This window comes from Blochmannia endosymbiont of Camponotus sp. (assembly GCF_023586365.1).
Lineage (GTDB): Bacteria > Pseudomonadota > Gammaproteobacteria > Enterobacterales > Enterobacteriaceae > Blochmanniella.
Genome location: NZ_CP097759.1, coordinates 461,371 through 519,041 on the forward strand (window position 1 = coordinate 461,371; position 57,671 = coordinate 519,041).

At 31.2% G+C, this 57,671-nt stretch carries 43 protein-coding genes (2 of these 43 only partly in view); 10 read left to right on the forward strand and 33 right to left on the reverse strand.

Annotation, left to right across the window (positions count from 1 at the left end; all coding sequences use genetic code 11):
* The 12 genes from ftsA to rsmH all read right to left on the reverse strand — a co-directional run.
* Nucleotides 1-256: the beginning of a cell division protein FtsA gene (ftsA, locus tag M9407_RS01960; RefSeq protein ID WP_250236815.1), read on the reverse strand. Its footprint begins 1,001 nt before the window's first position; the window shows 256 of its 1,257 coding nt (coding positions 1-256); its start codon is at nt 254-256; the stop codon falls past the left edge of the window.
* Nucleotides 257-286: 30 nt separating this feature from the next.
* A complete protein-coding gene (locus M9407_RS01965; RefSeq protein ID WP_250236817.1) occupies nt 287-1,036 on the reverse strand; it encodes a cell division protein FtsQ/DivIB in 750 nt (249 codons plus the stop codon).
* Nucleotides 1,037-1,228: 192 nt separating this feature from the next.
* A complete protein-coding gene (murC, locus tag M9407_RS01970; RefSeq protein ID WP_250236819.1) occupies nt 1,229-2,671 on the reverse strand; it encodes a UDP-N-acetylmuramate--L-alanine ligase in 1,443 nt (480 codons plus the stop codon).
* A gap of 59 nt (nt 2,672-2,730) precedes the next feature.
* Nucleotides 2,731-3,798, reverse strand: a complete 1,068-nt coding sequence (gene murG / locus M9407_RS01975; RefSeq protein ID WP_250231483.1) for an undecaprenyldiphospho-muramoylpentapeptide beta-N-acetylglucosaminyltransferase — start codon at nt 3,796-3,798, stop codon at nt 2,731-2,733.
* On the reverse strand, nt 3,795-4,991 hold the full coding sequence (gene ftsW / locus M9407_RS01980) for a cell division protein FtsW (RefSeq protein ID WP_250231485.1): 1,197 nt from the start codon (nt 4,989-4,991) through the stop codon (nt 3,795-3,797). The genes murG and ftsW overlap by 4 nt, the downstream gene beginning before the upstream one ends.
* Nucleotides 4,991-6,313, reverse strand: a complete 1,323-nt coding sequence (murD, locus tag M9407_RS01985; protein WP_250236820.1) for a UDP-N-acetylmuramoyl-L-alanine--D-glutamate ligase — start codon at nt 6,311-6,313, stop codon at nt 4,991-4,993. Before murD ends, ftsW begins: the two co-directional genes overlap by 1 nt.
* 4 nt (nt 6,314-6,317) lie before the next feature.
* Nucleotides 6,318-7,406, reverse strand: coding sequence for a phospho-N-acetylmuramoyl-pentapeptide-transferase (gene mraY / locus M9407_RS01990; protein WP_250236822.1), 1,089 nt, complete (start codon nt 7,404-7,406; stop codon nt 6,318-6,320).
* Nucleotides 7,391-8,764 (reverse strand): UDP-N-acetylmuramoyl-tripeptide--D-alanyl-D-alanine ligase, encoded by a 1,374-nt coding sequence (gene murF, locus M9407_RS01995; RefSeq protein ID WP_250236830.1) that lies wholly within the window; start codon nt 8,762-8,764, stop codon nt 7,391-7,393. The genes mraY and murF overlap by 16 nt, the downstream gene beginning before the upstream one ends.
* Nucleotides 8,761-10,269 (reverse strand): UDP-N-acetylmuramoyl-L-alanyl-D-glutamate--2,6-diaminopimelate ligase, encoded by a 1,509-nt coding sequence (gene murE / locus M9407_RS02000; protein WP_250236831.1) that lies wholly within the window; start codon nt 10,267-10,269, stop codon nt 8,761-8,763. Before murE ends, murF begins: the two co-directional genes overlap by 4 nt.
* Nucleotides 10,270-10,304: 35 nt before the next feature.
* Nucleotides 10,305-11,999, reverse strand: coding sequence for a peptidoglycan glycosyltransferase FtsI (ftsI, locus tag M9407_RS02005; protein WP_250236832.1), 1,695 nt, complete (start codon nt 11,997-11,999; stop codon nt 10,305-10,307).
* Nucleotides 12,000-12,084: 85 nt separating this feature from the next.
* Complete coding sequence (gene ftsL / locus M9407_RS02010) at nt 12,085-12,399, reverse strand: cell division protein FtsL (RefSeq protein WP_250236833.1); 315 nt, start codon at nt 12,397-12,399, stop codon at nt 12,085-12,087.
* A 2-nt stretch (nt 12,400-12,401) separates the two neighbouring features.
* Nucleotides 12,402-13,358, reverse strand: a complete 957-nt coding sequence (gene rsmH, locus M9407_RS02015) for a 16S rRNA (cytosine(1402)-N(4))-methyltransferase RsmH (RefSeq protein ID WP_250236834.1) — start codon at nt 13,356-13,358, stop codon at nt 12,402-12,404.
* A gap of 386 nt (nt 13,359-13,744) precedes the next feature.
* Between rsmH and leuA the strand changes: the two genes are divergently transcribed.
* The 9 genes from leuA to apaH all read left to right on the forward strand — a co-directional run bounded on the left by leuA (nt 13,745) and on the right by apaH (nt 25,792).
* The gene (leuA, locus tag M9407_RS02020) at nt 13,745-15,298 is read left to right on the forward strand and encodes a 2-isopropylmalate synthase (RefSeq protein ID WP_250236835.1); all 1,554 of its coding nucleotides are present in this window, start codon (nt 13,745-13,747) and stop codon (nt 15,296-15,298) included.
* 20 nt (nt 15,299-15,318) lie between these two features.
* A complete protein-coding gene (gene leuB / locus M9407_RS02025; RefSeq protein WP_250236836.1) occupies nt 15,319-16,419 on the forward strand; it encodes a 3-isopropylmalate dehydrogenase in 1,101 nt (366 codons plus the stop codon).
* A 1-nt stretch (nt 16,420) separates the two neighbouring features.
* Nucleotides 16,421-17,821: a 3-isopropylmalate dehydratase large subunit gene (leuC, locus tag M9407_RS02030; protein ID WP_250236837.1), complete on the forward strand. Its 1,401-nt coding sequence runs from the start codon at nt 16,421-16,423 to the stop codon at nt 17,819-17,821.
* A 22-nt stretch (nt 17,822-17,843) separates the two neighbouring features.
* Entirely contained in the window at nt 17,844-18,452 is a 609-nt protein-coding gene (leuD, locus tag M9407_RS02035) for a 3-isopropylmalate dehydratase small subunit (RefSeq protein WP_250236838.1), read from the forward strand.
* A 641-nt stretch (nt 18,453-19,093) separates the two neighbouring features.
* Nucleotides 19,094-21,442 carry an LPS assembly protein LptD gene (gene lptD / locus M9407_RS02040; RefSeq protein ID WP_250236839.1) on the forward strand — a complete coding sequence of 783 codons (2,349 nt, stop codon included), beginning with the start codon at nt 19,094-19,096 and terminating at the stop codon, nt 21,440-21,442.
* A gap of 50 nt (nt 21,443-21,492) precedes the next feature.
* A complete protein-coding gene (locus M9407_RS02045) occupies nt 21,493-22,773 on the forward strand; it encodes a peptidylprolyl isomerase (protein ID WP_250236840.1) in 1,281 nt (426 codons plus the stop codon).
* A gap of 1 nt (nt 22,774) precedes the next feature.
* The gene (gene pdxA, locus M9407_RS02050; RefSeq protein WP_250236841.1) at nt 22,775-23,791 is read left to right on the forward strand and encodes a 4-hydroxythreonine-4-phosphate dehydrogenase PdxA; all 1,017 of its coding nucleotides are present in this window, start codon (nt 22,775-22,777) and stop codon (nt 23,789-23,791) included.
* On the forward strand, nt 23,772-24,575 hold the full coding sequence (gene rsmA, locus M9407_RS02055; protein WP_250236842.1) for a 16S rRNA (adenine(1518)-N(6)/adenine(1519)-N(6))-dimethyltransferase RsmA: 804 nt from the start codon (nt 23,772-23,774) through the stop codon (nt 24,573-24,575). Before pdxA ends, rsmA begins: the two co-directional genes overlap by 20 nt.
* A gap of 395 nt (nt 24,576-24,970) precedes the next feature.
* On the forward strand, nt 24,971-25,792 hold the full coding sequence (gene apaH / locus M9407_RS02060; RefSeq protein ID WP_250236843.1) for a bis(5'-nucleosyl)-tetraphosphatase (symmetrical) ApaH: 822 nt from the start codon (nt 24,971-24,973) through the stop codon (nt 25,790-25,792).
* A gap of 161 nt (nt 25,793-25,953) precedes the next feature.
* Here apaH and folA read toward each other — a convergent pair whose 3' ends face one another.
* From folA to ribF, 8 genes are all read right to left on the reverse strand, one after another.
* The gene (gene folA, locus M9407_RS02065; protein ID WP_250236844.1) at nt 25,954-26,448 is read right to left on the reverse strand and encodes a type 3 dihydrofolate reductase; all 495 of its coding nucleotides are present in this window, start codon (nt 26,446-26,448) and stop codon (nt 25,954-25,956) included.
* 106 nt (nt 26,449-26,554) lie between these two features.
* Complete coding sequence (gene carB, locus M9407_RS02070; RefSeq protein ID WP_250236845.1) at nt 26,555-29,782, reverse strand: carbamoyl-phosphate synthase large subunit; 3,228 nt, start codon at nt 29,780-29,782, stop codon at nt 26,555-26,557.
* Between the two features lie 18 nt (nt 29,783-29,800).
* On the reverse strand, nt 29,801-30,940 hold the full coding sequence (gene carA, locus M9407_RS02075; protein ID WP_250236846.1) for a glutamine-hydrolyzing carbamoyl-phosphate synthase small subunit: 1,140 nt from the start codon (nt 30,938-30,940) through the stop codon (nt 29,801-29,803).
* 246 nt (nt 30,941-31,186) lie between these two features.
* Complete coding sequence (gene dapB, locus M9407_RS02080) at nt 31,187-32,035, reverse strand: 4-hydroxy-tetrahydrodipicolinate reductase (protein WP_250236847.1); 849 nt, start codon at nt 32,033-32,035, stop codon at nt 31,187-31,189.
* A 259-nt stretch (nt 32,036-32,294) separates the two neighbouring features.
* Complete coding sequence (gene ispH / locus M9407_RS02085) at nt 32,295-33,230, reverse strand: 4-hydroxy-3-methylbut-2-enyl diphosphate reductase (RefSeq protein ID WP_250237412.1); 936 nt, start codon at nt 33,228-33,230, stop codon at nt 32,295-32,297.
* A 153-nt stretch (nt 33,231-33,383) separates the two neighbouring features.
* Nucleotides 33,384-33,881 carry a signal peptidase II gene (gene lspA, locus M9407_RS02090; RefSeq protein WP_250236848.1) on the reverse strand — a complete coding sequence of 166 codons (498 nt, stop codon included), beginning with the start codon at nt 33,879-33,881 and terminating at the stop codon, nt 33,384-33,386.
* Entirely contained in the window at nt 33,881-36,709 is a 2,829-nt protein-coding gene (gene ileS / locus M9407_RS02095) for an isoleucine--tRNA ligase (protein ID WP_250236849.1), read from the reverse strand. Before ileS ends, lspA begins: the two co-directional genes overlap by 1 nt.
* Nucleotides 36,706-37,680 (reverse strand): bifunctional riboflavin kinase/FAD synthetase, encoded by a 975-nt coding sequence (ribF, locus tag M9407_RS02100; protein ID WP_250236850.1) that lies wholly within the window; start codon nt 37,678-37,680, stop codon nt 36,706-36,708. Before ribF ends, ileS begins: the two co-directional genes overlap by 4 nt.
* Nucleotides 37,681-37,931: 251 nt before the next feature.
* Here ribF and rpsT point away from each other — a divergent pair, with 251 nt between their 5' ends.
* The gene (gene rpsT, locus M9407_RS02105; protein ID WP_250236851.1) at nt 37,932-38,198 is read left to right on the forward strand and encodes a 30S ribosomal protein S20; all 267 of its coding nucleotides are present in this window, start codon (nt 37,932-37,934) and stop codon (nt 38,196-38,198) included.
* A 69-nt stretch (nt 38,199-38,267) separates the two neighbouring features.
* On the opposite strand, the gene dnaJ is transcribed toward rpsT, so the two are convergent.
* The 13 genes from dnaJ to nusA form a co-directional block, all read right to left on the reverse strand.
* Nucleotides 38,268-39,395 carry a molecular chaperone DnaJ gene (gene dnaJ, locus M9407_RS02110; protein ID WP_250236852.1) on the reverse strand — a complete coding sequence of 376 codons (1,128 nt, stop codon included), beginning with the start codon at nt 39,393-39,395 and terminating at the stop codon, nt 38,268-38,270.
* A gap of 123 nt (nt 39,396-39,518) precedes the next feature.
* The gene (dnaK, locus tag M9407_RS02115) at nt 39,519-41,432 is read right to left on the reverse strand and encodes a molecular chaperone DnaK (protein WP_250231521.1); all 1,914 of its coding nucleotides are present in this window, start codon (nt 41,430-41,432) and stop codon (nt 39,519-39,521) included.
* Between the two features lie 413 nt (nt 41,433-41,845).
* The gene (gene thrC, locus M9407_RS02120) at nt 41,846-43,147 is read right to left on the reverse strand and encodes a threonine synthase (RefSeq protein ID WP_250236853.1); all 1,302 of its coding nucleotides are present in this window, start codon (nt 43,145-43,147) and stop codon (nt 41,846-41,848) included.
* Entirely contained in the window at nt 43,144-44,085 is a 942-nt protein-coding gene (gene thrB, locus M9407_RS02125; RefSeq protein WP_250237413.1) for a homoserine kinase, read from the reverse strand. The genes thrC and thrB overlap by 4 nt, the downstream gene beginning before the upstream one ends.
* Before the next feature lie 23 nt (nt 44,086-44,108).
* On the reverse strand, nt 44,109-46,556 hold the full coding sequence (gene thrA, locus M9407_RS02130; protein ID WP_250236854.1) for a bifunctional aspartate kinase/homoserine dehydrogenase I: 2,448 nt from the start codon (nt 46,554-46,556) through the stop codon (nt 44,109-44,111).
* Between the two features lie 963 nt (nt 46,557-47,519).
* On the reverse strand, nt 47,520-47,945 hold the full coding sequence (locus M9407_RS02135; RefSeq protein ID WP_250236855.1) for a DNA polymerase III subunit psi: 426 nt from the start codon (nt 47,943-47,945) through the stop codon (nt 47,520-47,522).
* A gap of 159 nt (nt 47,946-48,104) precedes the next feature.
* Nucleotides 48,105-49,814 carry a DEAD/DEAH box helicase gene (locus M9407_RS02140; RefSeq protein ID WP_250236856.1) on the reverse strand — a complete coding sequence of 570 codons (1,710 nt, stop codon included), beginning with the start codon at nt 49,812-49,814 and terminating at the stop codon, nt 48,105-48,107.
* A 594-nt stretch (nt 49,815-50,408) separates the two neighbouring features.
* A complete protein-coding gene (gene pnp / locus M9407_RS02145) occupies nt 50,409-52,508 on the reverse strand; it encodes a polyribonucleotide nucleotidyltransferase (RefSeq protein ID WP_250236857.1) in 2,100 nt (699 codons plus the stop codon).
* 180 nt (nt 52,509-52,688) lie between these two features.
* Nucleotides 52,689-52,958, reverse strand: coding sequence for a 30S ribosomal protein S15 (gene rpsO, locus M9407_RS02150; protein WP_250231529.1), 270 nt, complete (start codon nt 52,956-52,958; stop codon nt 52,689-52,691).
* Nucleotides 52,959-53,288: 330 nt separating this feature from the next.
* On the reverse strand, nt 53,289-54,071 hold the full coding sequence (gene truB / locus M9407_RS02155) for a tRNA pseudouridine(55) synthase TruB (RefSeq protein ID WP_250236858.1): 783 nt from the start codon (nt 54,069-54,071) through the stop codon (nt 53,289-53,291).
* Nucleotides 54,072-54,105: 34 nt separating this feature from the next.
* Entirely contained in the window at nt 54,106-54,480 is a 375-nt protein-coding gene (gene rbfA / locus M9407_RS02160; protein ID WP_250236859.1) for a 30S ribosome-binding factor RbfA, read from the reverse strand.
* A 78-nt stretch (nt 54,481-54,558) separates the two neighbouring features.
* A complete protein-coding gene (gene infB / locus M9407_RS02165) occupies nt 54,559-57,231 on the reverse strand; it encodes a translation initiation factor IF-2 (protein WP_250236860.1) in 2,673 nt (890 codons plus the stop codon).
* Nucleotides 57,232-57,258: 27 nt separating this feature from the next.
* Nucleotides 57,259-57,671, reverse strand: partial view of a transcription termination factor NusA gene (nusA, locus tag M9407_RS02170; protein WP_250236861.1) — the final stretch only. It continues 1,102 nt past the right edge of the window; only the last 413 of its 1,515 coding nucleotides appear in the window; the start codon falls outside the window, past its right edge — the gene reads right to left on this strand; it ends in the stop codon at nt 57,259-57,261.

Sequence of the window (57,671 nt, forward strand, 5' to 3'; positions counted from 1 at the left end):
TTCCAGATAAAGAAAGGTAAACAGATGAAATTTGACAACCTGCCATTAGCTCTGCTTGATTAATAGAATATTGTACACATTTTATTACTGATTCTAAATTGTTCACTCCTCCCTTGTCCATGCCTCGTGACGGGCAATATCCTAACCCAATAATATTTACTATTCCATCAGGCAAAATTTCACCTACCATCGTAGCGACTTTAGCTGTTCCAATTTCCAATCCTACTAGTAATTTTTTATCTGAAGCTTTGATCATATTTGTGATTGCCTTTATTTATTTTTTATTCTATTTACTACAAAGCACAGGAGTGATCGAGTGTGAGCCCCATCTTACAGCACATCCTGAACGATAACGTAAATCTATATAATCAATACATGTATTATGGTCGTTAATTTTTTGAATAAGAATAGGATAAATTTTAATGAAATAATATAATCGGCCGATTATATTATTTCTACCTAATTTTAGATGGATATTATCTTGTAAAACCAGTTGCCATGAGCAGCGTGTATCCATTTGTACTGATTTTATTTGAAATTTGATAGATTTTAATATCTCATTAAGCACATAATAATTAGCTAATACAATCCGTTCGCTGCCTTCTGGTCCATACAAAGATGGCATTACTTTTTTGTCGTTATCTCGATATTCCTTAGGTACTCTAAATATAATTCCTGTTGTACTAATTGTTTGCAAATCATTCCAGTATGCTAAAGGAATATATTCTATTATATGAACTTTTAATGTGTCTGGCCATTGTTTCCTAACACTAACTTGTTGAATCCATGGCAAACTTTCAATTTGTTTTTGGATAATATTAACATCTTGTGTTATAAATGTACCTAATACTCCTAGTTTTACTATAAGTTGATTAATATCAATGTCAGTGGTATAATGCCGCTTTCCAGTTACTATCATATAAGATACAGGGCTACAACAAACATTATGAATCCATTCTCTTATTTTATAAGCACTCCAAACAATACTAATTGTAGCAACAGATATTAGTATCCAATCTAATAATTGATGCTGCAATTTATACCTTTGTTTCAAAACATACTTAATGATCACTCGGTTATGCGTGCTTAATCCTAATTGAGTTGTATTAATAAACAGACCTACTCTTTACTGCGTATTCTTATTTTCCTAAAAATTTATTATTGTGTTATTCATTCTCACATTTTATCATGCCGTACCATTAAGAGTCATAATTCTCATATGTTTATGTTAACCGTTTTTAATAATTAATCTACGCACAACCTCTCCTATTGTACCAGCTCCTTGAATTAAGAGCAAATCGTTATTTCTTAAGAATCGGGATAATGATCCGGATAACATTTGCGTATTTGATATAAATGTTGGATTAATCTTACCAAATTCACGAATTGCATGACATAAGGATTGACTATCTGCTCCTAAAATAGGTGATTCTCCGGCGGAATAAACATTTAATATCAAAAGAATGTCTACATTAGAAAGTACATCAACAAAATCATGATATAATTCTTTTATACGCGTATATCGATGAGGTTGAAATACCATAATCAACCGTCTATCAGGCCATCCGGTTCGAATTGTTGTAATAGTAGCGTGTAACTCAGCCGGGTGATGACCATAATCATCTATTAACAGAATTTCTCCTGTTTGCCCATTTATTTTATTTAAAGAATAATAACCTAAATTTTCAAAACGTCGATGTGTTCCCTGAAAATCCAACATAGTTTTGAGAATAATTTTATCACTAATTCCTTCTTCAGTTGCTACTGCAATCGCAGCTGTAGCATTCAGTGCATTATGACAACCAGGGGCATTCAAAGTAACCTGTAATTTTGTTTGATTTGGACGCAATACGGTAAAACTACTTTTTTCTATATGTTGATGGTAATTAAAAATATGTAGATTAGCATTGTTATTAAAACCATAAGTGATGATCTTCCTGTTAATTTTGGGTAAAATCTCACAAATTACTGGGTCATCAATACACACTATAGCATACCCATAAAATGGTAGATTGTGTAAAAAATTAACAAATGCTTTTTTAAGATGTTCAAAATTTCCTTGATACTCATGTATATGATCAGTATCAATATTGGTAATTACCTCTACCATAGGATGCAAATGCAAAAATGAATTATCACTTTCATCTGCTTCTACGATTAAATAACGACTATATCCAAGTCGAGCATATACACCTTCTGATTTGACTATACCTCCATTTATAAACGTTGGATCTAATCCTGCTGCAGTATAAATATTGGCTATCATTGTAGTAGTAGTGGTTTTCCCATGCGTTCCAGAAATAGCTATTCCATATCTAAATCTCATTAATTCGGATAACATTTCCGCACGTTTAATAACAGGAATACGAGCTTGTTTAGCAGCTAAGATTTCAGGGTTATTTGGATGAATAGCGTTAGATACAACAACAACATTAGCGTTGTTTATATTACTACATTTATGCCCAATATAGATTTTCACCCCTAATTCAAATAAATGACGTGTCGTACTATTATGTACAATATCAGACCCAGTGATAGAATAGCCTTCATGTGTCAATATTTCTGCAATTCCACACATGCCAGCTCCGCCTATACCAACAAAATGTATTTGTCTAATACGATTCATCATTGGCACAGCATTGATCGGCTCAGATAATAGTATATTTGACATATCTATTCAATATACTTTCAATATTTTTCCATTTATCAAGATGGCATTTATTAATATATTTATTTTTTTAAGTATTCAATTATTACTTGAGAAACTTGTTGAGTTGCATTAGGCGCAGCTATACTTCTAGCGCGTTGAGCCATACTACATAATGTTTTTCGATCCCAAGATTCTAACATTGCGCCAACAGCATCACTTGTAAAATTTTTTTGTTCAATAATCTTTGCTGCCCCTGCTTGCACTAACGGCACGGCATTCCAATATTGCTGACGATCTTTATGATGTACAAAAGGTACGAATATTGCTGGTAATCCTACAACAGATACCTCGCTTACTGTTAATGCTCCAGCACGGGATATCAATATATCTGCCCAAGCATATGCTTGGGCTATATCATCAATAAATTTTACAATTCTATGATAACTTTGTTTTATTTTTTGATAAGCCCATATTACTTTTTTGAAATCTTGTTCTCCAACTTGGTGCCATATGATTAATTTATTAGACAATTTCTCAGCCATATTTGGGATGACTTTATTTAATATGTGCGCGCCTTGGCTGCCTCCAATCACTAAAACGCGAATAGGACCAACACGACCTTTCCATCGTCTAGATGGATTTGGCACAGCTAATATTGCGCGTCGTATTGGGTTTCCCACCATTTTAGCATTGGGAAAAGTACCAGGAAATCCTTGCAATACTTTTTTAGAAAAAATTGATAAATACCGATTAGTTAAACCGATAATTCTATTTTGCTCATGTATTATTAAAGGAATACCGCATATCCATGCTGCTAATCCACCGGGCCCGGAAACATATCCACCCATTCCTAACACTATATCAGGTTTCCAATATTTTATAATTTTTCGTGCTTGATATATTGCTAAACAAATAAATAGCGGCATAATACACTTAACATTTAATTTTTCACCATTCCACCTGTTAATATGAATAAATTTAATATCGATGCCGTATTGAGGAACTAACCTCGATTCAATGCGATCTGCAGTACCTAGCCAAACAACTTGATACCCATGATTGATTAAATAATTAGCCACCGACAATCCCGGAAACACATGCCCCCCGCTACCACCCGCTACAATCATAATTTTCTTTTTTTGATTCATTTTTTCGTGCGCTTCAAAAAAGCTTGATTTTTAGATAAACGTGTCTCGAAATCTATTCTTAACAACTGCATGCTTGCCATTACTGTAATCAAAAAACTAGATCCTCCATAACTAATAAATGGCAATGTTAATCCTTTTGTGGGTAATATCCCGCTAACAGTACCTATATTAATAAAAATTTGCAATCCAAACCACATGCTAATAGAACAGGCTAAAATACCGGAAAATCTGTGATTAACACTCAAGGCACGATGACCAATAATCATGGCGCGAAGCACAATTATAAATAACATAAACAACACTAAAATTGCTCCAAAATATCCTAATTCTTCCGCAAGAATAGAAAAAATAAAATCAGTATGAGCTTCAGGTAAATATTCTAATTTCAACACAGAATTTCCTAGTCCTTCTCCAAAGCATTTTCCACGGCCAAAAGCTATTAATGATTGAGTTAATTGATAACCATTGCCAAACGGATCTTTCCATGGATCCCAAAAAGTAAGTATACGTTGTATGCGATAAGGTTTAATCACAATTAAAGGTATAATTAAAAATATATTGCATACAAAAATCAATATTAATTGATATAACTTAGCGCCAAAAAGAAATAATATAGACAAAGTAGTAATAAAAAGAATAATAATGCTACCAAAATCAGGTTGCGCTAATAATAATACAGCTAATATAATCATTATTACTATGGGTTTGCATATACTCCAAAATTTGGTGCGTACTTCTTTTGATTTACGTTCTAAATAGTTAGCGAGATAGCAAATAAAAGATAATTTTGATAATTCCGCAGGCTGAATACATAACGCACCCCACATTATCCAACGCGATGCCCCATTAGTAGAATTATTTAAGATTAATGCAGTTACCAACATTATATAGCTACATAGCAACATAATAACACTATAATTCTGCCAAACTATTATGGGTATTTTTAAAATAATTACAGATAATAAAAATGTCACGCTGTAATAAACAATGACGCGTTTTATAAAATAACATGGATCGTTCGCTAATCGCATGCCAGTAGGTATTGATCCTGAACTAATGATAACAAACCCAATGCCAATTAATCCCAACATTAACCAAAAAAATATACGATCATATAATATATTAATATTTGATGATTTTTTTTTACCCAATTTTAATGGCTGATTAATAATTTTTGTTTTAAAGATCCTCATTATCCAAATTCTCGCGCAAAACAAGTAAATACCAGTCCACGCATTTCAAATGATTTAAATTGATCTAAACTAGAACAAGCCGGAGATAATAAAACTATATCCTTCGATTTTATACGACGATTAATAATACGCATTGCTTGAATCATTGTATTTGTAAAAATAACATCACTAAATCCTAATGTCGTCAATAATAATCCATCTTTTCCAAAACAATACAGGTGTATCTCATGTTGTTTAATCAAATGTTTTAAAGAAGAAAAATCAGCTAATTTACCATCACCTCCTAATATTAAATGTAACGTACCGGATAACGTTAAATTATTGATCGCTTCTTTAGTAGCATTGACATTAGTAGCTTTGGAATCATTAATCCAACTCACTCCATGATTTTTATAAATCAATTGACAACGATGCGTTAAACCAGAAAATTGGCACAATACTTTTAAAGAAACAGAGCGAGGAATCTTGACGATATCCGACAATGCTAAAGCAGATAATGCATTTATATAATTAATACGATTATTAATTCTCATTTTAGAACAATTAAGCACATATTCATTGTATGCAACTATCCAAGTATGTCCTTTATAATATTTCAGATAATAATCTGCAGAATCTTCGTTTTCACCAAAACTTATACAATGATCATAATCGTTATATATAGGTGTTGTTAAAGTATCTGAAGCATTCATCACACAAATTTTAGCATTTTTATAAATCCTTTGCTTAGAAAACCAATATTGCTTTAATCCACCAGAATAATGATCCATATGATCTTCACTAACATTTAAAATTACAGCTGCTATTGCACGTAAACTATAGGTTGTATCTAATTGAAAACTTGAAATCTCCAGTATATATAGTTGATACGATTTATTTAGTAAAGAAAGCGCAGGCACACCTATGTTGCCTGCTACACCAACACGCCATCCAAACCCCCTAGCTACTCTGGAAACCAATTGGGTTACTGTACTTTTTCCATTAGATCCAGTAATAGCTATTATCGGTGCAGTTGCTTCACGTGCAAATAATTCAATATCACCAATAATTTCTATTCCTAATTTTAAAGCTTCAATTAAAATTGGATGATCTAACCGCACTCCAGGACTAACTACAATCAACGTAGCACTCAATAACCATATATCATTAAATGAGCCCAAACAACACTGTACAACGTGAGGTAATTTTTTTATTCCCGGAGGATATATACGAGTATCTATTACTTTTGGTATTACACCACGATCTAAAAAAAAATTAACACAAGATAAACCCGTAATCCCCAAACCGATAATTACAACTCGCGATCCTCGGTAATTATACATACTTTTACTGCCGCATCTTTAAAGAAATTAATCCCACAAAAACTAACATTAAAGATATAATCCAAAATCGCACTATAATACGAGGTTCTGGACAACCTTTTAGTTCAAAATGATGATGAATTGGTGCCATTTTAAATATCCGTTGTCTAAATAATTTAAAATAAATTATTTGTAAGATCACAGATAAAGTTTCTATTACAAACATACCGCCCATAATTAATAATAAACATTCTTGACGTAACAACACCGCAATTATCCCAAGTGTACCTCCAAGTGATAAAGAACCTACATCACCCATAAATATCTGAGCCGGATAAGTGTTAAACCATAAAAATCCAAGACCAGCCCCGATAATAGCAGAACATATAATTATTAATTCTCCAGAAAAACAAATATAAGGAATATTTAGATAACTAGCAAAATAAATATCATTACTCATCCACGCAACTATAGCCAATCCAGCTGAAATGAATATTACAGGCATAATCGCTAACCCATCTAAACCATCAGATAAATTCACTGAATTACTTGTCCCGACAACAACAAAATATGCTAGAACAATATACCAGATACCCAATTGCGGCATAAAATTTTTAAAAAACGGCACTATTAATTGTGTAGATGTAGAACTACGATCTGACATAAAGATAACAATAACTAACGTTAAAGCAATTAATGATTGCCAAAAATATTTATGCAACACACTCAAACCCGAAGAACTTTTCCTTTTAATTTTTAACAGGTCGTCAATTAAACCCAATATTCCGTATGTTATTAGTATAAACGATACATACCATACATATATATTTGATAAATCAGCGCACATAATTACTGATATGGCAATCGACAGAATCATTACAATTCCACCCATAGTAGGTGTACTTTGTTTTTGAGTATGTGATTTTGGTCCATCACAACGCACTATTTGAAAAAAACACAAATTATGAAACCACGTAATTACATAATGACCTATCCCTAAAGAAATAAACAATGCTGATAAAAAACTAATAATAGCTCTGAAAGCTAAATGATAAACAATATTAAATCTGAATGAATATAGTACTAATACATTTTCTGTTAGCCAAAATAACATGTTGATCCATCTCGAATAGCATCTATTATTTGCTCCATTTTAAAACCGCGTGATCCTTTCACTAACACACTAATTGAATTATGGGTAGACAACATTTGCTTGATATAAATGATTAATTTATTTTTATTTCGAAAATGTTTTCCTTTTCCGCATATTTTAGAAATGCAATAACTAACGCTACCTATGGTAAGAATTTTATTGATATTTGTCGTTGAGATTAATTTCCCAATATAACAATGATATTTGATTGATTTATGTTTTCCTAATTCTAACATATCACTGACCACCAATATACGATAACCTGGCATTGTAGTTAGCACATGAATAGCAGATATCATAGAACCAACGTTTGCATTATAAGTATCATCTAATAATAATTTGCCTTCACCTAAAATAATTGGAAATAATCTACCAGGTAAGGTTTTTATATTTTCTAATCCATAAACTACCTCTGATAAATCTGCTCCTACAGAAAATGCAAGAGCGCTAGCAGCTAAAGCATTAGCCACATTATGTGTTCCTAACATTGATAAAACCACTGGAGAAGTTCCATATGGAGTATGTAAAATAAACCGTGTTCCATTTTTTTCGGGAATAATGTTACTTGCAAAAAAATCTATGCCTACGCTAGTACGTAAAGAAAAAAACCACATAGATTTTCCCTTCAATGATTTACGCCACAAAGACAAAGCATGACTGTCAGCATTTATAATACCTTTTCCGTTTAAATCTAATTCAGAAAAAATTTCCCCTTTCTCTTTTCCTATTTTAGCTAATGATTTGAAACCTGATAAATGTGCAGGATAAACATTATTTACTAAAGCTACATTAGCAGCGACTACTTTACTTAATTGAGCAAGTTCTCCAGGAGAACTTGCTCCTAATTCGATAATCGCAAAACTATTTTTTTTTGTTAAACGTAATAAAGTAATTGGTACTCCAACCATATTATTAAAATTACCTTGTGTTGCTATTGTATGCCCACATCCTTTTAATATAGAGGCGGTCATTTCTTTTACTGATGTTTTGCCGCTTGATCCAGTGATAGCAATAACTTTTGCTGATGCTTTTTGGCGTACCCAATGTGCTAACATTATTAAAGCACAACGAGTATCAGGAACTATCAATTGAGGAACATCTAACAATACATGATGATTTACTAGCAATGCTTGAGCGCCAGCAACAATTGCTTGACTGGTAAAATCATGACCATCAAAACGTTTACCTATTAACGCTATGAACATACATTGTTTATAAATAATATTTGAGTTGATAGTAATCGCATGAATAATTAAATCCATACCAATGTATTTAGCGTTTAAAACTGGCGCTATTTCATGCAAACTAAACGGAATCATAATACATTGTTCTTTAAAAAATTTTCTACTATATCTTGATCAGAATGATATATGCGATTATTTCCGATAATTTGGTATTTTTCGTGACCTTTCCCAGAAATTAATACTACATCTTCTAAAGATGCCTTTAAAATAGCGGTCTGTATCGCACAGTAACGATTTTTAATAACTTTAATAATTTTTTTTGGGTATGTTATGCCGCAAATAATATCATTTATAATCGATTGTGGTTCTTCCATGCGCGGATTATCATTGGTAATAATTATACAATCAGCATACCGGCTTACAATACAGCCCATTAAAGCACGTTTACTTGGATCTCTGTCGCCTCCGCAACCAAAAACACACCATAATTGACCATAACAATAAAGCCGTCTAATTGAAATTAGAACTTTTTCTAATGCATCCGGAGTATGTGCATAATCTACTATAACCGTAGGATATCCATGAGAACGAAATACTTCCATTCTACCAGCTACCGGTTGTAGTTGAGATGACGTATGTACCAATAATGATAGAGGATACCCTAATACTAACAACGTACCTAAGGCTAATAATAAATTGCTAACGTTGAATTCTCCTAATAATTGACTATGAATTACTCCATGTCCCCAACTTGAATCAAAAATTATATTTACACCATGAATATGATAATCGGCCTTAACCACACGTATCCATTTGCCTTTCCAAAAACATGGTAAATTGCTTGTTATTGTCACTGCGATCGCTTGAGGCAAATAATATAACCATCGACAACCAATGGGGTCATCGGCATTAATTATATATTTTTCTACACATAATTCATCAAATAACCGCCATTTAGACATAGAGTATTGCATCACGTCACCGTGGTAATCTAAGTGATCGTGACTTAAATTAGTAAATATAGCTGCTTTAAAATATAAAGCATCCACACGATATTGATTTAATCCATGTGATGACACCTCCATAGCAACAAACTTAATTTTATTTTTAACAAACTGAGCTAATATTTTTTGAGCATCAATGGAAGAACATGTTGTATTATGAGACAAACACATATTATTTAACATTCCGTTACCTAAAGTGCCCATCACAGCACTTTTTTCTCCTAGTAGTTGGACCCAACGAGCTAATAAATGCGTTATAGTAGTTTTTCCATTGGTGCCAGTAACACCAATTAAATTCAAAAAACGTGACGGATGATTATAAAAACTACCTGCTATATCGGACAAATACCGTGGTAAATCATTAACATAAACCAAAGGTATTTTATTTAAATGATAATTATATTTTTTAGATATCGTTATGTCGTTCCAAGATTCTAATAAAACTCCCGAAGCTCCCTTTTTGATCGCACAGTCAATATATGATCTGCCATCAGCCTTAGAACCTTTAACTGCTACAAATACATTTCCTAATACAATGTTACGACTATCCAATTCCATCCCCGTCAATTCAAGATTAGCAGGATTATTAAAAACATATGGAGCAAATAATTTATATAAATTACGTGAATCACACATATTTTTTTCTCAAAGAGACTTGATTACTTATAAAATTATTGTAAAAAATCTGGCACTACATTCATTATTTTTAATGCATTACCCATCACTGCACTAAAAACTGGCGCAGATACCATACTTCCGTAATAATGACCATTTTTAGGATCATTTATTACTACTGCTAAAGCAAATCTAGGATTACTCGCTGGAGCTACTCCAGCGGTGCATGCAATATACTTATTAATATATTTCCCATGTGATCCGACTATCTTAACAGTACCAGTTTTTACGGCAACCCTATATCCTTTAATTGCAGATTGACAACCACCACTTGGCGATGACACATTTTCCATCATGTCTAAAACAGTTCGCACTAAAGGTCTTGGAAAAACTTGATTTCCTAATACCGAGGAAGAATCAACCCGTATAATAGAAAGTGGCCGGGATATTCCCATTCCACCAATAGTAGCATAAACTTTAGCTAATTGTAACGGAGTAATCATTAAGCCATATCCATAAGAAAAGGTGGCGCGTTCTATGTCTGACCAACATCGATTATATGGATATATCCCGTTACTTTCTCCCACTAAGCCTATATTTGTTGATTTACCCATTCCAAAATTTGAATATGTATTGACTAAAACTGTTGCAGGCATAGCCAATGCTAATTTAGAAACACCAACATTACTAGACTTTTGTAATATCTCTCTAATAGTCAGTTTTCTACGATATAGTACATCCTTAATTTGATGTCCATTGAGTATATAAGGTGATGTATTCATAATAGTGTCTTTTGTGATTATCTTATGTTTTAATGCGGCCATAATCACAATAGGTTTCACTGTAGAACCTGGTTCAAATGCATCAGTAATAGCACGATTACGCATAACAGACTTATTAACAATGGACAAAAAGTTGTTCGGATTATATGATGGGCTGTTTGTCATAGCTAGAATTTCTCCGGTATTGATATCTATCAATACTATACTGCCAGATTCTGCTTTATTCATATGTACAGCATTATTTAATTCACGGTATGCTAAATGTTGCAGACGTTCGTCGATACTAAGAATAATATTTTGAGAAGATTGACCGTCACTCAAAGTAATTTCTTCAATTGTTCGACCAAATCTATCTTTTCGTATTGCTCGTGTTGTAGGCTGCCCAGTCAACCAAGCATCAAAACTTTTTTCTATTCCTTCAATCCCTTGGCTATCTACATCTGTTACTCCTACCAAATGAGCAGTTGCACACCCAGCGGGGTAATATCTTTTTGATCCTTGTTGCAAATATACTCCTGGTAACTTAAGTTGACTAACGTATTTAGAAATAGCAGGGTCAATTTGTCGTGCTAAATACACAAAATGATCTGTAGTATGATTATTAATGAGAGAGGATAATTTATCTGATGATATAGATAATATTTCAGATAATTCCGTCCAACGACGTATATCAGCAGCAATACCACCATTCTTGATAATTTCTTGAGGATCAACCCAAACCGAATCAGATGGTATACTAATTGCCAATAGTTGCCCCATTCTATCAGTAATAATACCCCGAGTAGAGAGTGTGCTTTGCACGCGTAACGAACGCATGTTACCTTCATTAATTAACTGATCAGAATAAATAATTTGCAAAAAAGCTAATCTTAATAGCAAAATAATTAATACAAAAAAAATACAACTACACAATAAATTAAAACGTTTGCTATTTAAAATTATTTGAAAATTGTAGGGTTTAAACTTCATATAACATAAATTGTGTCATCAGATGATGATCTATAACCATTTTTTAATAATATTTGTATTTATCACATAAACAAATTTTTATAGATTAGTACAATGTATTATCTTGAGTGAGTTCCGCGTAATGCATTTGTAATTTATCTATGGCGATACGTTCAATACGATTATGGTGAGATAATATTTTTTCTTCAAGAATTAAACTTCTCCATTCGGTATCTAAATTGTTTTTTTTCAATACAAGTTTTTCGCGATCTATAATCATAGATCTAGTTTTATAAGTTACTAGCACAACCAACATGGCTGATGTTAATACTAACAATAATAACAGCAATTGCCACTTACCATATAAATATAAATCGTCATAAATAATACTAACCAGATTATATTGTTTCTTTTCCATCATATTTAGATAGCCAATTTTTCAGCGCAACGTAATATCGCACTACGAGCACGTATATTTTTTTTAATTTCTTGTTTTGAAGGCATTAATTTTCCTATATTTTTTAATTGACACTTATTTTGATATTTACTAAATATTTGATTATTTGTTAACGGAAGCTTAGGAGGAATAGACAAAACACAACTATTTTCACGAATGAAGTATTTTACCAATCGATCTTCTAAAGAATTAAAACTAATTACTACCAATCTGCCTCGTGGAGACAATATGCCCAATGCATCTTTTAACACTTGCGCTATTTCCTCTAGTTCATTATTAATATACATTCTAATTGCTAAAAAACTTTTAGTTGCAGGATGCTTATTCATATTGCGATGAGGAATAGCGTCACAGATTAATTTAGACAAAACAATCGAGCGCATAATGGGCGTGTATCGTCTTTTAGATACTATAACTTTAGCAATATTTTTTGCGAATCGTTCTTCTCCAAAAGTTTTTAAAACCCAAGTAATATTTTCCTGAGATGCCTTCGATAACCATTCAGCAGCAGATATTCCACCACTAATATCCATCCGCATATCTAGTAGGCCATCTTGCATGAACGAAAATCCTCTGCTACAATCATTTATCTGAAATGTACTGATCCCTAAATCCAATAAAATACCATCCACTGATCCAATCAGTCCTATGCTTTTAACATATTTGATCATTTTAGAAAATGAACTATGTATTATAGTAAATCTATCATCTTGTTCAGCAATGCTCTTTCCAATTTTTATAGCTAATAAATCTTTATCTATTGCTAACAAACGACCTTGTTTATTTAATTGAGATAAAATTAATTTAGAATGACCTCCTGAACCAAACGTTCCGTCAATGTATATGCCTGCTGCATTAATATTCAATGATTGTATCGCTTCATTTAGCAATACGCTTTTATGACTACAGTCAATATAGAGCATGTATATAATAATAAAAAACTACTAGACATACGACTTTTTATGTTTCATAGTACTAGGTGTTTATATAAACTGCAATTGGAATATATTTCATACTTTATATTCAAAACATAAAATTGCACGTTTACAATCTAAAAAATTCACAAAAACTTTATCATCGTCAATAATGATAACACAAAAAATAATCTTAAAAAATATTATAGCGCTATTATGTTAACATTTTACTTCTAATAGTATTAATAGTTGACAAACGATATTTAATAGACTTTAATTAAATTTAATGTAATAAATTATTATTTAAATCTGATATTATTGATTCACAATTAGCATGCCATTAATTAAAATATTATATACATATCCATCCTAACATTCATGAGATGTAAATGATCATGAGTCAAAAAGTCATTATTTTCGATACAACTTTACGGGACGGTGAACAGGCTTTACAAGCAAGTTTAAACGTAAAGGAAAAATTACAAATTGCTTTTGCTTTAGAACGATTAGGGGTAGATATTATGGAAGTTGGATTTCCGGTATCTTCGCCAGGAGATTTTGAATCGGTTCATACAATAGCTCAACAAATAAAAAATAGTTTAGTATGCGCCTTAGCTAGATGTATTGATAACGATATTGACGTTGCAGCTGAAGCGTTAAAAGTTGCAAAAAATTTTCGTATTCATATATTTTTACCCACTTCAAACGTACATATTCAATCTAAATTGAAAAAAAACTTTGATCAAATTATAGACATGACTGTTCATGCAATACGTTATGCAAGAAAATACACTGATGACATAGAGTTTTCTTGCGAAGACGCTGGACGCACCGATATAGATAATTTATGTCGTATTGTTGAAATTGCTATCCAATCCGGAGCAAGTACAATTAATATTCCTGATACAGTGGGCTACACTACTCCATATCAGTTTGGACAAATTATTACTTCTTTATATAATCGTGTCCCTATTATTGATAAAGCTATCATTTCTGTTCATTGTCATGATGATTTAGGAATGGCAGTTGGTAATTCTATTTCAGCTATACAGGCAGGAGCTCGTCAAATTGAAGGGACTATAAATGGTATTGGTGAGCGAGCGGGAAATACTGCCCTGGAAGAAATAATTATGGCCATCAAAGTACGAGAAGATTTGCTAAACGTACACACTAATGTTCGTTGTCAAGAAATTTATAGAGCTAGTCAAGTAGTAAGTCAATTGTGTAATATCCCCATTCCAGCTAATAAAGCAATAGTTGGCTCCAATGCTTTCTCTCATTCTGCAGGTATTCATCAAGATGGTATATTAAAAAATAGAAAAAATTATGAAATTATGACCCCTGAAACTATTGGTTTAAAAGATGTTAAATTAAATCTTACATCTCGATCTGGAAGAGCGGCAGTAAAACATCATATGAAAACAATGGGTTATCAAGAAAGTGATTATGACATGGATAAATTATATGATGTTTTTTTAGAATTAGCAGATAAAAAGGGACAAGTATTTGATTATGATCTAGAGGCATTAGCATTCATTAATAATCAACAAGAACAATCAGAATTCTTCAGATTAAAATGTTTTCATGTAGATTCTAGCTCTTCTGGAATTGCTCATGCTTCAGTAAAATTATATTGTGGAAACAACACATGCACTCATTCGGCGAGTGGTAATGGGCCAATAGACGCAATTTATGAAGCGTTAACTCACATTTCTAAGTTGGCTATAAATTTAGAGAGATATCAACTGAATGCAAAAGGACATGGTCGTAAAGCGTTAGGGCAAGTGGATATTGTTGTATCGTATGAAGGACGCAATTTTCATGGAGTTGGATTAGATACAGATGTAATAGAATCTTCAGTAAAAGCCATGATTCATGTTTTAAATAATATTTGGCGCGCGAAACAAGTGATAATCCAACGCAAATATATAAAAAAAAATAACCAGTAATTTGGAAAACCTAAATACTTATGAATAATAACTATCGTATTGCAGTATTACCAGGGGATGGTATCGGACCGGAAACTACAAGACAAGTTTATAAAATTTTAAATGCAATAAAAAAACAATTTCAAATCAATATTATTACCACAGAACATAAAATAGGAGGAGATGCAATTAATAGTGAAGGTACTCCTTTTCCGAATAGTACTTTAAAATATTGCGAACAATCGGATGCTATATTGTTTGGAGCAGTAGGAGGGCCACAGTGGGCGCATTTAAAAGGATCAGAAAGACCAGAACAGGGAGCTCTATTAGCTTTACGCAAACACTTTAATTTATTTGCTAATTTAAGACCTATACATCTTTCTGATGCATTAAAAGAATTATCTCCTTTAAATATAAACATGATTCCAAATGGAATTGATATTGTATTCGTACGTGAGTTAATCGGAGGTATTTATTTTGGTAAACCACAAGGACGTTCAGGCGCAGGTTTAAATGAATATGCTTTTGATACTGCAATTTATCATCGCTTTGAAATAGAACGTATTGCCAACATTGCTTTTAAATTAGCTCAAAAAAGGCGTAAACGTGTGTCTTCTGTAGACAAAGCTAACGTATTGCAGACTTCTATGTTATGGAGAGAAGTGGTATCACATCTTTCAAAAAATTATCCAGATGTTGAATTAGAACACTTATATATTGATAATGCTAGCATGCAATTAATAAATAATCCTTCTAAATTTGACATTATTCTATGTCCAAATTTATTTGGGGACATTCTATCTGATGAATGCGCCATGATAAGCGGATCCATTGGTATGCTGCCTTCTGCTAGTATTAATGAACACAATTTTGGTTTGTATGAACCTGCCGGAGGATCAGCTCCGAATATTGCAGGCAAAAATATCGCTAATCCTATCGCGCATATTCTCTCTGTTGCGTTATTATTTAGATATAGTTTAAAATTAAATTTTATTGCAATTGAAATTGAAAAAGCAGTTGCTCAAGCATTAATGTTAGGATATCGAACCATTGATATAGCAAAAAAATACGAAAAAAGCATAAGTACTAATGAAATGGGTGATATTATAGCTGCGTTAATTAAAAACGAAAGAGAAAAATAATATGGGAAAATCCTTATACCAAAAGTTATACGATGCACATATAGTTTATGAAAATAAAGATGATGTTCCAATATTATATATTGATAGACATTTATTGCATGAAGTCACATCGCCCCAAGCTTTTGAAGCACTACGTCTAAGAAAACGTATAGTTAGACAACCAAATAAAACATTTGCTACTATGGATCATAATGTCTCCACTACAACAAAAAATATTAATGATTCTGGAAATATGGCTAAAGAGCAATTAGATAAATTAACAAAAAATTGTAAAGATTTTGGAATTACGTTATTTGGTTTAAATCATCCTTATCAAGGAATAGTTCATGTTTTAGCGCCAGAGCAAGGTATCACATTACCCGGTATGACTATCGTGTGTGGAGATTCTCATACTGCTACTCATGGAGCTTTTGGTGCTTTAGCTTTTGGGATAGGAACATCAGAGATAGAACATGTATTAGCAACACAAACTTTACAACAAATTCGATATAAATCAATGCAAATTAACCTTTCAGGGATTATCGCTCCTCGAATTACAGCTAAAGATATAATCTTAGCAATTATTGGGAAAATTGGACATGGGGGAGGATCCGGTCATGTAGTAGAGTTTTGTGGGCCTATTATCACTCTCTTAAGCATGGAAGAACGCATGACCCTGTGCAACATGGCTATTGAAATGGGAGCAACTTCTGCTTTAATAGCACCAGATAGAACTACTTATGATTATTTAAAAAACCGTAAATTTTCTCCAACCGGAAAGAATTGGGAACAAGCATTATTATATTGGAAAACTTTATATTCTGACCACGATGCTCACTTCGATAAAAAATTTGATTTTGACGTATCTAATGTTAATCCACAAGTAACCTGGGGAACTAATCCTAGTCAAGTTATCTCTATTGATCAACCGATTCCATCTCTAGAATCTTTTATAGACCCTATAGAACGCAATTCTGCTGAACGCGCTTTAATTTACATGCAACTTCAATCTAATACTTATTTAACAGACGTTTCTATTGATAAAGTGTTTATAGGGTCATGCACTAACTCGCGTATTGAAGATTTACGTGTAGCAGCACAAACAATTAAGGGACATCATATTTCCAAAAATATACAAGCAATTGTAGTACCCGGATCTAAGCTAGTAAAAAATCAAGCAGAAAAAGAAGGATTAAACAAGATCTTCATACAAGCAGGATTCGAATGGCGTTTACCTGGTTGTTCTATGTGTCTAGCTATGAACAATGATAGACTCGAAGCAGGTGAGCGGTGTGCTTCTACTAGCAACCGGAACTTTGAGGGTCGCCAAGGGCGCGGGAGTCGCACTCATTTAGTAAGTCCAGCAATGGCAGCGGCCGCTGCCATTGCTGGACGCTTTGTGGATATTCGAAAATTTAAATGATATATAGGACATATACATACATATGATGCAATTTATTCAACATACTGGTATAGTTTTACCGCTTGATATTTCTAATATCGATACTGATACTATAATCCCAAAACAATTTTTAAAAGCTACCACTCGCTCTGATTTTGGATCACACTTATTTTTTAATTGGCGCTTTCTTGAAAATACACCTAAAATATTAAATCCAAATTTTGTGTTAAACGATCCGCATTATAAACATGCTAGCATTTTACTAACCCAAAGAAATTTTGGATGCGGATCTTCTCGAGAACATGCGGTATGGGCGCTCATGGATTATGGATTCAAAGTTATCATAGCTCCAAGTTTTGCGGATATTTTTCATAAAAATAGTTTTAATAATCGCTTATTGCTTATAACTTTATCAGAATTAAAAATAAATGATTTGTTTAAAGAAATCTCAACACAAAAAAAAGGTATATCTTTGACTGTGAATTTACGCGAACAAATTATTTATACACATAATAAAAAAAAGTATTTTTTTAAAATAAATGCTTTCCATAGACGTTGTATGCTTAATAAAATAGACAATATTAGTTTAACTTTACAATACGATGCTGCTATTAAAAAATATGAAAATAACCAGCCATCATATTTAAAATAAATTACAATAATAAAAAATATAAACGTATTGGAATGTATGTGTATGAAAAAATTTCACAATAGTATGGATTAAAATAATTAAAAAAATTGTATCGAAATTATTAGGAAATATACTATAAATAATACGAATCAAATATTCGTATATTCTTGTATTATATGTAAATACAAGAATATAAATATAATTTAAAATGATGGATATTGACTATTATCTGTTTTTAATTTTTATATCATTTGAGTAAAAATGATATATATAAATATCCTAATATATGAAGTCTATTATTAGAAATTAATATTGAATACTAAAAACAGGCGTATATGAATCAGCAAAAATTACAAAAATAATTTGAATTTACATATTGCTCTAAAAAACACGTGTTAGTATGATTTCCGCATTTAAATGAACTAAATATCTACGTAGATATAAAACATAAAAACCCAAAATTACAAATATATATATTTGTAATTTTGGGTTTTTATGTAAGCGCGCACTACTTATTAATTTGTAAATAAAATATTTAAAAAAATAATATTTAAATAATAAAATATTACTCAGTAATAAATATATTATATAATATACTTATTTATCCAATCATAAAGAGTTCACATTCTTTTTGGGCAACATGCGTCAAAATAGTTTAATCAATGATTATTAAGTTTTTTTTAAAAAACACTATCATTAATTCAATTTTTATAATATTTTATACTCAATTTTATCTTTTGGCTCATGCATCCAATTGTCTGCAAATTCCTATAATCAACAATCTCGTCTCTATTGATCAACCCATCTATATGTCATCCGATGCACTAGATATTTATTATCCTAATAAAATTCAGTTTTCTGGATCTGTCAACATGAAGCAGGATAACAACATTTTCATGTCCGACAAATTAATAATATCACTTAACGAAAAAAACGAATTATTATACAATACGTTATATGCTTGTGGTCATGTTCACTATAACAACAACTATATTATATTAACTGGATCCCACGCTTGGATTAATTTTTATAATAAAAATATAGATATTCATGAAGGCACATATCGTTTCTTAGAACCTTCTATTCATGGAACAGCAAATTCTATAATGCAAAGAGGAAAAAATCGCTATACTATAGTCAAGAAAGGAACATGTACTTCTTGTGTTTCAAATAAAAATTATTGGAACATAACAGGATCGGAAATGCTTTATGATCATCATAAACATAACATAGATGTATGGAATGCTTGCCTTAAAATAAAAAAAATACCAATATTCTATAGTCCTTATTTATCATTATCTTTATATCAAAATAATGTCTTAGGAGACTACATACCTAATATTAAATACAGTAGCAAACATGGATTAATTTTTAAAATACCTTGCCCTATTAATTTCTCAAAACACTACTCGGGCAGCATCTCTCCATGTTACACATCTAACCTAGGAACAAAATTAGAAACAGAAATACGTTACTCAATTAAACCAGGAACTGGATTATTAATTTTAGATCTCATAGGAAATAATAAAATATACAATAAAAAATTTTCTAACAATTATCATAACAGATATTGGCAATTATATTGGAAACATAATGGTATTATGAATAGAAAATGGCATTTTAATTCTAATTACATCTCAACTACAGGCTCCAATAATTATATTGAACATATCAATATACCAACATATGCGCATTCTAATAATAATTGTATGAACCAAAAAATACTATGCAATTATAGTGATAAAAATTGGAACGCTAATTTATATTATTTTGGTATCACGAATGTTAATATTACGGCAATTAAAAATTATTGTAATTACAACGAATCGTTCCAACTAGAATTAAATTCATATTATGATCACATCAAACATAAACCATTGAATTTAAAATTATTTAATCAAGTAACCCAATTTATACCTGTAAATAATCATTATCCAAAAACAATCAGAATACACACAGAACCAACTTTAGATGTCTCAATAAATAATTGTTATGGCTATTTTAATGCTGAAGCCAAATTAAAAATAACACATTATCGACAAAAAAATATAAATCATTATAACAAAACACAGTATCTGGACCATCATTTACAAAATGTAGTTAATCGTGTCATCCCGCAATTAAAAATTAATAGCAAGATGATTCTAAAAAAAAACACACATATTTCAAAAAAATATAAACGTTTCTTAGAACCAAAATTACAATATTTATATGTACCATATCGTTTTCAAGAAAACATCGGTATCTACGATACTGATATGATTCATATAGATCATAAAAATTTATTTCATGACACTACATATAGTGGATTGGATCGTATTTTACCTGTTAATCAAATTACGGGGGATATAACTATACGATGCTTTAAGAAAAAAAACGAATTATTTTATGCATCTATAGGTCAAATTTTTGATTTGAGACAACTTAATTCCAAATATATAAAAATATCTAAATACATATACAAAACTCCTAATATCATATTATTTTCAGGAATAAGTCATTGGAATATCAATGATTATTGGCATATGAACACCGAAACGCAATATGATATGCAACATCGTACATTATCATTTGGAACTATAATATTGGAATATACAGGTAAAGACAATCAAGTTTTACAAACACATTATAGATATACCAACAAACAATACCTTGAAAAAATACTACCAGATATTAAAGAATCAATATACCACAACACAATTGCTCAATTAGGAGTGCTCGCTTGTTATCCTTTAATTGATAATTGGAAAATAAATTGCTCGCATTACCATAATATAAAAACTAATCAACTCATTGATCAAACAATAGGAATACAGTATTATAAGTCATGTTGGGGGATTAATGTATCTTGTGAGCGAAAAATGATTGATTGGAACAAACGATTAAACCGTAATACATATGACAATAAAATACGATTAGATATCAAAATATATAACTCTACATCAGATTTTAAAGCAAACCCATATAAGATGCTGAACATAGGAGTTTTTCCATATCAACACACACTTTAACCTTAAATATCACATGAAATCAGATTCGTACTTATAATATTGTTAATAATATGAAATTTTGGAAAATTTTAATTCTAATATTTACGTTAAAAACAAATATTGTTCTTGGGGCATTAAAAACAGTCGATAAAATCGTAGCATTAGTGAATCACAATATCATATTAGATAGCGATATCAGAAATAATATTTATACGATTCAAGATAACATCTTGAATACTAATGACAATATATTACAAGATATTTCATACTATCAAAAAATCTTAGATCAATTAATCATAGATAATCTCATTTTCCAGATTTCTGATCAACAAGAAATCAACATTAACTACAATCAACTTAATCAAATGATTAATTGTATTTTAAATTTATATGATATGACATTCGATCAGTTTCGTTCATACCTATATAACATTGGCTTAAGTTACGAAAAATTTTACTTCCAACAATATCAGAACATGCTTAAAAAACAAATCTGTGATCATGTTTTGCATGATCGCGCTCATATATTGACAAATGAGATAAATAAAATTACCAAAAAGTCAAACATTATTGATTTGAATAAACAATTTAAGTTAAAGCATATTATATTTGCATTACCAATACAACCTACTCAAAACCAAATAAATAAAATAGAATATTTTGCAAGATTATTAATTAAAAAAAAAGAATTTAATAAAAATAATATTACAGAGCTCATACGCACATATTCTAATAAAAATATTATTCAAATAATTAAAGCGCACGAAACAGAATGGATTTCATGGAAAGACATGCCGATTATTTTTGATAAACATTTACAAACAATAAACAAAGGTGATGTTATCGGACCAATTACATCTTACGAAGGCATACATATTGTAGAAATACAAGATATACGTTCTAAACAAATTATGCTGCCTGTAACTAAAGTTACAGCAAAAATATTTAGTATAAAAAATTCATGTGAAAATTCAAACATAGTTGAACAACTATTACAAATTAAAGAACGCATGGAAAAAAGTAATACTGAGTTTGGCATGATGATTAAAAAAAAATCAAAAGATATTTGTTTTGATCATTACGAAAACAATACAATATGCAAGGATTTAGACGATTTTGAGCCATCAGTCCGAAAAGTTTTGAGTTCTTTAAAAAGAAATGAAATTAGCATACCAGTATATACCTCTTGCGGATGGCGTTTAATTCAATTAATAGATATATCAATATTAGAATACAATGAAATAATGTATGAACGTGCTTATTTATATTTATTAAATAAAAAATTTGATGAAATTATAAAAAATTGGATTCAAGAATTACGATCTGAATCATATATTAAGATCATTGACTAAAATGATAAAAAATAAACTATCTCGACGCATTGTAGTTACTACAGGAGAACCAGCTGGAATCGGTCCTGACGTAATTATTATGAGCGCACAAAAAGAATGGCCTGTAGAGTTGGTTGTGTGTGCAGATCCTAATTTGCTATTAGATAGAGCAAAGCAAATAAATTTGCCTTTAAGATTGCGTTCTTATCATGCTAAAAAAATAACATCTCCTTGTATGCCCGGAGAATTATCTATATTAAAAATGTTACTTCCACAAAAAACTGTACCTGGTCAATTGAATATTGATAATAATAATTATGTTATTGATACTTTAAAAAGAGCATCACAAGGATGTTTAAATGGGGAATTTTCAGCATTAGTGACCGGTCCTATACATAAAGCTATTCTTAATAGAGGCAACATAGCATTCAGTGGGCACACCGAATTTTTATCTCAAATTAACAAATGCAAAACAACTGTAATGATGCTAAGCAATAGCAAATTACGTGTTGCTTTAGCCACTACCCATATACCTATATTATCTGTTCCAAAAATGATTACTCAAAAATCTCTTTGCGATACTATTTCTATTCTCGCGCAAGGATTAAAAAAATACTTTGGTGTTTTACACCCTAAAATTTATATATGCGGTTTAAATCCACATTCTGGAGAATCTGGCTATATAGGACAAGAAGAAATCAACATTATTATACCTGCTTTAAATATTTTAAAGAAAACCGTTGATTGTGAACTAATAGGTCCTTTGTCGGCTGATACAATATTTCAGAAAAAATATATTCAACATGCAGATGTAATATTAGCTATGTATCATGATCAAGGTTTACCTGTTTTAAAATATTCTGGATTTGGTCAATCAGTAAATATTACTTTAGGATTGCCTTTCATTAGAACCTCTGTAGATCATGGTACTGCTCTTGAACTATCTGGAAAAGGAACAGCGCTACCTGATAGTATGATTATGGCGATTACAGTTGCAATTAAAATGATGAATCATCTTTATGAAAAAAATATACTATAAAAATCATCTTATAAAAAAAAAATGGAGCCAAGTATTCCTTAAAGACCAAAATGTTATTGATACTATTGTTAAAACTATTAATCCTAAAAAACATCAAAAAATACTAGAAATTGGACCCGGATTAGGTGCTTTAACTCAACAAATTCTAAATACTGTAGGTCTCGATTCTTTAATATTAATAGAACGTGATTTAAACTTAGTCAAACGATTAGTTCAAGTTTTTAATAAAAAAATTAATATTCTTCATCAAGATATAATGACAACAAATTTTTTTAATTTATCACATCAAGTTGGTCAAAAACTACGATTAATAGGAAATTTACCCTACAATATAGCCACAGAATTAATCATATATTTATTCCGATACACTAATGTAATTTACGATATGCATTTTATGTTTCAGAAAGAAGTAGCCACACGACTTTATGCAAATCCTAATAACAAAGAATACGGAAGACTAAGCATAATAACACAATATCATTGCAAAGTTGTTCCATTATTAACAATACCAGCAACTTCTTTCTTTCCTATCCCAAAAGTAGAATCTATGGTAATGCGTCTACTTCCCCATACAAATACTCCCTATCCAATAGTTAATATTAGACAACTATCTTCGCTGACAAAATTAGCTTTTAGCCAAAGACGAAAAACTCTTCGCAACAGCTTATCTACATTTTTTAATGAAACAGAAATAACACAAAAAGGAATAAATCCAGCATTGCGAGCAGAAAACATTACTATTAATCAATACTGTATATTAGCAAATATGTTAAATAACGAATAAACCTTACTCATATGATGTTTTCACTATAACTGATATCATTATTTTATAATTGTATTTTCACTGAAAAAATGTTATACATCTATTTTTATTAAATTATTATATATTTATTAAATTATGGTATGCTTGTTTAAACAATATTGTAAGTAAATATCATAATGATACAAAAACTCTTTTTTAACACACAAAATATTTAAACTAAATTAGTTTCTAATGTAATAAAAAAATTCTTTACTAAGAGAAGCATATTTCATATGTTATAAAACATATTTCTATTGTACAAATAGTCCTTTCCTAAAAAAGGAAAGTTTATACTTAATGCATAATATTTTAAATATCATGATATATATGTATTTGATCAATTTTTATTGTAAAAAAAAATCTATAATAACCCAAATATGTCTACTTATTTTATCGGAGATGTCCACGGATGTTACACACACTTACAAACTATACTAGATCGTGTATGCTTTGATCCTAATGTTGATACTCTACATTTTACCGGAGATTTAATCGCCAGAGGGCCAAATTCATTAGAGGTATTACGTTTAATCTATGCATTTAAAAAAAGTGCTTCCATAGTGTTAGGTAATCATGAGTTACATTTGTTAAAAACATATTTTGGAATAAATGGTAGAAAACGTAAAGATTATTTTGATGCTATATTCAATGCGCCAGATCTAGAAGAATTAATTAATTGGTTGCGTCATCAACCTGTGTTGTATATAGATGAAAATAAAAAAATATTAATGACCCACGCAGGCATTAGTCCTAATTGGAATATTAACAATGCTAAAAAATATGCCCAAGAAATAGAAGAAATTTTAGTTAGCGACCATTATTTTCTGCTTTTTAAAACAGACATACATGACAATATATCTGATATATATCGGATACATAATAATAAATTAAAACAAATACAAGACAACATTAATGTATTCACACGAATGCGTTATATTTATTTAAATGGTCAATTAGATTTAAAATACAAAGGAGCTCCTAAAGATGCCCCAAAAAATATATATCCGTGGTTTTCTTTAAACAAGTTAGTAGATCCCACATATAATATAATTTTTGGTCATTGGGCATCTTTAGGAGAAATAAAAATACCAGATGGTATTTATGGATTAGATTCTGGTTGTTGTTGGGGAGGGGCTTTGACTTTGTTGCGATGGGAAGACAAAAAAATTGTACGCATACCTTGTGGCCCATCTACTTAGCTTAAAACATAATCAAATTTGATGGCTATTTGTACATATTCTATACGAATTAAAATAAATTAGGCACCATATTTTAATTATTACTCTTTTAAAAATAATCTATTGCTTGAAATATTGGTTTCATTAATAATAATTTTCATTATTAACCACAATAATCGTTATTAGCAGCGTTCTAAAATAGAAAAATGCAAATAACAAAAACAACCCTCTTTAACTTTATAAAATCTATTAAAAATAGATTTCCATTCTCTTATATTATAATCAGGAAACAAAATATCGCCATCAATTTCAACCATGTTATGAATATATGTTAAATATAAGCGTTGCGCATAAGGTAAAAAAACATTGTATATTTCGCTTCCTCCAATTACCATGACTTCATATGCATCCTGTATTAAAGATAAAGCTGCATCTATATTTTCTACTACAAAAACACCATTATAATTATTTAATAAATTACGACTTAAAACAATATTTAATCTATTTAATAATGGTTTCTTGCCTATAGACTCAAATGTTTTTCGTCCCATAATAATTGGCTTATATAAAGTATGATACTTAAACCACTTAATATCTACAGGTAAGTACCAAGGAATAACATTTTTTTTTCCAATTATATGATTTGTAGTTAACGCAGCAATTAAGCTAATAATCATTTAGACACAATACCCAACATGTTTATCAAATTAAAAAACACTTTTTAATAAAATCTATAATCACTGAAAAATACAAAGTGTAATTCTGTAAATACCAGTATAAGTTTTAATGTACTATTTTAGAATGCATGTCTTGAATTGATACCACATGTTCTGTAGTATCAATAGCTAATGACATAGCTGCAGCAAAACTTCCATTTATTGTAGTAATATAATAAACATTATGTTGCAATGCGATTCGGCACAACAATGTAGCATAATCATTACTAATATTGTCTGTTAAAGTAGTATCAACGATATAACTATATCCACCATTCTTAATTTTTTTGTAAATATATGAATGAGTTATATGCACTGGTCTAATCATCTGAGAAACAAGACCAACACTTTTTAGTATTTTCGCTGTTTCATATGTAACATCCAACATAAAACCATTTTTAATAAATTTAGTAACTAAATCCACTGCTTTATCCATATCTTTATTAGATAATGATAACAATACATCACCATGTTTTTTCATATAAAACTGACTACTTAATGTTGCTTTCGCAAATGCTTCTTCAAAAGTACGTCCAATGCCCATTACTTCTCCAGTAGATCTCATTTCTGGTCCTAACTTTGGATTCATGTCGATAAATTTGTTAAATGGTAATACTACCTCCTTCACCGAAAAATAAGGAGGAATTACTTCTTTCAAAATACCTTGATCAAATAAAGATTGTCCAATCATTACTCGGGTTCCAATTTTTGCTAACGCTATACCAGTGGCTTTAGATACAAAAGGAACTGTACGTGATGCTCTTGGATTAATCTCAATTATATAAATTTCATCTTTTTGTATTGCAAATTGTATATTTACCAAACCTTTTATATTAAATTTAAATGCTAGTTCCTTTACTTGATAACGTATTTTGTCCTGAATATTTTTGCTTAACGTATGAGCTGGCAAAGAACACGCTGAATCTCCGGAATGTATTCCTGCGTACTCAATATGCTCCATAATTCCCCCGATAAATACCTGTTCCCCATCACAAATTGCATCTACGTCTACTTCTATCGCATTTTCTAAAAAACTATCTAACAAAACTGGTGCATTATTAGATACTTTTATAGCATTTTTAAAATAGAATAATAATTCTTTTTCATTATATACTATTTCCATAGCCCTACCTCCCAAAACATAAGAAGGCCTAACTACTATGGGGTACCCTATATTTTTAGCTTTTTTTAAAGCTGATTGTATAGATATAACGGTAGCGTTATCTGGTTGTTGTAAGCCTAAACATTTTATTGATCGTTGAAATCGTTCTCTGTTTTCAGCTTGGTCAATTGCGTCCGGACTCGTGCCTATAATAGATATTCCAGCTGCTTCCATTTCTTTAACTAATTTTAATGGAGTTTGACCTCCATATTGAACAATCACACCTATTGGTTTATTTATACGTATAATTTCTAAGATATCTTCTAATGTAATTGGTTCAAAATAAAGAATATCCGATATATCATAATCAGTGGATACAGTTTCAGGGTTGCAATTCACCATAATTACATGATATCCGCTTTCACGTAATGTTATTGCTGCATGAACGCAGCAATAATCAAATTCAATACCCTGACCAATACGATTGGGTCCACCTCCTAATATCATTATAGTTTTATTTGTTTGGTTAAACTGAAATTCACATTCACCATCGTAAGTAGAATACATATAAGAAGTATTAGTAGAAAATTCTGCCGCACATGCATCTACATGTTTATACACAGGATGTATATCATATATAAATCTTAATGTACGAATTTTATTTTCTGATACCCCTGTCAATTGCCCCAATCTTGCATCAGAAAACCCTTTCTTTTTAAGACAATATAACCTCTTTTTATCAAGAGATGATATACCTGCAGATATTACATCATTCTCTAATTGTACTAATTCTTGAATTTGAACCAAAAACCAACGGTCGATATTAGTTAAATGAAAAATTTGTTCTAAAGATATACCGTAGCGAAAAGCATCGGCTATGTACCATATTCGATGACTACTAGCATTTTTTAATTCATATACAATAATACTGAACGCTTTAGGGTGATCTAAATCAATTTTAGAATCTAGCCCCATTACTCCTATTTCTAATCCGCGTATTGCTTTCTGCAAAGATTCTTGTTGACTACGACCAATTGCCATCACTTCACCCACTGATTTCATTTGAGTTGTCAATTTATTGTGTCGCTCTGGAAATTTTTCAAAATTAAAACGCGGAATTTTAGTTACTACATAATCAATGGACGGTTCAAAAGATGCGGGAATGCAACCACTCGTAATATCATTTGATAATTCATCCAGAGTATATCCCACTGCTAACTTAGAAGCTATTTTTGCTATAGGAAATCCAGTTGCTTTCGAAGCTAACGCTGATGATCGCGATACTCTCGGATTCATTTCAACAACGACAAGTCTTCCGTTATTTGGATTAACCGCAAATTGTACATTAGCTCCGCCAGTCTCTATTCCAATTTCACGTAATACCATTATTGAAGCATTTCTCATGATTTGATATTCCTTATCAGTCAAAGTTTGAGCTGGCGCCACAGTTATGGAATCACCAGTATGAATACCCATGGGATCAACGTTTTCTATAGAGCACACAATTATACAATTGTCTTTAATATCACGTATTACTTCCATTTCATACTCTTTCCAACCAATTAAAGATTCATCAATTAAAAGTTCATGATGAGGATATGAATCTAATCCATATCTGCAAAGTTTTTCGAATTCTGATTTAGTGCAAGCAACGCCGCCTCCGCTTCCTCCTAAAGTAAAAGAAGGACGAATAATGCAGGGTAATCCGATTTTTTCCACAACTATCATAGCTTCATCTATATCACGTGCAACGCCAGACCGTGCTGTTTCTAAGCTAATTTTTTTCATAGATTCTCGAAATTTTTGACGATCTTCTGCCTTACAAATAGAATCTATCGTTGCTCCAATTGTTATTATATTAAATTTTCTTAAAATTCCGTGACGTTCTAAATCTAAAGTGCAATTCAACGCAGTTTGTCCGCCCATAGTTGATAGCAGTGCATCCGGATGTTCTTTTTCAATAATCTTATGTATTATTTTCCATTGAATCGCTTCAATATAAGTGACATCAGCCATATCAGGATCCGTCATAATTGTAGCAGGATTAGAATTTACTAAAATAATACGATATCCTTCTTCGCGTAACGCTTTACAAGCTTGTGCGCCAGAATAATCAAATTCACAGGCTTGACCGATAACTATTGGTCCAGCTCCTAATAGTAAGATGCTGTGTATATCGGTTCTTTTTGGCATATTATACTCTCAAACTTGTTATTTATTACGGTAATTTTTGATTAATTTAATGAAATGACTAAATAACGATGATGCAGCATCATGAGGACCAGGACTAGCCTCTGGATGTCCTTGGAAACTAAAAGCAGGTTTATTAATATGATGAATACCTTGGAGAGTCCCATCAAATAATGAAATATGCGTTATTTTTAACGTATCAGGTAAAGTTTGTTTATCTACTACAAAATTATGATTTTGAGCGGTAATTATAACCTTGTTTGTTTCTATATCTTTAACTGGATGATTAGATCCATGGTGTCCAAATTTCATTTTTATCGTTTTAGCTCCGCTGGCTAACGCCAGTAACTGATGTCCTAAACAAATTCCAAACAATGGAATTGTAGTTGTATTTAAAAAAGTTTGTATAGAATTAATTGCGTATTCATATGCATTTGGATCTCCAGGCCCATTGGCTAAAAAGACACCATCTGGTTGCATATCAATTATTTCTTGCGCTGTAGTATGTGCTGGAACCACAGTTAATAAACAACCATAATCTACTAATATACGCATGATATTTCGTTTAACGCCAAAATCATATACTACAACACGATAAGGTAAGTGTAATGGAGTGAAGAATACTCCAGATTTAATATTCCAAGTGCCTTGATTCCAAATATACTGTCGAGTAGTACTTACTTCATGAACAAGATTAAGTCCATTCAATCCAGGAAATTCACGAGCCTTACGCAAGGCTAATGTGGGGTCAGGCATATCACACGCAATGATGCAGCCGTGTTGTACTCCCTTTGCTCGTATTAAACGAGTTAATTTACGAGTATCTACTCCAGCAATTCCAACAATATTTTGTTGCACTAAATACTCTGAAAGACTCAATGTATAACGAAAATTACTAACAACCATTGCTAAATCACGAATAATCAGCCCTCTTACCTGAATACAAGAAGATTCATTATCAACTTCATTAGTACCAACGTTTCCAATATGAGGACAAGTTAATATTACTATTTGATAAGCATAAGAAGGATCAGTAATTATTTCTTGATATCCAGTCATTGATGTGTTAAACACTACTTCTCCTACCGTTTCTCCTTCTGCGCCTATTGCATAACCATAAAATCGATTACCATCTTCTAGTACTAACAATGCTGATTTCATTAAAATAACTCTATCTTAATAAATAAATTAATTATTAAATATATAATTTACATTTAATTTATTAGGGGAAATTGATAAGTCAAATATTAAATTAATATTACTATAATATTAGATTAAAATAAAACATGTGTAAATAAAATTTATACATGTTTTATTCATTATTGGTCTTAAAATTTTTTCAATGGCATCAAGCATATATCATATATGGGATATATGCCTATAATATTATTTACTTGCATCTAGCTATTATAATAGTGTATCCATTTCTAAAATATCGCTTATATCAAATAATCCTATTTTACCCCGCCCTATCCAAAGAGCCGCACGTAATGCTCCATGAGCAAATATTAAACGATCCGATGCTTTATGTGTGATTTCTAAACGTTCTCCTGATCCTGCAAATAAAACAGTATGCTCTCCAACAACATCTCCAGCGCGTATCGAATGAATTAATATATCGTTATAAGAAGACTCTGGTGAATACGTTGTAGTATCAAGATTAGAATCCATAATCTTATTAGAATGGATAGATTGCAATGCATTTACAATAATATTTTGCATTGTTAAAGAAGTACCAGACGGTATGTCACGTTTCCTGTTATGATGGGTTTCAATAATACTAATATCTGAAGTACCACCTATAATTCGTGTAATCTTATGCAACAGTTTAGATATTAACGCTACACCTATACTAAAATTGGAGGAAAAAACAATTCCTATTTTATGAGATGCATTTAGAATAAGATTCTTATGTATCTGATTAAATCCAGTGGTACCAATAACTATATTTTTATTGTTGTTAACACAGAATTTTAAATATTCTACAGATATATCAGGGGCAGTGAAATCAACTAAAACATCAAAATTATCTTTAATTGATTCCAAATTATCAGTAATTTCTATACCTAAAGCATCAGTGTTTATTAATACTCCAACATCCATTCCACAAATATTAGCATTTAAACGTGTTATAGCAGCTCCTAAAACAATTTCTTGACTAAATTGTTTTTCTTCTTTAACAACACACGTTACTATTTCTTTACCCATTCGACCCGTTACTCCCGTAACGGCGATTCGGAGAAGCGCATCATTCATAATTTTATAACCTTATTAATAATGTTTATTCTTTACATACAGAAAAATTTATGACTCTGATTTGTGCCTATATATAACACTAAGTGCAATAATATATAAAATTATTAATAAATTTTAGTAATTATTATTACTGAGTAATAAAGTATAGTAAATAACGTTACATATCCTTTATTAATTTGTTATAATTTAACCTCTTATATATAAGATATAATTTTACTGTTACAATAAAATCAACAAATACATTATTATTACAAATGTACTAAATTTTAGGTGTATCAAAAAATACATTCTCTTCCTCTCCAATCATTTCTTCAACAACAACATGATCTGCACTTAATACACGTAATTTTTCAATAACTTGGAGTACTAAAATGTCTGGCGCTGACGCCCCGGCAGTAATGCCAATATTATTTACCCCTCGCAACCAATTTTTTTGAATATCATTAGCATGACTAATTAAATATGCAATTTTCCCAATACGACGTGCTAGCTCCATTAATCTTACAGAATTAGACGATGTTATTGATCCAACAACAAATATCATTTCTACCATTAGAGCTAAATTTTTAAGAGCATTTTGTCTATTGAACGTTGCGTAACAAATATCATTTTTTCTAGGGCCCATAATATTAGGAAATCTTTTATACAAAACCGCTATAATCTCTGCAGTATCATCTATCGATAAAGTTGTTTGTGTTACAAAAAATAAATGATTTGGATAATTAACCTGAATTGACCAAGCATCTGATTGCGACCCAACTAAATATATTTTTTGTCTAGAATTCGTAGAAATATATTGCCCCATAGTTCCTTCTACTTCTGGATGACTAGAATGGCCTATTAAGATCACTTCCATATTATTACGATTAGCTCGGGAAACTTCTCTATGTACTTTAGTTACCAATGGACAAGTAGCATCAATTATTATTAAATTTTTAATTTTTGCTTGCTCCCGTATCTTTTTTGATACTCCGTGAGCAGAAAAAATTAGAACCGATCCATTGGGAGCTTCATCTAGTCGTTCAATAAAAATAACGCCTTTCTTAGATAATTGAGTTACCACATAATCGTTATGCACTAACTCATGCCGCACATAAATTGGAGTGCCGTATACTTGTATCGTTTTCTCTACGATATTAATCGCTCGTTTTACCCCTGCGCAAAACCCACGCGGATTAGCTAATATAACTCTAATTATTTATGCCTCTTGTGTTTTTATAGTACACAAAATTGCCACATTTACTGCTCACATAAAATGTGGCAATTAATTTTTAGTAATTTTGTAATTAGATTAACAAACATAATAGTACATGTTATGTTGATAACAATCAGCAGACATATCACAATTCTAATATAAATTATTTTTAATAAAATCATAATAACATCTTATTGTTAAAATACTAATTCCTATACAAATTGCTATATCTGCAACGTTAAAAGTTGGCCAATGGCAGTTTTTAATGTGAACATCAATAAAATCAACCACTGTTCCATATAATATTCGATCTAATAAATTTCCTAAAGCCCCGCCAATAACCATAGAGTAAGATATACTATAACACTTAGGGCGTTCAATCAATTTATATAAGGCTACGATAAACATTGCAATTACTAATATTATTATCCACACAAATATCCAACGATAATATAAATTAACATTAGTAAATAACCCAAAAGCTAATCCTGGATTACAAACATAATAACAATTAACTCCAGGTAATACCGATAATACCTCGCCAATCCAAAAATGAGTCTTTACCCAATACTTTGTTCCTATGTCTAATAACATTATTAATATAGATAACCATAACCATTTTAAATTTCTATAATTATATTTTTTATTCATTAAAAAAACCTACGTTTTTCTCCTGGCCCAACTATGTTGTTAACGCAACGTGTACAAATATTTGAATAATTTTTATATTGATCGATATCTAATCTATAATGCCAACAACGCAAACACTTCCTGCCCTCAGCTTTTTCTAAAAATATTTTCAGTCCAGGCATGCCTTCTTGTGCATATTGAGTGGCATTCAATCCCTTACAATAATCTGAAACTATAGCTGACGATGTTATTAATCCAAAAGAAAGTTCATTGCCTAAGATACGTAATGTATTTGCCAGTTCTGGAGTAGCATACAAAACAACACTGGCATCTAAGGATCCTCCAATAATGCCATTAAGACGAGTTTGTTCAACTATTTTATTTACTTCACTTCTAACATTTAAGAAAATATTCCAATCATGACTATTCATAACTTGTTTTGAACTTATACTAAATAAGCCATTATACCATTCTTCAGTAAACACATATTTTGATCTATTTCCTGGAATATATCTCCAAATTTCATCAGCAGTAAAAGATAAAATTGGAGCAATCCAACGCACCATAGATTCAATAATATGATACAATGCGGTCTGACAGCTACGACGTTCTTTGCTATTTTTTTTTGTTGTATATTGTCGATCTTTAATAACATCCAAATAAAACGAACCCATTTCTATTGAACAAAACTGCATAATCCGTTGTATTACATTATGAAAATTATATTTATTGTAATCTGATATTACTTCTAACTGTACAGATAAAGCGCGATCTATTGCCCAACAATCTAATTCAATCATATTCTCTGGATGTACAGAATCTTTTTCTGGGTCAAAATCACTAATATTGGCTAAACAAAACCGGGCAGTATTCCGAATACGTCGATACACATCAGTTGTATGTTTTAAAATAGCATTTGAAATTGTCATTTCTTTAGAATAATCAGAAGAAGCTATCCATAATCGTAAGATATCTGCTCCGAAATCCTTTATTATTTCCTGAGGGCTAATGACATTACCAAGGGATTTAGACATCTTACGCCCCTGAGCATCTACAGTAAATCCATGAGTCAATACTTCTCTATAAGGCGCTTTACCTGTAATTGCAGTTGATACAATTAAAGACGACATAAACCAACCTCGATATTGATCTGAACCTTCTAAATATAAATCTGGTGACTGCTTGCGATATTCTAATCTTTCTGGTATCACTGAATAATGAGTAGAACCAGAGTCAAACCATACATCCAGCGTATCTAGCACTTTTTCATATTGATCTGCTTCTTCATTGCCTATGATATCTTCAGTTTTTAAGTCCCACCACGCCTGTATTCCATATTGTTCTACATGTTGGGCAATTACCTCCATTAATTCAATTGTACGCGGATGTAAAATTGAAGTTTTTTTATGAATGAAAAGAGGTATTGGTACACCCCAAACACGTTGCCTTGACAGACACCAATCAGGTCTATTAACAATCATTGTTGCAATACTGGATTCCCCTTTATTTGGGATCCAATGTACTTGGCGTATTGTTTGCAACAATTTATTTCTTAAATTATATTTATCCATACTTAAAAACCACTGTGCAGTAGCTTTGAAAATGACTGGAACTGCATGACGCCAACAATACGGATAATTATGTTTATAGTTATGATTTACATGTAATAAAGAACCTGATTGATTTAATAAGTGTATTATTATGTCATTGGATTGAAATACTGGTACGCCATCTAACATAGGGTGCACGTTAGATACATAATGACCTGTTTCATTTATTATATTAATAATTTCAAAATTATATTTTTGAGCTACAATATAATCATCAATACCATGATTTGGAGCGATATGTACTACTCCTGTTCCAGAATCTAGTGCTACATGACCGCTCAATACAACAGGAACATCAAACGGCATAAACGGATGCCGAAATTTTAACGATTCTAAGGAGTTACCTGAAGTTTCTCCCAAAATTTTCCAAGAAAAACATTGTATGCGCTGCATCACAACATCCACTAAATTAGCCGCAATAATTATATATTTATTATTATTCACAGCAATTAATTGATAACTGTAATCTGGATGCACAGAAATAGCTTGATTGGCAGGCAATGTCCAAGGAGTAGTAGTCCAAATTACTAATTCAATAGCACGTTGACATAAATCAATATTGAATATTTTAGAAATACGAATATTATCTACTGCAAAAAAAGCAACATCAATAGCCGGAGAACAATGATTATTATATTCCACTTCTGATTCAGCTAATACAGAACAACATTGAAAACACCAATGTACAGGTTTCGTTCCTTTATAGAAATAACCATTGGATATAACTTTGCTTAAGCTGCGAATAATATTTGCCTCAGTCTTAAAATCCATTGTCAAATAAGGTCGCGACCAATCTCCTAAGACACCTAATCTTACAAAATCTTTTTTTTGCATTTCTATTTGATCTAAAACATAATTACGACAGATACTTCGAAATTCATTTGGGTCAACATTAATTCCTGGTTGCCCTATTAATCGTTCTACTTGTAGTTCGATGGGTAACCCATGACAATCCCAACCGGGAATATAAGGAGCATTATACCCCATTAAAGTTTTATACTTCAGAATAATATCTTTAAGTACTTTATTTACTGCATGACCTAAATGAATACTGCCGTTTACATAAGGTGGGCCGTCATGTAGTATGAACAATTTTTTTTTACTTTTTTTATGACGAATTGCTTCATATAAATTGTCTTTATACCAACGCTCTAAAATAATAGGCTCGCATACAGGTAAATTAGCACGCATTGGAAATAATGTGTGGGGTAAATTCAAAGTATTTTTATAGTTAATCATTTATAAATTATTCCGTTTTTATAAATTTTGTTGATATTATTAATTTTATTAAAGTAACTACGTACTTTCATTATATCGCTTTTAATTTGACGCTGTAATGTTTTCACGGAACTAAAATATTGTTCATCGCGTATTTTAGCTAAAAAAACTACTTTAATATGATAAGTATATAAATTTGTAGATATATTTAACAAATGTACTTCTAATTTTTGTTGATGTTTTTCAGTAACTGTCGGACGAATTCCCACATTGGCTATACCCGGTAACGGATAATTAGAAATACCATACACTTCCACCGCGTATACACCATGTATGGGTAATCGTTTGCCCTGCAATGATACGTTAGCCGTAGGAAACCCAATCCTACGACCTAATTCATTTCCGTGCACTACACGGCCAGAGATGCAATAAGAATGCCCAAGTAATAATTCAGCATCCAACATTCTATTTTCTGTTAAAGCAACACGTATCGCAGTGCTACTTATTCTTTGATTGTTTTCATCAAAATAAGTGGCGATACGTATTACTTTAAAACCTTCATTTTTACCTATTTTTTTCAATAAAATAAAATCCCCTTTTCTAAAAGCACCAAACCTAAAATCATCTCCTATATAAACAAACCGAACGTCTAATTTAGATATTAATATATTTTTAATAAAATTGTATGCTTCAATAGCAGCAAATTTTTTATTAAAAGTAATACATAGAATGACATCCACTCCTGCTGTATATAAATAATGCACTTTATCTCTCAATCTAGTTAATCGTATTGCTATTATATTAGATAGATATTCTTGAGGCTGTGGCTCGAAAATCATAACTACAATAGGTAATTTTAAAATGTTTCGCTTTTTTTGTAACTTTTCAAGTAATGCTTGATGCCCACGGTGAAATCCATCAAAATTACCGATAGTAAGTATACAACCTTTATGACGGGATTTTATATTATGTAATCCTCTAACAAATTCCATGTTAAATTCAAATAAATTCTTAAAAGATATTTATATTTATTCATATATTTTTAAAAGCACTAACTTATTCTATTAAATTAATTTAAAAATCATATAATAATATAATTATTAAAATAGATTTATAAAAACATTTACAAACATGATGACAATTGTATTGAAAATACAAAATAATAATTGTAATATATAATGCATAAATATAGTATAGGGCATGTGTGTGATTAAAATTTTAACATTTTCAGGGATATCTTATATTGGCCAACACTAAATCAGCTCAAAAATCTCTTATGAAATCAAAGCAGCAACGCAAGTATAATGCAAGCCGGAGATCTATGTTGCGTACCTTTATAAAAAAAGTATACACGGCAATTGAATCTAAAGATAAGACAGCCGCAATAACTGCATTCGTTTTTATGCAAAAAATAATAGATCGTCAGGCTTGTAAAGGTTTAATTCATAAGAATAAAGCCGCTAGATGTAAATCTAGGGCATATGCCCGTATCAGATATATGGGTCTTTAACTTAAGTAAAAGAGAAATATAACAAAAACATTTAAAATTATATAGTTTTGACAACATCACAGTAAGCAATCAACGAGTGAGATCATCGAAGAATTTTTTTACGCCATCAAAAAAACTTTTAGATCGCGGGCTGTTTCGGTTTCCATGAGGTCCCTCAAGACTATCTGACAAATCTTGAAGTAATCGTTTTTGTATATCATTTAATTTCACAGGAGTTTCTACCACCACTCTACATAACAAATCGCCATTACCACCGCTTCGAACTGATTTTACTCCTTTTCCTCTCATACGAAATAATTTTCCAGTTTGCGTTTCAGGAGGAATTTTTAATTTTACCCTCCCATCTAAAGTTGGGACCTCAATTTCTCCTCCCAAGGCTGCCATAGAAAAACTAATTGGTACTTCACAATAAAGATTTTTTTCTTCTCTATCAAAAATTGGATGTTTTCTAATTTGCACTTGAACATACAAATCTCCTGAAGGTGCTCCATTTTTTCCAGATTCACCTTCACCTGATAAACGTATACGGTCCCCCGTGTTTACACCGGCTGGAATTTTAACAGAAAGAGTCTTAGATCGTTCTACTCGTCCATTTCCGCGGCATCGATTACAAACTTCTTTAATAATTTTCCCATGTCCATGGCATGCGGGGCAAGATTGCTGTACAGAAAAAAAACCTTGTCGTATTTGAACTTGTCCTTGACCATGACATGTCATACAAGTAATTATATCCGAATTTGATCTCGCGCCGCTTCCACGACATTTCTCACATGTTGATAAAGTTGGTATGCATATTTCTTTAATAATTCCACGAACTGCATCCTCTAAACTTAACTCTATATTATAACGTAAGTCTGATCCTCTACCTGAGCGATTCCTTCTATTTCCTCCAAATATATCCCCAAACACATCACCAAAAATATCGCTAAAATCCGCTCCTCCTGAATTTGCTGTTGACCCCATACTTCCTGATTCAAACGCTGCATGACCATACTGATCATAAGCTGCGCGCTTTTCTGAATTACTTAATACTTCATATGCTTCTTTAATTTCTTTAAATTTTGTTTCAGCTGTAGTATTTCCTGGATTACGATCTGGATGAAATTTCATTGCCAGGCGTTTATAGGACTTTTTGATTTCACGCTCATCCGCATTCTTGGAAATGCCCAAAATCTCATAATAGTCTGATTTAGCCATGGTTTCCTTTATGTCCCTTTGTATACCTATTCATTTAGTAATACATTTATAGATTCAACATGCTTTTTATTTATAATTTTAATAATTACTCTTCTCCTGCTATAAATTTATTTTTTAAAAATATTATTTTTTATTCTTTATTTCTTCAAATTCTGCGTCTACCACTTCTCCATTTGGATCGGAAGTGCTATTAGAAGACTGAGATTTAGATTGCTCTTGATGTTTTTGACTGGCTTCTAATAATTTTCCAGAAACTTTAATTAAAGATTGAATTTTGGATTCAATTTCATTTTTATCTTCGTTTTTTATAACTGATTCTAATTCTTTTAATGCGTCTTCTATAGAAGACTTATCATCTAGTGATAGATTATCACCAACTTCCGTTAATTGTTTTTTGGTACTATGCAATAAATGATCAGCTTGATTTCGAATTTGCACCAACTCTTCAAATTTACGATCTGATTCAGCATTAGCCTCTGCTTCTTGAACCATTTTATTAATTTCTTCTTCATTTAAACCAGAAGAAGCTTTAATAGTAATTTTTTGTTCACGCCCACTATTTTTATCTTTAGCCGATACATGTAAAATACCATCAGCATCAATATCAAAAGTCACTTCAATCTGGGGTATACCACGCATTGCCGCTGCTATTCCATCTAAATTAAATTGGCCCAATGATTTATTATCACTTGCTCTCTTTCTTTCTCCTTGTAAGACATGAATAGTGACGGCAGATTGATTATCTTCAGCGGTAGAAAAAATTTGACTATGTTTGGTAGGAATAGTAGTATTTTTAGCGATTAACGAAGTCATAACACCCCCCATCGTCTCAATCCCTAAAGATAATGGAGTCACATCCAACAACAACACATCTTTTACATCTCCAGACAATACCCCTCCTTGCACTGCCGCTCCGATAGCAACAGCTTCGTCAGGATTAACATCTCTGCGTGGCTCTTTTTGAAAAAATGCAGATACTTTTTTTTGAACAAGAGGCATACGAGTCTGTCCGCCTACTAAGATAACATCATTTATATTGGACACAGACAAATTAGCATCTTTGAGTGCTACCTTCAGCGGCTCCATAGTACGATTAACTAAATCTTCTACTAAGGACTCTAATTTAGCACGAGTTACTCTAATATTCATATGCTTCGGTCCAGTATTATCTGCTGTAATATATGGTAAATTCACATCAGTTTGATGCGAAGTAGATAATTCTATTTTTGCTTTCTCTGCTGCTTCTTTCAGTCGTTGCATTGCTAACGGATCATTATACAAATTAATACGTTGATCTTTTTTAAATTCATCTGCTAAATAATTTATTAAAAGGCTATCAAAATCTTCCCCACCTAGATGAGTATCTCCATTAGTAGATAGTACTTCAAAAGTTTTTTCTCCATCAACATCATCAATTTCAATTATTGAAATATCAAAAGTTCCCCCTCCTAAATCATATACTGCAATTGTACGATTACCCCTAGTTTCTTTATCTAAACCATAAGCTAATGCTGCAGCAGTCGGTTCATTTATAATTCTTTTAACCTCTAAACCAGCAATACGTCCAGAATCTTTAGTAGCTTGACGTTGAGCATCATTAAAATACGCCGGAACCGTAATAACTGCTTCAGAAATTTGTTCTCCAAGATAATCTTCTGCGGTCTTTTTCATCTTTTTTAAAATTTCAGCGGAAACCTGAGGAGGCGCCATCTTTTGACCTTTAACATCTAACCAAGCATCCCCGTTATTAGCAGAAATTATTTTATACGGCATGATTTTCACATCACGCTGTACTTCTGTATCTTGGAACCGACGACCAATCAATCGTTTAATAGCAAACAAAGTATTTTTAGGATTAGTAACAGACTGTCGTTTGGCTGGTTGACCAACCAAAATCTCTCCATCTTGTGTATAAGCAATAATAGAAGGAGTTGTGCGATCACCTTCACTATTTTCTAATACACGAGGTTTATTTCCTTCAATAATTGCAACACAAGAATTGGTTGTCCCCAAGTCTATGCCAATAATTTTTCCCATCTATACATCTCCACTGAAAAGTCAATTTAACCACACCATGCACCTGATATGCGGTCGAAACTGTACTTTTCAACCTTAAAACAAATTTGTTTTCAAAACTTTTCAAAAAAACATTATATGAATTTAAGATAATTAATTATTTTGTAAACATCACTAATAAAATTATAAAATACCCATATACAACAAACGGATTATTCATATAATATTTGATTTTATTCATCGCTACTCTTCGCGAAACACCATCTTGTTATACATCTGTATCAATATGAATATTGATACAGATGTATAACTATATTGACATATATTCTGAATAATTATTTATAATATTATTAAATTCATTAATGAACGCAAAAATATAAAAAACACTGAATTTTAGTATAATACATATATGTTTGTAGTATACACATAATATTTTAAGATATTATTTTTAAAATTAGGTTACGTAACGAAGAAAAACATTTAGATATTTCATACGATAAAATAGGTAATTTCATACGTTCTTTTAATACAACTGGTAATATTACTTGTATCTTTTTTTTCAAAAAATTTTCTACTAACTCTTTAAATTTAACAGGGTGAGCAGTACCAAGACATATACCAAATTCATCAGAATGTAATTTATCACATAGTAATCGATACGCTACAGCGGTATGAGGTTCAGAAAGATATCCTAAATCTGCAATTTCTTGGACTGTCTTCTCGGTGAGAAGATCATTAACACACCCATATTCCAATTCTTTAATGGATTTATTTTCTCGACGAAACAATTCTTCTATTCTCGACCAATTATTTGGAGAACTTACATCCATAGCATTAGAAAACGTTGAAACGGTAGGACGAGGTTCCCAATAACCATACTCTAAAAATCTAGGTACAGTATCATTAATATTAGTAGCAGCAATAAATTTCTTAACTGGTAATCCAGAAGATTGAGCTAATAATCCTGCTGTTAAATTTCCAAAATTACCACTAGGAACCGCAATAACTAATTTATTGCGCATTTGATGTGGTAATTGTGATACCCCTTCAAAATAGTAACAAATTTGAGCCAATAATCGACCAATATTAATGGAATTAGCAGAATTTAAATCTAATGTCTTTCGCAGTACGCTATCATCAAAAGCTTGCTTAACTAAACGTTGGCATGAATCAAAATCTCCGTTTACTGATATTGTAGAAACATTACCTCCTAAAGTGCAAAATAATTTTTCTTGTAATACACTAATCTTACCTCTAGGATAAAGAATTATAACATGTATATTACTTAAATTCAAAAAAGCATGGGCTACTGCAGCGCCTGTATCTCCAGAAGTAGCAGTTAAAATAACCATCGGTTTATCAAAGTGATGATTAGTCTGATTTAACATTTGCGCCATTAATCGGCTTCCAAAATCTTTAAAAGCCAAAGTTGGGCCGTGAAAAAGTTCTAAAACTGCAATATTATTATTTATATACACTAATGGGACTGGAAAATTAAAAGCATTTTTAACACAAGTTAATATACTACTTTTTGATAATTCAGGGCCAATATATTTAGATAAAATATGCGTACTGCGTTCTATAAAACTCATTTCTAAAAGAGAATTTATTTCAAATATAGAGAATTTTGGAAGATCTTCTGGGAAAAATAACCCCTGATTTTTTCCTAATCCCTGCAAGAGAGCTTGAGTAAACGTGACTTGTTCACTATGTTGTTGAACATTATATAGTTTCATTCATTATTCACCATAATACGTGCTCCAAGTTTATCTAAAGAACAAATTCGAACAAAACCTGAATTATTTTGTAAATAAAAACGCGATAACCAATCAGAAATATCTTCGATTACGTAGTGATTATTACATAATACAAAAACTGTTGGGCCAGATCCTGAAATACCACAAGATATAGCACCTCTTTTCATAATATTATAACGTATACAAGATAACTCAATTGGAAACAATCGCGATCGATAAGGTTCCGCAATGATGTCCTTCATACATCTAATTGCTAAATATTCTTGCTTAGTATGGCAAGCATGTATAAATCCGGATAAGTATTGACTATGATTGATACAATCTTCACGATCATATTTATTTGGTAATACTGATCGAGATGCTGCTGTAGATATTTTAATACCTGGATATGCTACAATCCACAACCAATCATCAAAGCTAGGAATTACTTGATTAACGGTATCACAATTCTGCAAAATTAAACGCATACCTCCTAAAAAACAAGGAGACACATTATCAAAATGAATTGAACCAGAAATTTTACCTTCCATTTCCCCCATTAGCATGAGCAACTGATCTGTATTAAGTGGGCATCCACAATGATAATTCATTGCTACCAACACAGCTACTATGGAACAAGCGCTAGAACCCAAACCAGAAGAAACAGGAATATTTTTTTCCAATTTAATACTTAAAAAATATGTTTTTCCTAAAATTTCACAAAATTTCCTCCAACATTGGAATACGATATTTTCTTCTAATTGTACTGGCAATTGACTATGAAAAAATCCTGTACTTTTTAAACTAAATGCATTAGCATTTTCAATGCTAATGCAATCTCCAAGTAAGCTACCATTTATTGGAGCAATTGCCATGCCTAACGTATCAAACCCCACTCCAATATTACCAATAGACGCTGGCGCATAAACTCTGACCATATCAACACCCATCCTTACTTTTATCATGATAAAGTGCGTAATAAATCTGCAAATACCCCTGCTGCTGTAACATCATTGCCTGCGCCATAACCACGTAATACCAATGGTAACGGTTGATAATACCGAGTAAAAAATGCAAGAGCATTTTCTCCATCTTTTACTTTAAATAATGGATGATTATTGTTTATAGATTCAATTTGCACGCGACACTGTCCTGCCTGTATATTCCCAACATAACGCAATACATGTCCTAACTTATAGGCCCTCTGAGCCTTATCAGAAATAATATCATCTAGTAAAGACAATTTTTCAAAAAAACTATCTGTATCACTTTTACTTATAAAATTATGTGGTATTACTGGATCGACCTGAATATCATTTAATTCTAATTCATACCCCACTTCTCGTGCTAAAATTAATAATTTTCTAGCTACGTCTATACCAGAAAGATCATCTCTGGGATCCGGTTCAGTATAACCTTTCTTCTGGGCTAATAAAGTTGCAGCAGATAATGATAATCCTTCATCTAATTTGCCAAAAATAAACGATAAAGACCCAGACAAAATACCTGAAAAACTGATTAATTCATCTCCAGCATTTAACAAATTTTGCAAATTTTCTATAACTGGTAATCCAGCTCCGACATTGGTATCATATAAAAATTTCCTTCGTGATTTTATCACAATATCCCTAAGTTTTCTATACTGCTCCATAGATCCGGTATTAGCTTTTTTATTTGGTGTGATCACATGACAACCATTTAACAAAAAATCCACATAATAATCAACTACGTCAATACTACTAGTGCAATCAGCAATAACTGGATTTAACAAATGATTTTCTTTTATAGTTTCTATCAATTTTTTTAAATTACAAGATTCATGAGTTTTCTTTAGAGATGATTCCCAGTTATTTAAATCAATCCCATTTATATCAATACACATCATTCGAGAATTAAGAATACCACATACTCGTAAGTCAATATGTTTATTTTTTAACCAAAGTCTCTGACGTCGAATTTGTTCTATTAAAGCAGTACCAACTCCTCCAGATCCAATAATAAATACTTCTATTAGTTGATCAGTACTAAATAACATTTGATGAGCTACTCTAATTCCAATAGCAGTAACATTGTTTTTTACCACCACCGAAATAGAACGTTCTGAAGATCCTTGAGCAATTGCAATAATATTAATATTAGCGCGAGCTAATGCCTCGAACAATTTGTTAGACAAACCAAGTTGAGTACGCATACCATCTCCCACAACTGAAATGATTGCGAGATCTCGTATCACATCTATTGGCTCCAAAAGTCCATTTTTTAATTCTAAATTAAATTCTTCATTTAATGCAGTGCAAGATTTTGATAATTCTTGATAAGGCACGCAAAAACTTATACTATACTCAGAAGATGATTGCGTAATTAACACTACTGAACATATGGCCTTAGACATTGCAGAAAATACACGAGCGGCCATGCCAATCATGCCTTTCATTCCTGGCCCAGAAATATTTAACATTACCATATCATTTAAATATGTAATTCCTTTAACTATATTAGTTGTATCATTATTAATTGGGCCAATTAATGTTCCAGGAGCATGAGGTTTGAAAACATTTTTTATTAAACAAGGTATATGAAATTGAGCAATCGGCACAATAGTGCGTGGATGTAAAATTTTAGCCCCAAAATAAGAAAGCTCCATAGCCTCTTGATAAGATAATGAATTTAATAATTTTGCATTAGGTACTTGATGCGGATCACAGGTATAAATACCGTCTACATCTGTCCAAATTTCACAACGACTAGCATCTAAACAAGCCGCTAAAATCGCAGCTGAATAATCAGAACCATTGCGACCTAAAGCAACTAATTCACCCTGCTCATTTCCTGCGGTAAATCCAGCCATTAACATAATATCTAAATGAGAAATAGGTATATTTTTAATACGCCGTGCAGATTCTTCAATATTTACCATAGAGGTCAGATATTCCCTTCCTTGTGCTATAAGATTGTCCACTGGATTAATAACAATTATTTGGAGATGCCTCGCATTTAACAGCCCTTCCATTAAAATAATGGACAACTTTTCCCCCAAACAAATAATATTAGCATTTATATTATCTGGGCAAAATTTTAACAACGAAATTCCATGTAGTAAATTTTTTAAATGAATAAACTCTTGCTCTAATATAAGACGCAAAGTTATATGATTAAATCCTGGTTGAATCTGCGCTATATCTTCCAACAAAGTATTAAAAATAGTTTCTATATTGTAAATATGTTCTAACACAGAACTGCCATTTAATGTACGATCAATGACTGATACTAGATAATTAGTAACCATTGCAGGCGCCGATAACACCGCTGCTATTTGTTCTTCTTGAGCGTTTTTTTCAAGAATATTGGCGACATGAATAAACTGATTTGCATTAGAAAGCGCAGTGCCACCAAATTTCAATACTCGCATGTCTTATCTCCTAACTATGACTCTAATATCCTAAATTTTTATTAATAAAAATAGACAGCAAAGATCACATAATGTTTATCCGTATTACTACTATGTTTTATTAGATAAATAATTATAATAAGTAATTAGAAACTAGAACAAACACACATTATATCCAATTATATCATTATATTAATTAATGTAGTACTATCTACAATAAAAACTTTTTTAAAAATAATCAATTATTTATTTAAATATATTAAAGTTTTATTAATGTAGTAATATCTGTTTTGATAAAAATTATCAAAATGTATATTTACCTTCATATACGTAAATATTTTTTATAAAGTATATACAATGCAGATGCATTCATTAAAAATAGATCAGCTATTCATAATAGACCGGTTTCAATAATATTAATGTATTTGTATACTTAAATATTCTTATATTTACACATAAAATACACTAGTTTATTTTAATGAAAATAGTAATAAAAAATAAAATTACTCATTCTCAATGAGATATTGATATTCTATAAAAATATATTATTACGTTCCTTGATATAAAAATATCAAATATTGATAAAAATCAAAAATTAAAGTAGAACTAAATAGATTAATTAAAATAATAAATTTTATAATTCATGCTTAGACATCATGTTGGTTTGTTGAATCACATTTAATATTAATTTTTTAATTGGAAATAATTTCAAACGTTTTTAGTAAAAACCCGCATATAAATTGCACTCATACTATAAATACTCTACCAATTGATAATTATTGTTAATTTGAAAATTAATATAATTTAATAGAATCAGGATATAAATGCTATTCATCTAGTAAATTTTACTTACATTACATCAAATTCTTAGTATACCGTGATCTCAATTGTATATGCGCAATTTTTAAAAAATTAGAAATAAAGATAATATCGCCATACTATTTTAATATATTTTTATTACTGATAAAATATTAATTAAATAATTTAAGCATTCAATCTAATATCACTAATTTGTCGCCATAAATCACGCTTTGCGTGAATATCACATTTTAATATTGGCAATGATGGAGTAGTTAGACATATACTATTCAAATTATTTGATATTACTTTAGTGCCAATCCACCAACAATAACAAGAAAATTCTGATGGAATAATTAAAATTTTAATTTGGTCAATAGTCAACGCGTATACTTCTCTAGGATTAATCCGCATGGCACGTATAACATCTTTAACAAAAGGATCATCTAATAATATCGGAAAATCCGATGATATTAATAACAAACGAAGACATGGCCATAACTTAATCGGATTTATATTATCTAAAACTACAGGATATCGTAACTTCCACAGCGTAATACCTAATTCCTGAAAAACAAACGTATGTGGTTTATTTCTATTATTAGCAAGCATAGTCATTCATATTTAACATATCATCATTTAGCACGACTAATATAAATAATTTATTCTGACAATAATATTTATACATTTAATACATGTACTAAAAATAATTAATTTAAGCATGGTATTGTTTTAGCTGATTCATATATATTCCGATTAAACATTTTATTGTTAATGTACATCGTTACATGAAGATATACTACCTAAAAACTTTATATTTATTGGTTTATTTAAAATACGGGCATGAGACAACTGCGTTAGTATTTTGTTGCTAGATAACCCTTTGTCTAACTCAATAATAGCATGAAAAGAAAATAATTTAATATTACCTATTTCGTGATACCGAATATTATCAATTTTATTCGAAAGTACTCTAATAATATGACGTATTTTAACTCCATCATTACGCCCTACTGATATGTGATAAGCATCCATATTATCAGAAATTTTAGATTGCAACCTAGTTTTAATAACTCTATTATCGATACAAAAATAATTTTGACGATTGCTATTTATACGCATTTTAGAAACTGATCGATTTTTAATAATCGGATCTGGAGGTAATACCAATGGCCGATTTCCTTGCGCTATTTTCAGCAAAACCGCTGCTAAATTTTCCATTGTCAAGTCTCGCCTCGGTTTTATTTGGGGCAATAGAGATCGATACACATCCAAATCATCATTATCGATACTTAATTGATATTCTACCTTATTTGTAAATCTCGATAACCGACAATCAAATAAAGTTTTAGAGGTAGGATACTGAACCTCTGCAATTTTTAAGTTTATTTTACGTTCAATATGGCGCAACAAACGATATTCTTTATGCTCTACAAATAATAAAGATTTTCCCATGCGTCCTGCTCTACCAGTTCTACCTATACGATGTATATAGGCGTCAGAATTTATTGGTATATCATAATTTATTACTAAACTAATACGATGAACATCTAATCCACGCGCAGCAACATCAGTAGCTATAAGAATATCTAATCTTCCATGCCGTAATCGATCTAATGTCTGGTGTCGTGCTGTTTGATTCATATCTCCATTCAAAGCCGCGCTATTATAACCAAATCTCTCTAATATTTCGGAAATCTCCAACGTTGCATATTTAGTACGAACAAAAACAATAGCTGCATCAAAATCTTCTGTTTCTAAAAAACGCATTAAAGCGTCATGTTTAGCGATTCCTGTATGCACTAACCAATAACTTTGTCTAATATTAGCACACATGCTAGTATTAGAATGAATAAATACTTCTTTTGGATTATTCATAAATCGATAACTTATACGCCGAATACCCATAGGTAAAGTAGCAGAAAATAATGCTGTTTGACGTTTAACTGGAATATTTTTAATGATACGCTCTACATCTTCAATAAATCCCATACGTAACATTTCATCAGCTTCATCTATCACTAAAGTTTTTAATTGAGATAAATTGGCAGTGCCACGGTTTAAATGATCTATTAATCTACCTGGAGTACTTACTATAATATGAGGTCTTTTACTTAAAGCATTTAATTGAATGCCATAACTTTGCCCTCCATATAAAGTAACAACATTTATTTTTTTCATATATTTTGCAAAATTAGAACACACTCTCCCAATTTGTATCGCTAACTCTCGAGTAGGCGTTACAATTAAACCTTGAGAACAAGAATTGTTAATATCAACATTATGCAATAATGGTAAAACAAATGCCGCAGTTTTTCCGCTACCTGTATGCGCCATTCCTAACACATCATATCCAGCTAATAAATATGGAATGCATTGAATTTGAATAGGTAAAGGTTTTTCATACCCAACATCATGTAAAACATTGACAATACAACGATTTAACCCTAAATCTATAAAAGAGTCTGCGGTTTTCGACATCTGGGATTACCTCATTTTAATAAACAATTAACTGTATAAAATACATATCAAAACCCTTTTAAAAAAAATACATAAAAATACACGCATAGACGGATTAAAGTTGTTTCAATAACAACGTTCTCGTCATACATATCCTGCGCTTGCAATAATAACTATAATTAAAATAAAATTAACAATATTGATTATAACTGCATGAATACGAGTATAAATTCCATTTCATAAAGAAGAAAAATATTAATTCGTGAAATGCTATGAAATATTAACCATATATTACTTTGTATAAAGTTTGCAATAGTGTATCATTAATTAAATCGATTATTTCCTTAGTACCCATATTTATCTTGTATTATAATTTATTTTATTAAACATCAAATGATTTGATTCGCTTGATTTTTAGGTTACAATATGAACTCTTATTATATTATTACCTTATATATGCCTTAATGTCATAACAAACTAATGTACTTAGATTGTTATGAATTTCAAGTCCCAACCTAGCTACACGGTTCGTTACCGATATTTTCTATACAAGCAGCCACGCAACTACAATTATCTTGTATACATAAACATATAAAATTTTATCATAGTAAAATACTATGTGCTTACTTGATGTACTCCTTTCATACTCAAACGAATTCGTCCTTGACGATCTATTTCTAATACCTTTACTAATACTTCTTGTCCTAATTTCAAATAATCAGTTACTTTATTTATCCTTCTTTCAGAAATCTGGGAAATATGAACTAATCCCTCTTTTCCAGACAAGATAGAAACGAATGCTCCAAATTCCACAATGTGACTAACTTTTCCAGTATAAATGGCTCCTATTTCAACGTTTGCAGTGATATCGTTAATTCTACGAATAGCTTGTTTTGCTTTATCATAATCTAAAGCAACTATTTTTATGACACCATCATCTTCAATATCAATAATAGTATTAGTTTCTTCAGTCAATGAGCGAATAACTGATCCTCCCTTTCCTATAACATCTTTAATTTTATCTGGATTCACTTTAATGCTATATATCCTGGGGGCAAATTTAGAAATTTCTTTCTTAGGAGACTCAATAATTTGTTCCATAATATCTAATATTTGCAGTCGAGCGTTTTTTGCTTTTTTTAACGCAATATTTATTATGTCATGAGTAATCCCAGCCGTTTTAATATCCATTTGCAACGCCGTTATACCTTGACGACTACCAGATACTTTAAAATCCATATCCCCAATATGATCTTCATCGCTAACAATATCAGATAATACCACGAAATCGCTTCCCTCCTTAATCAGCCCCATAGCAACACCGGCAACTGCTGCTTTAATCGGCACTCCAGCATCCATTAACGCTAAAGATGTACCACAAATAGACGCCATAGAGGACGATCCATTAGATTCAGTAATTTCTGATACTACCCGTATTGTATACGGAAACTCATTAGCGTTGGGCATAACCGCTAACATACCCCTTTTTGCTAAGCGGCCATGTCCTATTTCTCTCCTTTTTGGAGCTCCTATGACACCTGTTTCACCCACACAATATGGCGGAAAATTATAATGTAATAAAAATCTATCAACACGAGTACCAGTTAATCCATCAATATTCTGTGCATCGCGTTCCGTGCCAAGCGTAACAGCAACCAAAGCTTGAGTATCACCTCTAGTAAATAATGCTGATCCATGAGTACGCGGTAATATGCCTGTTTTTATATCTATTTTCCGAATTGTATCTTTTGAACGTCCATCAACACGTAATTTGTTCGTTAAAATACGATAACGAATTGATTGCGCTTCTAAGTAATTTAAAAGACACATTATTTCTTTTTCGTCTACGGCAGCATGCTGGTGGCTATTCAGCACGGTTCTTACTATATCTTTCTTAATACTATCAACTTGAGCATGACGCTCTTTCTTATCAAGAAAACAATATGTATCTTGCAAACGCGACTCATACAATTCAGATAAATATGTTTTTAAAGATATATTAACTTCCTTTTCATTCCAAGAATACTTAGTTTTTCCAACGTTTTTAACTAATTTATTAATATTATGAATTACTATTTGTTGTTGTTCGTGTCCAAATATGATAGCATCTAAAATTTCTTTTTCACTCAGCAAACACGATTCTGATTCCACCATCAAGATATTGGATTCAGTCCCTGAAATCACCAAATCTAACTTACTATTAGATAGCTCTGTCGTTGTTGGATTTAATACATATTGATTTTTAATATAACCAACTCTAGCTGCTCCAATTGGCCCAAAAAATGGAATATCAGATAAACTCAATGCAGCGGATACTCCTATTATTGCTACAATATCTGGATTTACTTGTGGATTTACTGATACTACTGTAGCAATTACTTGTACATCATTAATAAATCCCTTAGGGAATAACGGCCGAATAGGGCGATCAATCAATCGAGACGTTAACGTTTCGTTTTCACTTGGCCGACCTTCTCGACGAAAAAAACCTCCTGGAAATTTTCCAGCAGCATAAGTGCGTTCTTGGTAATTTACAACAAGAGGAAAAAAATCTTGTTCTAATCTTACTTGATTAGAACTAACTACCGTAACTAGTACTGTAGTATCACCCATACTCACCATGACTGCAGCATTCGCTTGACGAGCTATTGTTCCAATGTCTAAAATTACAGTATGCTGTCCATATTTAAATTTATGAATAATCGGATCTAACAAAATAATATCCTTTTTATAATTTAATATACAATTTTTAATATGTCTAAGTAATCATAAGAACATCATGATCTTAAATATAAAATTAACAAAATTTCATTTTTTAACTTATTCTCAAAAACCCCTCAATAAATAAAAAAAATACCGCTTAAAACATTTATATTCTTCACACACTAAATTACATTAGTGACGTAATCCTAAATTTCGTATTAAATTAGTATAATGTAACATATTATTTTCTTTTAAATATTTCAATAATCTTCTCCGATGAGCGACCATCTTAAGTAATCCGCGGCGACTATGATGATCTTTTTTGTGTTTTAAAAAATGATGTTTCAAATGATCAATACGTTCAGTTAACAGAGCAACCTGCACCTGAGTAGAACCAGTATCTTTAACGCTACGACCAAATGTAGAAATTATTTCTCTTTTTTTTTCAGCACTCCAAGACATGAACAGCACCTTTTATTTAAAAACTATATTTAATTTGAAGATACATTATATTTGAAAATTAAATTAAATAAAATTGAAATCAATATTCGATTTTCATTGCATTCCTCTATTTAATTAAAAAATAAATTAGATGAAAATAGAAAATATGTTTCTTTGTTTTGCACACTATCCGCATCTATTAGAAACATACAATAAACACTGTCTAATCTTTATAAAAACCACAGATAACACATATAATTAATTCATACGTTCACGTAATTTGATTTCATCAATTATCAAAATGTGTTCACTTTATATTTTTGGCGCGACGAACAACATACATAGATAATGTCAGCATTTTTCATGAAATATATTAGCAAACTCAAGCATAATCTTATTCATTGGTGTCAAGAATGCATCTAATTTGCAAAAAACTTGTACATCATCAAAAGAATCATCGCAAAAAATAGATTCCAAAGTTGCTAGATTTATCATAGAAGAAGAAATGTACTGTCCTACTGATAAACGACGTAATTCTATGACATGCGCTCCGCAACCTAAATACTCTCCAATATCATTCACCATACTACGAATATAAGTGCCTGTAGAACAATGGACATCTAATTCAATAATATTTTCTGTTTTTTTAATAAGATTCAGATTGTATATATGAATCGATCTGGGTTTTCTAGGAATATGTATTCCTTTTCTAGCGTATTTGTATAAAGGCAATCCACGATATTTTAATGATGAAAACATGGGAGGAATTTGGTTTCTTATTCCTCTAAATGATTCCAAACATTGTTCTAACATATAGTCATTTAACTGTACAGGTGACACACTAATAACTGTCCCATCTGAGTCAAAAGTATCAGTACTTACCCCCAACTGAGCGCTGACTTTATATCGTTTATCAGAATGTAACAAGTATTTAGCAAACTTAGTTGCTTTACCAAAACAAACAGGCAGCATTCCTGTTGCTAACGGATCCAAAGTACCGGTATGTCCTATTTTTTTGGCATTAAATAATTTTTTAATCTTATTTAATAAAAAACCAGAGGATATTCCTTTAGGTTTGTCCAATAATAAAATGCCATTAACATCTCTATTTCCTATATTGTTATATCGCTTCACTAGAAACCTTAATGCATTAATTTTGATTTTTATATCATAATCTTTTTGTAACAGAAATTAAACTATATACTTTTGATCCTTCGATTAGTGAAGAATCATACTTAAATAACAATATAGGCGCTACACGTAAGCGCATAGTATTAGCTAATAAAAAACGAATAAACCGTGAAGCACGTTGTAATATCATAACAGCAGTATCTATTTCCTCCGGACCTTCTTTATCAATAAAAGTCACAAAAATATTAGCATTTTTTAAATCGTTAGATACTTGAACTCCTGAAATAGTAGGCATACCTATGCGAATATCATCGATCCTATGCTGCAAGATAATAGAAATTTTTTTATGTATTTCCTGAGCAGTACGCTGAACACGATAACTTTGTTGAAAGTTTATCTCTTTATCTCCCATAAAAATAAATATATATATATTACGCGTGAATAAACACCCGATTATAAATAATCTAATAATGAACACACTTAATTTCAGTTATACATGAGACATTTTTACCATTTCAAACACTTCAATCATATCTCCCGAATGGATGTTATTATAATTTTTTATACCAATACCACATTCTATTCCACTGCGTACTTCATTAACATCATCTTTAAAACGCCGAAGTGACTCTAATTCACCTTCATACATTACTATATTATCTCGTATAACTCTAATTTTGTTATGGCGTTTTATCATTCCCTCAACAACTATGCAACCAGCAACATTTCCATATTTTGGAGAACGAAATACATTGCGTACTTTTGCTAAACCAATAATTTCATGTTTATATCGTGGTGCTAACATACCATGCACTGCTTGTTTTACTTCATCTATCAAATCATAAATTACTGAATAATAGCGAACATCTAACTGATCCAACTCAATTATACGCCGAGCAGTAGGATCTGCTCTAACATTAAATCCTAAAACAACCGCATTAGAAGCTGCTGCTAATACAACGTCAGTTTCAGTGATACCACCAATAGACGAAGACAAAATTTTTATTGTTACATCGCCAGTTGATAAATTTTTTAAGGATTCACGAATAGCCTCAGAAGAACCTTGTGTGTCAGATTTAACAATTAAATTTAATTCAGAAACCACACTAGTACTCTTGATACTGGCAAATATATTTTCTATATTAGGTTCTTTTTGACGAGCCAATTTTATTTCACGAGACTTGCCTTGACGATACAAAGCTACCTCCCGAGCTTTTTTTTCGTTACGAACTACAATCACATTCTCTCCAGCAGCAGGTGATCCTGATAAACCCAATAATTCAACGGGGATTGACGGTCCAGCTGAAGTAATGTCATGACCGAATTCATTACGCATAGCACGAACACGTCCATATTCTGTTCCGCATAAAATTATATCACCACATTTTAGTGTACCTTCACGCACCAGAACAGCAACTACAGGACCGCGTCCTTTATCTAAAAAAGATTCAATGACCATGGCTCTTGCCATACCATGATGTGCAACTTTCAATTCCAACATATCTGATTGCAATAAAATAGCATCTAATAAATTGTCTATTCCATTTCCTGAAGCAGCAGAAACATGTATAAATTGTGTATCGCCACCCCATTCTTCTGGAATAAGACCGTGGTTATTAAGATCATTTTTTATCCGTTCAGGATTAGATTCTGATTTGTCAATCTTATTTATTGCTACAACCACGGGCACATTGGTAGCCTTAATATGCTGTATTGCTTCAATAGTCTGAGGCATAACCCCATCATCAGCGGCTACTACTAACACAACAATATCCGTTATCTGAGCTCCACGAGCACGCATAGCGGTAAATGCTGCATGCCCTGGAGTATCAAGAAAAGTAATCATACCATTATTAGTACTCACATGATATGCGCCTATACTTTGCGTAATACCTCCTACTTCAGAAGAAGCTATTTTAGTTGAACGAATTCTGTCAAGAAGGGATGTTTTTCCGTGATCTACATGACCCATAATAGTAACTATTGGCGCTCTATTTTCGGTAGTAGCACCACAACTGGTTATATCAATAGCACGATCATTCATAATCAACTCTTCTAGTTCATTTTCACGACGTAAAATAACATTATGACCCATTTCCTCCGCCACTAGTTGAGCAGTATCTTGATCAATAATTTGATTAATTGTTGCTATTATACCTAATTGCATCATCACTTTAATAACGCGAGAGCTTTTTATGGACATCTTATTCGCTAATTCAGCTACACTTATAGTTTGCCCAATAATAATATCACGAGTAATTGTTTGAACAGGTTTATTAAAAACTTGTACTAATGCGCTTTGTTTACGCTTACTTTTATTAGCACGATTCGGAATATATAACTCTTCTTCTATACCAAATTCATCAGATGTTGCCTCATATAAACGATGATGATTATTCCTTTTATTTTGTTTAGTTAACTTCCCGCCATTTCGATATCTCGTACGCACACGAGAGCGATTTCTTCTTTCATTTTCTAATTTTTGATTATTATTTTTCTCTAGCAATTCAGGCGTACAATATAATTTACTATTATTGTAACTATCTCCGAAGTTAGCACGAATTGCATTTGTATTATTTAATTCAATATCCCAACAGTTTTTAGTCTTTTTTTTAAGCGACTGCGTTTCCTCTGATACTTGTAAAGACTTGGCTTCAGCTTTATGAGATATTTTTCCTATGACTTTTTCTTTATATTCTGTTAATTCAGAATAAGGATGATTCTTTTTGGAAATTTGTGTTAATGACAACGGGCTGGGAGTATTACTTATTTTTTTGTTGACCAATCTATTATTCTTTACAATTAAATTAGATGCTTCACGATTAGCATCAAAAACCATTTTGTTTTTTACATCAATAAACTCAGTTTCTTGTAAGGCAGATTGTACATATGTAAGTTTCTTTCGTATCTCTACTTGTACTTTTTTATTTTTACCGCCGACGCTAGATACACTTAAAATGCTACGTGTTTTTCGTTGTAATATTAATTTATTAGATATATCGCTTTTATTATCATTCATATACTTAAATAAAATTTCTTTTTCTCTTTGAGTTACAACACCTATTTCTGTTTTTAAAATGCCAATATATGAAAACCATTGTATTAATTGATCTACTGACATTTTCATTTCCACAGCAAACGATTGTATGGTGGTATCTGTCATGGCTTTCCTTAATTATTACTAATAATATTAATGTTTGTTATCATTACTAAACCAACAAATGTTGCGGGCTTCCATAATTAATTCTCCAATTTTTTCTTTAGTTAATCCTTCAATATCGGAAAGATCCGAAATATCTTGTTCAGCTAACTCTTCTAATGTAGAAATACCACGTTCAACTAATGTTAGTGCTAATTTATATTCAATATTAGGCAATCTCAATAATCCTGTAATAGGATGCACAACGGCAGTATAATTATCTTCCTGGATATCTTTTTCATGATGAGTCACAGAAAAATTTTTTAAAGCACTTTTTGCGCGATCCCTAATTATTTCTACTGTTTTTCTATCAAATTCTTTTATTGATAATAATTCTGTCATAGGTACATAAGCTAATTCCTCAAGCGAAGAAAACCCTGAATCAATTAAAATTTTAGCAAATT

Bases quoted from the DNA above. Each gene is read 5' to 3' on its own strand.
- murC (WP_250236819.1), bottom strand. From the start codon at position 2,671: ATGTCAAATATACTATTATCTGAGCCGATCAATGCTGTGCCAATGATG.
- murG (WP_250231483.1), bottom strand. From the start codon at position 3,798: ATGAATCAAAAAAAGAAAATTATGATTGTAGCGGGTGGTAGCGGGGGG.
- ftsW (WP_250231485.1), bottom strand. From the start codon at position 4,991: ATGAGGATCTTTAAAACAAAAATTATTAATCAGCCATTAAAATTGGGT.
- murD (WP_250236820.1), bottom strand. From the start codon at position 6,313: ATGTATAATTACCGAGGATCGCGAGTTGTAATTATCGGTTTGGGGATT.
- mraY (WP_250236822.1), bottom strand. From the start codon at position 7,406: ATGTTATTTTGGCTAACAGAAAATGTATTAGTACTATATTCATTCAGA.
- murF (WP_250236830.1), bottom strand. From the start codon at position 8,764: ATGATTCCGTTTAGTTTGCATGAAATAGCGCCAGTTTTAAACGCTAAA.
- murE (WP_250236831.1), bottom strand. From the start codon at position 10,269: ATGTGTGATTCACGTAATTTATATAAATTATTTGCTCCATATGTTTTT.
- ftsI (WP_250236832.1), bottom strand. From the start codon at position 11,999: ATGAAGTTTAAACCCTACAATTTTCAAATAATTTTAAATAGCAAACGT.
- ftsL (WP_250236833.1), bottom strand. From the start codon at position 12,399: ATGATGGAAAAGAAACAATATAATCTGGTTAGTATTATTTATGACGAT.
- rsmH (WP_250236834.1), bottom strand. From the start codon at position 13,358: ATGCTCTATATTGACTGTAGTCATAAAAGCGTATTGCTAAATGAAGCG.
- leuA (WP_250236835.1), top strand. From the start codon at position 13,745: ATGAGTCAAAAAGTCATTATTTTCGATACAACTTTACGGGACGGTGAA.
- leuB (WP_250236836.1), top strand. From the start codon at position 15,319: ATGAATAATAACTATCGTATTGCAGTATTACCAGGGGATGGTATCGGA.
- leuC (WP_250236837.1), top strand. From the start codon at position 16,421: ATGGGAAAATCCTTATACCAAAAGTTATACGATGCACATATAGTTTAT.
- leuD (WP_250236838.1), top strand. From the start codon at position 17,844: ATGATGCAATTTATTCAACATACTGGTATAGTTTTACCGCTTGATATT.
- lptD (WP_250236839.1), top strand. From the start codon at position 19,094: ATGATTATTAAGTTTTTTTTAAAAAACACTATCATTAATTCAATTTTT.
- M9407_RS02045 (WP_250236840.1), top strand. From the start codon at position 21,493: ATGAAATTTTGGAAAATTTTAATTCTAATATTTACGTTAAAAACAAAT.
- pdxA (WP_250236841.1), top strand. From the start codon at position 22,775: ATGATAAAAAATAAACTATCTCGACGCATTGTAGTTACTACAGGAGAA.
- rsmA (WP_250236842.1), top strand. From the start codon at position 23,772: ATGAAAAAAATATACTATAAAAATCATCTTATAAAAAAAAAATGGAGC.
- apaH (WP_250236843.1), top strand. From the start codon at position 24,971: ATGTCTACTTATTTTATCGGAGATGTCCACGGATGTTACACACACTTA.
- folA (WP_250236844.1), bottom strand. From the start codon at position 26,448: ATGATTATTAGCTTAATTGCTGCGTTAACTACAAATCATATAATTGGA.
- carB (WP_250236845.1), bottom strand. From the start codon at position 29,782: ATGCCAAAAAGAACCGATATACACAGCATCTTACTATTAGGAGCTGGA.
- carA (WP_250236846.1), bottom strand. From the start codon at position 30,940: ATGAAATCAGCATTGTTAGTACTAGAAGATGGTAATCGATTTTATGGT.
- dapB (WP_250236847.1), bottom strand. From the start codon at position 32,035: ATGAATGATGCGCTTCTCCGAATCGCCGTTACGGGAGTAACGGGTCGA.
- lspA (WP_250236848.1), bottom strand. From the start codon at position 33,881: ATGAATAAAAAATATAATTATAGAAATTTAAAATGGTTATGGTTATCT.
- ileS (WP_250236849.1), bottom strand. From the start codon at position 36,709: ATGATTAACTATAAAAATACTTTGAATTTACCCCACACATTATTTCCA.
- ribF (WP_250236850.1), bottom strand. From the start codon at position 37,680: ATGGAATTTGTTAGAGGATTACATAATATAAAATCCCGTCATAAAGGT.
- dnaJ (WP_250236852.1), bottom strand. From the start codon at position 39,395: ATGGCTAAATCAGACTATTATGAGATTTTGGGCATTTCCAAGAATGCG.
- dnaK (WP_250231521.1), bottom strand. From the start codon at position 41,432: ATGGGAAAAATTATTGGCATAGACTTGGGGACAACCAATTCTTGTGTT.
- thrC (WP_250236853.1), bottom strand. From the start codon at position 43,147: ATGAAACTATATAATGTTCAACAACATAGTGAACAAGTCACGTTTACT.
- thrB (WP_250237413.1), bottom strand. From the start codon at position 44,085: ATGGTCAGAGTTTATGCGCCAGCGTCTATTGGTAATATTGGAGTGGGG.
- thrA (WP_250236854.1), bottom strand. From the start codon at position 46,556: ATGCGAGTATTGAAATTTGGTGGCACTGCGCTTTCTAATGCAAATCAG.
- M9407_RS02135 (WP_250236855.1), bottom strand. From the start codon at position 47,945: ATGCTTGCTAATAATAGAAATAAACCACATACGTTTGTTTTTCAGGAA.
- M9407_RS02140 (WP_250236856.1), bottom strand. From the start codon at position 49,814: ATGTCGAAAACCGCAGACTCTTTTATAGATTTAGGGTTAAATCGTTGT.
- rpsO (WP_250231529.1), bottom strand. From the start codon at position 52,958: ATGTCTTGGAGTGCTGAAAAAAAAAGAGAAATAATTTCTACATTTGGT.
- rbfA (WP_250236859.1), bottom strand. From the start codon at position 54,480: ATGGGAGATAAAGAGATAAACTTTCAACAAAGTTATCGTGTTCAGCGT.
- infB (WP_250236860.1), bottom strand. From the start codon at position 57,231: ATGACAGATACCACCATACAATCGTTTGCTGTGGAAATGAAAATGTCA.